The sequence below is a fragment of the Chryseobacterium lathyri genome (assembly GCF_019970085.1).
Classification (GTDB): domain Bacteria; phylum Bacteroidota; class Bacteroidia; order Flavobacteriales; family Weeksellaceae; genus Chryseobacterium; species Chryseobacterium lathyri.
The window spans coordinates 459,335-515,812 of the sequence record NZ_JAHXYG010000005.1 but is presented as its reverse complement, the minus strand read 5'-3'; the positions used below and the strand labels follow the sequence as shown (position 1 = coordinate 515,812).

Below are 56,478 nucleotides of genomic sequence, written 5' to 3'. Positions count from 1 at the left end.
CTACTGATGCAGAAGTTAAGGTAAAAGAAAGGTTTGTCTATGATAACCAGAACAGACTGCTGAAGCAATATCATCAGGTAGACACAAATACGGAGGAATTACTGGCTGAAAATACCTACAATGAAATTGGCCAACTTATTAATAAGAAGACCGGGAATACTTCTGGAACCCCGTTACAATCTATAGATTATGCCTACAACATCCGGGGCTGGGTTACCAAAGTGAATAACCCTGAGGATCTTGGTGGAAAATTATTTGCCTATGAGCTTAAATATGAAAATCCTGCTGATGATGCCTATGCTCCCAAAAAGTACAACGGTAATATTTCTGAGTTTGACTGGAGAACAGCCAATGGAAACTTTCTGAGAAGATATGCCTATACATACGATGCTTTAGAAAGACTAAAGGATGCTTCTTACCGTGAACCTACTGCTACAGCTCCGGTAAATGACGGGTATACCGAAAAACTCACTTATGACCTGAACGGAAATATCCAAACCTTAAAAAGATACCAGGCTCTCAACAACACCCCTATATTGATAGATGATCTGAAATACGAGGTGTATGAAGGGAACAGGCTGAAAAAGGTGGTTGACAACAATAGCAATCCATCAGGCTATCCATCGGGCGGAAATAGCATTGGTTATGATGTAAATGGCAATATGACCGATCATTTGGATAAAGGTATAACCGCTATCTCATATAATTTTTTAAATTTGCCTAAGGAGGTAAACTTTGCCCAGGATAATAATAAGCTTCAGTTTTTATACAGGGCAGACGGAAGCAAGCTAAAGAAAGCATATACGTATTTTGCTTCCAAAAGCGGGCTAACGCTGACAAAGAACACCGAATATCTTGACGGGTTCCAGTATGAGCAGGAAGGTGGAAGCATAACTCCATATCTTCAGTTTTTCCCGACGGCCGAAGGATATTATGATTTTCAGAAAAAGAGGTATGTATATAATTATGAAGACCATTTAGGGAACATCAGGCTGGCTTATTACAGAGGAAACAACAATGTAGCAGTAATAGACAGGGAAACCAATTATTATCAATTGGGAATGGAGTATGAAGGTTTTCAGGGGGCCAATACTCAGCTGCCAAGTTATACATATGGTTTCCAGGGGCAGGAAAAGCAAACGGAAACAGGATGGAGTTCTTTTAAATGGAGAAACAGCATACCAGAGCTGGGCAGGTTCTTTAATGTAGATCCTCTAAGTGAAAAATATGCTTATCAGTCTCATTATAATTTTGCTGAGAATAGAGTGACTGATGGTAGAGAGCTAGAAGGCTTGGAGTGGTCAGGAATACATTATAAGAATTTAGATGGAAGCGAAAATATTCAATACACAGTTGATTTCAAGGTTTTAAATAATAGTAAAATTATGACCCAAGATGATGTAAAAATAAGAACAGCTGAAATTGTTAAAACAGTGGAAAGCATTTACTCTGGGGTTGATAGTGAAGGTGTATCACTTAGTACAAAAGTAAATAATATTGAGTTTGTAAAAAGTGTTTCAGCAGGAGATTATTATGTAAATTTTGTAGATAAAATCGAGGGAGCAAGCAGTCCACTTACAATGGGTAAAGTAAATAATATTGGAAACTCACAATCGAATAGAATTCAAATTATGTCTATATTAGGTTCTGAAACCGGAGAGGTAGCCAGTCATGAATTTGGTCATACAGTAGGGTTAAGACATGATGTAGATCCTGCTAACCCTCCAAACATAAAACAAAGTATGAAACCTATTAACCTAATGACTTCTGATACTAATGGTAAAGCTTTGACAAGAGAACAATTGAATGAAATTAAAAAGAATGTGCCAATAACCACTAAAGTGGAAACTGAAAATAATCAATCTATATCACCATTTAACCAAGACTAAATATGAAAAAAGTTATTTTATTTTTAATCGTATCATTTTTTTGCCAATGTCAACAAAGGCATAATTATACTTTAAGCAAAGAAAATGCAAAACCTAATTTGACAGAATTACAAAAAAAGATAGATATAAAGGGAAATTTTATCAATGTCTTTTTTGAAAATAATTTTGATAATGAAAAAGTTTCTCTGCAATGTGATTCTAAAGAAGTATTTAATAAAAGTATAACAACAGACAACACTATCAATTTAGCAGATTATTACTTACAAAAATCGAATTGTGAAAAATTGACAGTTAACATTGGGGATCAGAAAATTCTTTTAAAAAAGAAAGATATTGAAAATTATAAATATCTCTATGTTAACAAAAAGAAGGATGCCATTAATTTGATTTTATCAAATACTCCACGTACATATTATTAATAAAGTTTAATAAAAGAATAATAGAATAAAAGCCGTCTCAATAATTAATATGGGACGGCATTTTAGTACGAAATAAGAACTATTAAATAAATCAAAATAAGTAATATTTAGTAAATAAAATTTTATGTACGAACAAGCTTCTGAAGAAAATAAAAAACTTTCAAATTATATAACAAATATTGTTGGTATTAATAAAGTTATTAACCGTTATTATGACGAAGACAAAAAGAATTTTATTGATATTTTCACATGTGATGATCCTCTTTATCCAAGAATAAAAATTTGTGGTACTATAGGTGTATCTGATTACCCCAATAAAATTGAAATGAATGACAATAGCTTTAAAGACATCTCAATAGAGCTTTTAATTGCCGGATATACAGAGTTCAGTATGCTGGCTAATATTCTCTCTACATCAGGGTTTTATATTATTAATAAGGGTTGGGAATGTCAACCAGGTACAGTGTTTATGAGAATAGTTGAAATGTACTGTGAAACTTCTGAGATGAAACACATTATGTTTGTATCACCCTTTTTATGGGATAAATTAGGACCATTGCAACTTGAAACGAAAACTGTACATTGGCTTTTATGCATTCCAATTTCTGATAAAGAACTCGAATACAAAATGGAAAATGGCACATCAGCATTAGAAGACATATTTCAGGAAAAAGATACTGATATATTTGATATTAACAGAAAATCAGCTATTTAATAACTAAATTCTCATAACAAAATCATAGACCAATACTTGATCTTGAAGAGTTTAATAGAGATTTGATGAAAGATTAGATAAGATTGAATAAATCGAATATTTAAATAATTTTAAGCCGTTTCAATTAAATTATGAAACGGCTTTTTATAAGTAATTAGACACAATTAATAATGATAAATTACAAAGAAATCATTATTGTATCAGACAATAAGTACATTAATACTAAAGGCTTGAATTCTTTTATCGAAAAAGAAATTAGGCTAGAAATTGGAAATTACGATCCAGCGGAATATGTGGAAGTAATTAAGTATATGATTGATTATATTGCCGATAGCAAGCCAATTATTTCCGAAAATCAAAATATTAGTTATTATTCAATGACGGAAGAAAATACATTCGTATAGCTACAAAACATACTTATGCTAAAAACATGTTTTCATATGGTAATCAGCAGTTCGACTGGATGATTACCAATTTACCAGGGTATTGTTTGGGACAATTCAGCATAGACGAGGAAGTAGATTCAGGGACAGCTGGGGATATTGAAACAACAGTTATTAATGATGCATGGCTTGAAGAGGGTGTCAGTTATCAATTCATGATTGAAGGTGATAATAATATTATGACATTCATTTCTGTTCACTCCGTTAATAATGATTTTTATGTGGATGGGACCAAAAGAACACGAAAAGAGAAAGCCGAAGTAGAAGATCTTTCTGCGGCAGTTACATTTAAGTTCACCAACCAGAAAGATGAAAATGGATTCAATATATTATTGAATGAAGATGATATATTCAGTGATGTGATGAAGTATGCGTTATCCAATGACGCAAAAACTTTGATATATGCAATTGATAATGAAACGGGAATTGAAGTAAAAAAATAATTATGCCTGATATACCTTTTATAAAATTAGAACCTATAAGCAATGTTCCAGAAACATCAGATTCTTTTGATTCCTGGATTGTAGTTGATAAAGGAGATGGAGAACTAGGAAGAATGCCAGTTGAGCTGTTTTATCAAATCATTGGTAATATCGCAAAACCAATTTCGCCAGCAGATCCAGCACCAACCGTGGAAGGGTGGTATAAACCTCAAACGAGTAGCGATGATCCTGGAACGAATTACCCAAATGCAGGAAATTTAAAAGCGCGAAAGGGATATGATACTTTATTTTGGTATGATGGAGCGAATTGGCGAAAAACAGAGGTGGAATTACCAGGTGTTGAAGTTGCCTCTATATTCGACCCGCTTAACGGTGAAGATGCGCAGGGGGCTAAGCAGATAACTGATTGGTTATATGGGTCCGAGACAACTGAATTCGGAAGCACAACGGCTTTAACAAGAGCCGATATGAATACTTTTGGGTCTTCTAATTCTGTAGTGGTATATTGGTTGACAAGCTACACTGTGCCCTATGCCAATTGTATCCTTTCAGAATTTCAAATGAATGTTGTCAATCCTGCTGATATATATATTAAAAGATATAAAAAATCAGGAACCGGGCCTAATTTTACCCTAACATTCCAAGATGAGAAAATATACACACTTTCCGCTGGATTAAATACAATCAATATATTAACAACGCCTGACAAAGGTGGAAATATTAACAATTCATGGAAATGGAATTCTGATGATGTAATTGCATTATTTTGCACTGGTGGACTAAAATACTCAACCAACGCTTCTCCTTTTAATGGATTGTATGGTTATGCAACAGTTCTAGGAAATACTTCTGCAAACTTTACTATTTCACAACTTACTTTTGCAGCAGGAGGAATATTAATGAGCTTGAAATTTATAGAACTTATAAGTGTAGCTGGAGATGGTCAAGTGGTTCCAGAAATAAAAGTTGAAAATGAAGAGCTTATACCTAATGTAAAAGCGGTAATGGATTACATTGGCAATTCAGGAATAAAAAAACTTACTGATATAATACTAGTGCCTTCATTCGGTCAAAGTTTAGCTGGAGGAACTGACGGAGGGACATCTACATTTCCCAGTACCACAGCAGTCCCGGAAGCTTTTAATATTAATGGTGCCAACCACATCGTACAGGACATGAACGGAGGTTATGTTGAAACGTTCATCGAAATGGCTAAACAAAATAATTATGCTCTTCCTACAGGCTTTATGTTTATGACAAGTGTTTCATTCCTTGGAGGTACATGTATAACGGACTTATCCAAAGGGACTACAACATACAATTCGTTATTGTCACAAGTTCAAACCGCAAAAAACACAGCTGCTTCATTAGGGAAAACATTTTCAGTCCCGGCATTTTGCTGGACGCAGGGGGAAGAAGACTACCGCGCTGGAGATAATGCCGGTGATTATGGATCTGGAAAGTATATTCCAACAGAATATGCGTCCAAATTAATTAAATTAATAGATGATCTAAACACGGATATAAAGGCTATTACCGGTCAGAAAAATGATGTTAAATGCATCATGTATCAAGTGGCCAGTCATAACCCATATACCCGATATCCGCGTATAGCGATCGAACAATTAAATGCTGCTATAAAGGATAAGCGCATTTTTTTGGCAAAAACGATGTACGATGTAGAGTACAATGCGGCTGATAATGTTCATGCTCCCAACAAGACATATCGAAATATGGGCAATCACTACGGAATCGCACTTTTTGATGCTATAGTTAAAAACGAACATCGTTTGCCTATTTATCCTGTGAAAAATACACGTGTAGGGAATTCAATGTATATTCAGTTCCACGTCCCGGTGAAGCCCCTTATGTTTGACGACGTTTGGGTTACTCCTCAGACGGACGGAAATAAAGGTTTTAATCTGGTTAATGTTAATAATGAATATTCGACCACGGCTACTATAGCATCGTCCGCTACCATGATAACTGCTGTAAATATTGTAAGTGCCGATACGGTGAAAATTGATTTTTCAGGACCGCCTGCTGCTGGAACCCGACTGACTTATGGTGTTAATGGTTCCGGTTGGAATATAATTAACGGAAGCAGAACCGGAACAAGAAAATCAGGAAGAACTGAAGGAGCCCGAGGAAATTTAAGAGATAGTCAGACATTTTTTAATCCCGTGATGAATTATTTTAACTTATATAACTGGGGACCAATTTTTGAGATTATTCTTTAGTCCAATAAGAATCATCTGACAGCCCACTTACGGCTTCACCTTGAATGAATATTTCTTTTTTACGACAATTTAAACATTGTCTTTGTCGGTGGGAATAATAGATCCACTTATGGAATCCAAAAAAGCATAATAATTTCACGGGTAAGAGAATTTTAAGCAAATGTAATAAAAATGATAAAAGAATTCATAATAAAAAACCTTCTTTCAATTCATTCTGGTGGATTGGGTGGAAAGATCTGGGCCTCGCTTCAGCTTGCTGCAGTTCCAGCTGTCGGATTTACCATTTCGGAAAGATTGTCCGGGTGGTATATAGAGTCCTATGTGTTCATTTGGATGTTGGGATTTGCTTTAATAGCGGACTTAATTATCGGCATCTGGAAGCACATGAAAAGCGGGTCATTTTCACCCAAAATGATGATCATGGGCTTTTGTCAAAAAATAGGGCTTGTAATTCTTGTATACTTTTTAACAGAAGCTTTTATTCAAATTATTGCTGATGCAGATCTTGATAGTGTATACTTTAAAGTAGCAACTAAGCTGATGATCTTTATTTATCCTGCTGGGAATGCTCTAGTAAATGTTGGAATTATAACCAACGGTAAATTCCCACCTTTAGGATTTTTGACCAAGTTTGAAAAGTTCAATAAAACTTTAGACGTAAACGTATTTAAACAAAAACAAGATGAAAAAGATATTGATTCTAATACTCCTGAGTAGTCTTATTTTAGGCTGTAGGACAAAACAGAAGTCTTCCTTTTATAGTAAAGAAGGACGAACGGAAATAGAACGGGTGAAATTTGATTCTGTTAAGGAAAGGGATTCAAAGGAATCGACTAAGAAAATATCTGATAATAGTCTGACCCAAAAGAAAGATGAGTTCACCGGAGACATTATAATAAAAGGGAAAAGCGATACATTAAACCCTTTGATTTTTCATAATATAGTTTCAGGTGATACCCTTCAAAGTATATTGATCAAAGGAAAGGCCGATTATTATATTGCTAATCATTACAAGAAATCAAAAGAGGACAAGAAGGAAACATCCAGTGATGAAAAATTAAACGTGATACAGCAAACGGCCAGGGATATGGTTTCAAAAGAGACGATCAAGGACGTTGTTTCAAAAGTGGAACAGGGAACAAAGAAGATTAAATCAACCGGGTTTCAGGCAGGATTATGGGTTGTTTTGGCAGTATTTGGAATAGTTGCTATTGTCGTTTTTGGAATCTATAAATACTTAAAAAGAAAATAATGAAAACATCAAAAAAAGGAATAGACTTAATATTGTCATTTGAAGGCTTTAGTTCTAAGCCGTATTTGGACGCTGCAGGAATACCAACAATAGGGTATGGAAATACTTATTATCCAGGCGGACAAAAAGTAACAATGAAAGATGTTGCAATTACAAAAGAAAAGGGTGCCGAGATCTTTACTGCGGTACTGCCAACATACGAGAAGATTGTGAGTAGCAAAACTAAAGTAGCATTGACTCAAAACCAATTTGATGCACTGGTTTCTCATACTTATAATACCGGCGGATCGGAAACATTATTTTCGCTCATCAATAAAAAAGCTTCAGACCAGGCAATTCGAAACTGGTTCATTACGAAATATATTACATCAGGTGGAAAGGTTTTGAATGGGCTGATCCGGAGAAGAAAAGCGGAAGCTGATTTGTATTTTTCTAACTAAAAAAAATGAGATGTTTTTCGAGCCCTACCTTTTCGGTGGGGATTCTTTCATGAAAAAAGTAACAAAAATGTTTCAAAATATTTGCAAGTAACAAAAATGTTACATATATTTGTATTGTCAACAGCGCTTAAGTAAATGTTATGAAGGTAAATGAGGTCGTTCGTGTCATCTCAGATGACGGTTGGTTTCTTCATAGACATGGTGCGAATCATGATGTGTATAAACACACTACGAAGAAAGGTTTCGTTATAGTTCCTCGCCATGGTGCAAAGGAATTAAAGAAAAAAACGGAACTATCCATTTTAAAGTCTGCAGGGTTGAAATAAACCCTGCGATTTTAATAACATAAAAAAGCAAGACAAAACTTATGTTCTTTAAAAATCATGTCAAATAATATAAAAATTCAAAATCCCTTATGGAAATCAAACTAGTGTTAGAAAAATCAGGTACCGGGTACAGTGCTTATTCTAACGATTTGCCCGGAGCGGTAACAGCGGGAGATTCCTTTGAAGAAATTAAAGAAAATTTCAAAGAGGTTATCGAGTTGTTAGCAGAAGCCTTAGAAGAAGATGGAGAAGTAACTAAAGCAGATGAAATAAAGAAGGCTTCCGTATCTTATTATCTGGATTTAGAAACATTTTTCGAGTATTTTTCACTGTTCAATAAAAGTGAGTTAGCAAAGTATATCGGAATCAATTCAAGCCTTTTAAGAAGATTGTCAACAAATAATGAAATTAAATTATCAGAAAAAAAAGCCTTGCAGATTAAAAATGGATTACATAAATTAGCAGGCGAATTACAGCATATTAACTTTGCATAACATTCAATCAAAAAGCGACACGACAAATCAGAGGCTATCTAAATGATAGTCTCTTTTTTTTGTATAACTTTTTATTGCGTCAATTACTAAAAGGTGTTAGGCTTTGATCTAACACCTTTTCCTTATTATTTGGTTATAATTATAAAGAACCAACTTTAGGATTAGTTATTATAATATTGTGATTTAGTACATCATTAATTTTTAGATACCCTTCATTATTAGGATGTAAACCGTCAACAGTGTATTTAAATAAATTACCTTCATCAATTCCACTTTCTAAGAACATGTCAATTACTTTTACATTTTTTTCATGTCCCAAATTAATAATTTCTTCTCGATAATCTGTAAGTTTTAAACCTACCTTATTAGTACTAAAGGATGTGTATCCATCATTATTTCTCTTTAAAGGTGTAATCAGATAGATTTCTGTTTTATTATTTTGAGACTTTATTTTGTCTATTAATTGAGAATAACAGTATCTAAATGAGTTCAGTGTATCTTTTGAAATAATTGGCCGATTTAATTTAAAATCATTTGTACCCACAAAAATGGTTACAATATCAGCATCACTAAAGTTTTTGTCTTTTACTTCTTGATAAATAGATTTTTCATTACCAGATAATGAAAAACCGCTATATCCTTCATTCTTAACAGTAATGGAATATGGCTTATTTTCTGTAAACAACGTTTGGTAGCCAATTATTTTATTCCCTTTTTCGCTTCCAGATAAAAATTTTTCGCCATCACGTGCTGTAATACTATCACCTATGGTTACCCATACAATATCTGATTTACTACAAGAATGTAGAAGAATTAATATTAAAATGTAAATAATATTTCTCATTGATAATATTTTCACAAATATATGAAATCTCAATTAAGTGATAAATAAGGGAAACCGTAATTAACAATTAATACTCGTCAAGATTAATGTTTTGGGCTACATTCCTATTTTAAGATGCTTCTGTTTCTCCAATAATTGTTCTTTATAATCAACAGCATAAATACGGGTTGTCTTTTGATTTGTATGCCCTAACGCCTTCTGTGCCTCTTCAAGTCCATAACTTGTTGTAATGTCATTTGCGAATGTATGCCTCAAAGATCCCATATCAGCAGCTATATCTAGTTTACCCTTAACCCATCTACGATATTTGTTAGAAAGCGACCACTCTGTACAAGGCTGGATGCCGGGAATTAGGTCATTGCAAAATAAATAAACATCATCTTTTTCGGCCTCTGATAAAACTTCTTTCCATAGTTTGGAAACGTGAATGTTAATAGGTTTAATTACTTCATGGTACCGTTTTCCTTTTCTTTCAAAAATTATAAAATACTGTTTATCAAAATGTACGTCTGACAGTTTTATGTTACGAAATTCTGTAATTCTTGTTTGTGAGCAATAATACATTGTAAGGATTCGCCATAATTTATAATTGATCAATTTTAGCTCCATAAACTTTTCTTTATCATCTTTTCGGAAAATGGTTCTTATTTTAGGAGTATGAGGCCTCTTCTTTATAAAATGTAAAAAGTTATGCTCAAAAATATCAAGGTCTACAAAATAGTTGAATAATATGCCAAGGTATGTTTTCACTTTATTGTATCTGTCATTAGAATACCCTTTCGTCAACAGATAGTCAAGAATAATTCTAACATCTTTTTTCTTGATCTCTGCAATAGGCTTAGTAGATATGCCAATATTCATAGAAGCTTCAGACACTAATTTAATTGTGTCTTTAATAGATTTGATCGTTGATTTTACAAGCTTTGTTTTTTCGAAGGCAATATTCAGAGCTTCGATAAAAGGCGTGAATTCGGTTACAAATTCAGTTTGAATTTCAAAATCTCTTGTGATAGGATTAAATCCCTTCCTTAAGTTCTCTTGCTCGATGCTTATAAGGTGTTTAGTAATGAATTGTTTTTCTTCAAGACTTTTTGCCCTATTCATTCCTTTTATCCGAACGGGATACCCCTGTGGATATTCAGGACAAAAGAACTTGTACTGAATCTCCCAAGTCTTCTTTAAATTAGATTTTACATTTTTATCCCAAGATACAGGATAAACCTTGATTTGTGTGTGATGCGTTTTCATTTTACACTGTTTTTTACACGGTTAAACAAAATAACGCATTAGAGAATTTTAGAAAAATCTCTGCAAACCTGTTGTGGATGTAGGTTTGCAGAGCTGGAGGTACCTAGCGGATTCGAACCGCTGTAGATGGTGTTGCAGACCACTGCCTAGCCGCTCGGCCAAAGTACCATTTTTACCATTTTTGAGGTGTGCAAATATAGCAAAAAAAATTGATGAACAAAAATTTTTAAATCATTTCTTTCGCTCCAATGCTGTTGATATCGCTTTTCAGCTGTCTTTCAGCTTCATAATCTTTTATGTTCACCACACGTGTGCTGCTCCAATTATCATGAAAGCCATTTTCACCCAAAAATGATAGTTGGTCAACCAATATAATTCCTCTTATAATATTTCTTACAAAATAATTTCCGATAGAAGGTTTTTCCCCATCAATCATAATTACTTTGGTTCCTGTAATCAGTTTTCCCAGGCTTCTTCCGCCGGTTATGGCTTCCATGAAGAAAGAAAATAATATATAGGAAATAATGCCCAGCAATCTTTGGGCAATATCGCTGGTATTGGCAATCCATTCTCTGAAAGCCGGACTGATAGGCATCAGCATCATAAGAATGATAAAAAAAACAATATAAAAAGCAACAAGGTCAATTAGATAATTAGCAAACCTTGCTCCTTTGGATGCCCGGTGTCTATCTACAATTTGTAAATATTTTCTCATGGTTAATTTTTGTTTTTTTTATTAATTTAAATTCCGTTAAGTATTAGTTTTAAAGTGGCATTCGTTTCAATGACTGCAGTGATGCCGGATTGGTTGACCAGGACACTGCCGGGTTTCAGGTTGAAAACCCTTCCGTTCATTTTTAAGCCTTTATAATATTCTTTGTTAAATGCCTCTTCTATACTTTTCTTTGAGGCGAGTTCCAGTTCCTGTGTTGGAATTCCGTATTCCTCTTCGATCATCTTTACAATTTTCCCTTTGAAAAGCAGGGTAGCGGTTTTCTGCAGAATATTGGCTGTCCTTAAATTAAATTTTGTATTGGAGAGAACAATTTTCTTTTTCGTTTCGTCATATACAGGGATCCCGGAAATAATGGCTTTTCCATTTACGTAGCCTTCTGTTTCAGCTTCAATGATCACTCTTCCTTCAGCACCATAAACCCGGATATCTTTGATCTTTACCTTTGAGCCTCGGACATCATATTCCTTGTTCATGAACATATTTCTGGCAATATTGGTAGCTTCAGAAAAAGGAACATTAGCTGTGGTCTGCAAGAGGAATTTATCTGCCAGAACAGGAACGACATTAAAGTTCCCGGCTGATTTTACCGTTGGTGATGCAGCAGGTTTGCTTCCTGTAAACGTTTCCGAGTAAATATCCATTCCTATATTCGTAGTGATCTCATTCCCATAGAATTTCAGTGGGGTGATATTCACGCCTACCGGGCTTATTTTCAGCCACGTATTATATTCCTCCGAAATATTAAAAGGCTGCGAGAAAACATTCCATGCCATTACTGCATACTGTTGGAAATTCAGCTGCGTAGCCATCTGCTGATCAATAGTCTTGGCAAATTTCCCCTGTTGTTCCTTCAGGCTTTTTTCTACCAGTGAAGTGATAGGAATCTGTATTCTGCCATAATCCAGGACAGGCTTTGTCACCCATCTGAAACCGTTGGGCTGCGTATTGGTAGAAATTGTCCAGTTGTTATTAAAATTAATCGTGGTATTGAAGGACATAACTGTTTCAAAAGTCGTATTCTGATACGAATAAACTCCCAGGGTACCAATCCCTTTTTCGGCCCATATTTTTAAAGGAACTTCTATCAGAAGGTTTTGGCTTGTTCCGCCCACAAGACGGATAGGCCGGGTTTTCCATACTTTGACCTTAAACTGATCGTTATTGTTATCTGTATAAGAATCATCCTGAAATACCAGCTCTTTTACCGAAGCATTAATCATATTGCTGATTTCAGAAAGCGGAATGGTTACCGGCATAGTAATGCTGGATTTTATTTTCGGGAAATTGTAAACAGCGGATTGATTATCAACAGCAGTCTGGCCAAAAACCATGGCGAAACTTAATAAAAATAATAATTTGATGGATTTCAATTCAGTATGTTTTTTGTGTAGATAAAATTAAAAATCATCAGGTTTGAAGCTTCTTTCCACTTCAATACTTGCGCCTTTCATTTCGCCCTGCATCGGTGGTGAAGTTTTTGTAATCTTCAGTTTAATGTAGGAAATCTGGGGGAAACTTTCATGAATCTTCAGGATAATTCTTCCTGCCACATGCTCCAGTAATTTGGATTTAATGGCCATTTCCTGATGAATGATCCCGTTGATGTCAGCATAGCTTATCGTATCATTCAGGTCATCTGTTTCCGCAGCTTTCCAAAGATTCGTGTGCAGTTCTGCATTTAAAATATAATAGGTCCCGATGATATTTTCTTCGGGAAGCACGCCGTGGTAGGCATATATTTTTACATCTTCAAGAAAGATCTTGCTCATTGTCCTGATTTTTATTCAGCAAAAATCGTTTTAATTCTTCAAAATCTGCATTTATTTCTATAGTTTTTTTCTCCTTTTTCATGAGATCATTCAGTGCTTCGGGGATATCAATGGTGATATGGGCTGCTTTTTCTACTGCTTCAGGGAATTTTACAGGATGTGCAGTTCCCAATATCAACCCTTTCTTGCCGGGATTTTCATTCAGGTACTGTTCCATAGCAGCAAATGCAACTGCACTGTGAGGATCGAGGATGTATCCATATTTTTCATATACCTCTTTAATGGTATGAAGTGTGGATTCATCATCTACTGAATATCCCGAAATTACATTCTTGAGATGATCAAACTGATGTCCGAAAAGTTCCAGAATTCTGGTGAAATTACTTGGATCTCCAACATCCATGGCATTGGATAAGGTGGCTACAGCTTTTTTAGGATGATACTGATGACTTTTCAGATAATCAGGAACTACATCATTTTTGTTGCATGCAGCAATAAAATGCTCTGCAGGAAGCCCCCGGAAGTAGGCAAGAAGTCCAGCACAGATATTTCCGAAATTTCCACTCGGAACACCAATGACCGGATCCTGATTTTCGTGCTGTTTCCATTGTTTTAAAGCTAATAAATAATAAATCTGCTGAGGAAGCCATCTTGCAACATTAATAGAATTAGCTGAGGTTAAAAACAATTCTGAGTTAATACTTTCATCTGAAAAAGCTTGCTTGACAAGATTCTGACAGTCATCAAAATTTCCGTTGACTTCCAGTGCCGAAATATTTCTTCCCAGTGCCGTAAGCTGTTTTTCTTGAACAGCACTCACCCTGTTTTTGGGGTAAAGAATAACCACATTGATTCCCGGGACATTATAAAATCCATGGGCAACAGCTCCGCCCGTATCACCGGAAGTGGCCACAAGAACTGTTACTTTTTTATCCTGATCTTTTAGAAAATATGACAGGCAACGGCTCATAAACCTTGCTCCCACATCTTTAAATGCTAACGTTGGTCCATGGAAAAGCTCCAGAATAGATATACGCTCACTGATCTTTTTTAAAGGAATCTCAAAGCTGATGGTTTCTGTAGTAATTTTCTTTAATATTTCCGAGGGAATTTCGTCCCCGATAAAATCTTTCATGCATCTGAACGCAATTTCTTCATTGGAATACAGATGCAAATTTTGAATAAACTCTTCATTAAACTGAGGAATTTTTTCGGGAAAAAACAATCCTTTTTGACTGCCCTGGCTTTTTATAGCAGCTGTTTTGAAATTAGCGGTTTCCTGCTTATCTTTTAAATTATAATAATTCATTGTCTTTAATTTATTGGTTATCATCATGATCTTCTTCAACAATCTCAATTCCTGAAGGATTTATTTTTGAGACATACACAAAACTCTCAATTTTAATTTCATCGTAAATAGATTTCATCAGCAGGGCAATCTTTTCTGCCGTTTCTTTTTTCTCTGCCAGCATAAAAATTGAAGGTCCTGAACCTGAAATTCCGCCTCCAAGTGCACCGGCCTCCAAACTTCTTGTTTTAATCTCATCAAATTTCGGAATTAGGATGCTCCTGACAGGTTCTATAATCACATCATTCAGACTTCGTCCGATGAGCGGAATATCGTTTTTGAGGATTCCTGTCACGAGTCCTGCTATATTTCCCCACTGTTCTACAGCATCTTTCAGAAGAATATTTTTCTTTAAAATCTGCCGTGCATCAGAAGTTTTTACTTCAACCTGCGGATGTACTGCTGCCACAAACAGGTTGGGGGTACTCAACGGAATAATATCAATAGGAGAGGAGGATTTCACCAATGTGATACCTCCATAAATGCACGGGGCAATATTGTCTGCATGGCGTACTCCGGAAGCAAGCTCTTCACCGAACATAGCGAAGTGAACCATTTCTTCACGGGATAAAATATTTCCTAATAAGGCATTGGCCCCAAAAGCGGCTCCGGCGGCACTTGCCGCACTGGAGCCGAGCCCGCTGCCCGGCTTTATATGTTTACGGATTGTGACTTCAAAACCTTTTGTGAGCTTCAGATGCTCCATGATGTTTTGGAGAACAACGCCCGCTACATTCTTTGACGGATCTTCCGGAAGTCCGAAATGATCCTTATGCCTGATAATGATTTCAGGACTGTCCAGTAATTTCAATTCCATTTCGTCATAAGGCTCATGGATAGCCATACCCAGGATATCAAATCCGCAAACGAGATTGGCAATGGTAGCCGGAACTTTTATTTTTATCTTTTTCATATTATTTATTTTAAACTGATCGGATAATATCTGCAAAAACACCGCTGGCAGTTACTTCAGCCCCTGCACCGGCGCCTTTTACAACAAGAGGCTGCTCGGAGTATCTTAAAGTTTTGAAAATGACAATATTGTCTTTGCCATACAGATGGTACAGATCACTGTCCGGAGCAACATGCTGAAGGGCAACCTTAGCTTTGCCATCTTTAAATTCAGCGGTATATTTCAATATTTTGCCATTTTTCTGAGCCTCACTGACTAAATTTTTAAAATGACTTTCATATTCAGTAAGCTTCTTATAGAAGTTTTCTACACTTCCATGAAGGCATTCTTCAGGCAGGAAGCTTTCATTTTCTATATCTTCAAACTGAAGGGGGTATCCGGCTTCTCTGGCAAGAATTAAGATTTTTCGGGCTACATCAGTTCCAGTCAGATCCAGCCGTGGGTCCGGTTCAGTAAAACCTTCTTTCTGTGCCTGGGCAACAACTTCTGAAAAGGTTCTGCTTCCGTCATAATTGTTAAAAACGAAATTCAAGGTTCCGCTTAATACAGCCTGGATTGACGTGATTTTATCGCCGCTTTTCATAAGATCATTAATGGTTCCGATAACGGGAAGCCCGGCTCCTACATTGGTTTCAAAGTAGAATTTGCAGTTGTGATTCCGGGCAGTACTTTTTAAGTTTTTATACACTTCAAAATCTGAAGAGGCTGCAATTTTATTACAGGCCACAATATTGATGCTTCTTTTTAATAAATTGTCATAGATTTCCGGTACTGAGGAGCTGGCTGTTACATCAACAAATACTGAATTCCTAAGGTTTCGGGAAATGATCTCCTCTGCAAAGCCATGGATAGATGCTTCGGCACCTTTTTCACTCCAATTGCTGTATTCGCTTTCAGAAATTCCCTGATCAGAAAAAAACATTTTCCGGCTGTTGGAAATGCCTGCAATTCTTAGATTAATTAAATTGTTTTCCCTAAGATATTCATTTTGTTCAAAGATCTGCTCTACCAGTTTTGATCCTACATTTCCGACTCCACACAGATAAAGGTGTACCTGCTTAATTTCAGATTCAAAAAATTCTTCATGAAGAACGTTAACTGCTTTTTTAATATCCTTTTCTGAAATAACGATACTGATATTCCTTTCCGAGGATCCCTGTGCAATAGCTCTGATATTAATCCCGTTGTTCCCCAGGCATCCGAACATTTTAGCGCTGATTCCACTTCTGTTTTTCATGTTTTCTCCTACCAGAGCCACAATTGAAAGTCCGGTTTCTATTTTTACAGGAGTCACTCTCTGAAGTTTTATGTCATCTTCAAAAGAGGAGTTCACAACATTTTCTGCATGAAACACATCTTTTTCATTGACAGCAATGGTAATAGAATGTTCCGAAGAACCCTGGGTAATAAGAATAACATTAATCTTTTCAAGGCTGAGACATTGGAAAAGTTTTGCTGAAGTTCCGGGAATTCCTACCATTCCACTGCCTTCCAGCGTAAGAAGGGCAATATGGCTCATATTGGAAACTCCTGCAGCGATCTGTTGCTTTTCAACAGCCGGTTTGCTTAATTTATGGGAAACTAGTGTTCCACGTGCCTCCGGATCAAAAGTATTTTTAATCTTAAGATCAATATTTTTTGCCATAACAGGTTGTATGGATGGCGGATATAGAACCTTGGCCCCAAAATGGGAAAGTTCCATGGCTTCATGATAAGAAATCTCAGGAATGGGTTTAGCATTGGAAGCCAATCTTGGGTCTGCAGTCATCATCCCGTTTACATCGCTCCAGATCTGAAGTTCTTCAGCAGAAACTGCCGCCGCAATAATGGCTGCTGTATAATCGGAGCCGCCTCTGCCTAATGTGGTGGCATTTCCGCTCTGATCTCTAGCTATAAAGCCGGGTGCAACGATAATCTGATTTTTATGCTCAGCTGCAAAATTCTTTACATTTTCTTCAGTGATCTCAAAATCTACCTTCGCATTGGTAAAACTGCCGTCTGTTCTGATCTGGTCAGCCGAATTCATCCATATACAGTCCAATCCCTCATACTGAAGCCTGGCTGCAATAAGGTTTGAGGACAGAAACTCTCCATATGAAGTAATCCTGTCCCGGATTTTATCTGTAAACTCACCTAATACAAATATTCCGCTGTAGATATCTTCCATATCATTAAAATGCTTTTTAACAAAGCTTAGCCATGAGCTCTGGGATAAAACAGGAACCAGTTCTTTAACAAGTTCCAAATGCCTTTCTTCCAGATTTTTAATGATGGGAATATATTTTTCATTTTTAAGAGAAGCGTATTCAGCTGCTTTTATCAGGGTATCAGTAACACTGTGAAGGGCTGAAACTACAACAATTACTCTGCTTTGTAAAGATTCTTTTTTAATAATATTTTCTGCCAGAAGAATATTTCCGGTATTGGCGACAGATGTACCGCCGAATTTTAAGACTTTCATCCAATTAATATTTAAGGTTAGGTAAAACGAAATGTTTACTCTTTAAAAAAAGAGTACGGGTGCAGGAAATAATATGTGAAAATGTACCCCGCTAAGGGGTAGTTGTTGTAGTTGTGAATGTAGAAACAGAAGATAGCCCCGAAACAGGTGATTCCGGTACAAAAATATCTGATATGTTTCTTAGAATGTTCATTCTTTACCAAACAAATGTACAAATTATTCGGAGATATCAAAGTTTTTTGCCAAACAATTCTGTTTTTAATTCATTTTTAAGAGATATATGTTACTTTGAAATTTTATTTTTTCCTTTAAAAGAGATATATTTAAATTCTGAAACAAAACAAATTACTATGAAAAATTTAAAGAAAATGTCTCGAGAGAAATTGGGAAAGATTAACGGAGCAGTATCTAATTGTAGCGGATGCCCTACTGGAGGATTTGGTCCTGGCGGGCCTTCTGGAGGATATGATTACTCATGTGAGGATTATAACGTTCTTCCAAGCCGATGCAAAAGCTGTGTTTTTGTTAGTTCAGAATGTTTCCAATAACCGGGAGTGAAAAAAGAGTTGTAGGACTGTCTGTGAAGGCAGTCCTTTTTTATTGTACAGAAATCTTCCAAATTGTATCACTTATTCAATATTCAGCTACACCTGCTAATTCTGGTTTGGCTTTGATGTTTTTGAGGTTCATCTTTGTTAAGCATATCAACAGCATGTGAAAAATTCAGTCATAATAGAACTGTAAATAGTTATTAACAATAAAAAAAGTATTATGAGAAAATTATCGAAACAACAGTTGAAAAAAGTAAATGGTGCAGCGTGTCCTGGAGGCTGTCCTTATCCTGCAGGAACTACTTTTGGGCCCCCGGGATCCGGAGCAACACGCAGCTGTCAGCAGTATGCTGCTTTAACGGATTGCTGTAAAGGACAATATCTTGTGATGATGAGCTGTATAGGTCCGGTGGTCAATTAAAGCTTTATTCTTCATGTTGTGATGTTTTTTCACAAATGATGTTTATAGTATTATATTTATGAAACAAAATTAAAATTAATATGAAAAATTTAAAAAAACTTTCAAGAGAAGGAAAGAGTAAAATCAGCGGTGGATTTACCGACTTTCAAATTGAAACATGTGGCGGGGCTGCATATGTATGTTTTCGCGGTGGTGGCGCATGGGGCTGCTGGAGAACTCCGGGAGGTACGTGCTATGCTCCGATGGTGTAATTAATTTAGAGTCTCTTTTTATTAGTACATTTTCATAGATGAGGTTTAAAATGCTATATTTAGAAACCAAAACAAATCTATATGAAAAATCTTAAAAAGTTAGGCAGAGAAAATCTGAAATCGATTAACGGAGGAAATACCTGTTTTGAGTACTGCCCTCCGGGACCTTATGGAGTAGGTCCGGATTATCCAAAATCATGTGAAGATTTTAATGCTTTGCCTGAATGTTGCAAATTAAGGGTAAAAGTAGATTATTTCTGCTTCGGACCCATTTAAAAAGTAAAGCACTGTTATAAAACAGTGCTTCTTAATTTACTAAAGTTGATTAACTCATCAACTTTTTAAGAAGTGGCTAAACATTTTGGAGGACTACCACATACTCCCGGAATACATACTTCATCGGGTTTACAATAAGTGGCACATTCTGTTGATGTTCCGCCATTAATGCTTTTTAGACATTCTTTGTCTAATTTTTTTAAATTTTTCATATGTAAAGATTTTGGTTTGAATCTTAAATATATAAAAAAAATAAGCACTGTGAAACAGTGCTTTATTATTATTTTATACTTTTTGAAAGATCCAGCATGGCCTCGATTGGCTTGATAGCCTTTAAACGAAGCTCTTCGTCAATAAGGATTTCCGGGAGCTCGTATTTCATACACAGATACAATTTTTCCATGGTATTACGTTTCATATAGAAACATTCCGAACAGTTGCAGCTTTCATCAAAAACCAGCGCTGGAATCAGTTCCTTATGCGGGGCACGTTTTTTCATTTCGTGAAGAATTCCTTCCTCAGTCGCGATAATAAATTTCTGGCAATCGTCTTGCTCTACAAAATTCAGCAGGGCAGAAGTAGAACCTATAAAGTGAGCCAATTTTAAAACGGCTTCCTCGCTTTCAGGATGTGCAATTAACTTTGCATCAGGATTGTCTGCCATCTGCTGGGCAATTCTTTCCATAGAAAATGCTTCGTGTACGATGCAGCTTCCGTCCCAAAGAATCATATCACGACCGGTTTTTTTAGATAAATATCTTCCTAAATTTTTATCCGGAGCAAAAATGATCGGTCTGTCTTTTGGAAGGGCTTCAATCACAGTTTCCGCATTTGAGCTGGTTACGATGATATCACTTTCTGCTTTAGTTTCTGCGTTGCAGTTAATATACGTAGCGATCAGAGCATTAGGATGCTGTTCACGCATTTTTCTCAATCCTTCTCCAGAACATCCGTCTGCCAGAGAGCATCCGGCCATGGTGTCAGGAAGAACTACTTTTTTAGTCGGGTTCAGAATTTTAGCGGCTTCAGCCATGAAATGTACTCCACAGAATACGATCATATCTGCATTGGTGTCTTTGGCCTGTCTTGCCAGCTGCAGAGAATCTCCCAGGAAATCAGCAATATCCTGAATTTCTCCCGGCTGGTAATAATGGGCAAGGATCACCGCATTTTTTTCTTCCTTAAGTTTCAGAATAGCTTTCACCAGTTCTTCTCCTTGAGGGATTGCTATGTCTTTTATATCCAGAAATCCTCTTACAGGAATCGCAGATTTAGCTTTTTCTAATGTTTCGGTACTCATATCCACCTTAATGTTTTTTGATTCTGGAAGTTAGAAGCTAGAAATTAGAAGTTAGAATGTTGTAGTTTGAATTGTAATTACTCTTTCAAACTTCCATGATTCGACTTCCATCATCCATCTCTTAATTCCCAATAAAATTTTTTATTAAACTTTCTATTTCTTTTTTTGCTACATCAAGATCGGTATTAATAACGATCCTGTCAAACTCTTTCGCAAAGGTCATTTCTTCTTCTGCCTTTGCTACACGTGTTTTGATGGTTTCTGCATCGTCCGTATTTCTGGAGATCAATCTTCGTTCCAATTCTTCTATGGAAGGCGGTTCAATGAAAATGGACAGGGCTTGCTCTCCAAAATATTTTTTTAAGGAAATTCCCCCTTTTACATCTACATCAAAAATAACTACTTTTCCCTGATTCCAGATTTTTTCCACTTCAGATTTTAAAGTACCGTAATATTTGTCAGTATATACTTCTTCATATTCTACAAAAGCATCTTCCGCTATTTTCTGTCTGAATTCATCAGGACTCAAAAAATGATAATCCACTGCATGGATCTCACTTCCCCTCGGCTGTCTTGTGGTACATGAGATGGAGAACGCCAGTTCAGGAAACGTTTCCAGAGAATGCTTTACTAATGTAGTTTTTCCGCTCCCCGATGGTGCTGAAAATATGATTACTTTATTCATTTAGATTAGAGATTTTTAGATTAGAGATATGAGAATAAACTCTTTGATCTCTTGTCTATAGGTCTATGGTCTACAATACGTTTAACGTCTGTTCTTTTATTTTTTCCAGATCATCTTTCATCATGACCACTAGCTTCTGGATCTCTGCATGATTGGCCTTTGAACCTAAAGTATTGATCTCTCTTCCGATTTCCTGGGAAATAAAGCCCAGTTTTTTTCCGTTGAAATCTTCGTTATCCATTACTTCTTTGTAGTATTTCAAATGCTGAGTCAGCCTTACTTTCTCTTCTGCAATATCAAGTTTCTCCGTGAAGTAAGCCATTTCCTGGTAGAAACGTGTTTCGTCTACATTCTCGAATTCTTTTAAAGATTTCTGATAACGCTCTTTTACAGCAATGATTCTTTCTTCTTCATAAGGAACTACTTCAGAAAGATATTTATCAATATTCTGGATGTTTCTTTCGAGTTCTTCATGTAAAATAGATCCTTCTGTCTTTCTGAATTCCATAAAACGGTCTACAGCTGCATGAACGATCTTTGCCAAAGCCTCCCATTCACCGTCTGTAAGTTCATCAGGCCTTGAAGTAATGGCATCAGGAAGTCTTACTGCCATTTTCAGATATTCAAAGTCTGGACCGTCAGAAGCGATGGTACGAAGCTCATTCATATAAGAGTCAATTAAACTCCTGTTGATCTTTACGTCATTCGTCTCTTCAAGGTTCTCCAAATTAATGTAGCAATCTACCTTTCCACGGATAATTCTGTCATTAAGGATTTTTCTGATCTCAAATTCTTTCTCTTTATAACGTAAAGGGACTTTAATATTCAAATCAAAGCTTTTGCTGTTCAGAGATTTAATATCTATTGAAATCTTTTTTCCTTCAAAAACACCTTCGGCTCTGCCGAATCCGGTCATTGATAAAATCATAGTTTTTTATTGTTGTACAAAGATAAACATTTAAATTAGCACTGTGAAATCGCAGTGATTTGGAAACCACAATTAATGATGAAGATTTAAGATTCCATATGACTTTTAATAAACAAATAGATAAACTACATATAAAAAACTTGATTTCAGTTGTAGGACCCACTGGAATAGGCAAAACGAGGCTGGCAATTGATCTGGCCAGGCATTTTAATACGGAAATTATTTCCTGCGATTCCCGCCAGTTTTTTAAAGAGATGAAAATAGGGACAGCATCGCCTTCGGAAGAAGAACTGGCGGAAGCACCTCATCATTTTATCGGGAATCTTTCGGTTCAGGAGTACTATTCTATCGGGCAGTATGAGGAAGACGCTTTAAAAAAAATCAATGAACTTTTTGTCAATCATGACACCGTTATTTTGGTCGGCGGAAGTATGATGTATGAAAAAGCAGTTATTGAAGGTTTGAATGACTTACCTGAAGCTGATGAAAACAATCAGAAAAAATTACAGGAAATCCTTGATACCGAAGGAATCGAAAAGCTTCAGGAAATATTAAAAAAACTTGATCCCGAGTATTTTGAAGTGGTGGATTTTCACAATCACAGAAGACTTTTACGGGCTATTGACGTAATTTGGCAGACGGATAAAAAATATTCTGAACAGATTGCTGTTTCCCAGGATTCCAGAGACTTTAATGTGATCCGTATCGGAATTGAAGCTCCAAGAGAGGATTTGTATGACAGGATCAACAGGAGAGTAGATATCATGATGGAAAAAGGACTTTTGGCGGAAGCGGAAAGTTTAGAGAAGTTTAAAGATCTTACTGCTTTGAAAACTGTTGGATATGCAGAATTATTCAAATATTTTGACGGAGAATGGGATCTGGATTTTGCTGTTTCCGAGATCAAAAAAAACAGCCGCAGATATGCAAAACGTCAGCTGACATGGTACAGAAAAGCAGATGATATTCACTATCTGTCATTAGGATATTCGCAAAAAGACTTTGAAGAGCTGCTTCAATGGATCTCCGGGCAGTTCCAAAAATAAATTTTCGGTATATTTTTAAACCATTAAGGATTGGTTAAGTTTTTAAGAATATTAAGTTTAGCTTCGCTTTAAGTGATGAGAATTTAAAAATTTCATGTGATTTCTTCTTAGATAAATTTAATTTTTTTCAATGATCTTAATGGTTCAAATTGATGATCTACAAAGGGATTGATGTGGTTTATAACGTAAAATATCTCGCAGATTGAGCAGATCCGGCAGATGTTTGTGTTATTTTAATGCACTTAATTAGTAATTCAACCTGCAGGAGAAAACAAAAATGCGGCCCCTAAACCAGAGACCGCACTTCAAACAATATAATTAAATTTACTACTTCCAACCGCCGCCAAGAGCTCTGTAAAGATCTACAATGCTGCTCAGTCTCTGTCTTTTTACAGACGCAAGATTCAGTTCAGCCTGTAAAGAATTTCCCTGAGCTGTTATCACTTCTAAGTAATTGGCCATTCCGCCTTTGTAAAGCATTTCTGCACTTTTTATTCCGTTTTTCAACGTTGATACCTGTTCTGCCGCTTTCTGTTCCTGAACTTTTAAACTTTCGTTAGACACCAAAGCATCGGAAACTTCACCCACAGCATTTAAAACAGATTGACGGAAAGCCAAAACGTTTTTCTCTCTCTGGATTTTAGCCACATTCAGGTCGGTTTTTAACTGTCTTTTCTGGAAAATTGGCTGGGTAATTCCCCCTAATACAGATCCGAACAATGAAGCCGGAATCTGGAACCAGTTATCGATTTTAAATGAATTAACACCTCCGCTTGCCGTGATTTTCAAGGCAGGGTACATATTAGCCTGAGCAATTCCCACCATTGAATTGGATTCCAACAGAACCAGTTCCTGCTGACGCACATCCGGACGACGGCTCACCATAGCTGCCGGAAGGCCTGCTGAGATATCCTGCGGAAGAGAAGTGTCAGACATTTCAATTGTTCTGCTGATTTTAGTTGGATTTTCACCTACAAGAATACTTAAAGCATTTTCCTGGATTGCAATATTTTGTTCCAGCTGAGTGATCAAGAGCTCCGTAGCCTGTTTCTGTGCCGTAGCCTGCTGAACGCCTAAAGAAGTTGTATCACCGCTTTGCCACATTTTTTCAGTAATCGAAAGCGTATTGTTGCTTAATTCAAGATTTGATTTTGCAATCTGCATCTGTTTATCAAGCATCAATAAATTATAGTATCCCTGGGCAATCGCTGCTACTACCTGGGTCTGTACTGCTTTTGTAGCTTCGTAAGTTTGCAGGTACTGCATTCTTGAAACTTCCTGCTGATTTTTGATCTTGCCCCAGATGTCGGCCTCCCAGGAAAGATTGAATGCTGCGTTGTAATCTTCAACGTGGTTCTGGCCTAAAAATGAATTTAAGCTTTTCCCGTTCATGCTGTTTTCCGAAGGTTTTGAAATTTGTGCTGACACACCAAAGCCTACATCAGGATACTGAAGATATTTTGCCTGTTTCAGTTTTTCCTGTGAAGAAGCTACCTGTTTTAGAGCAATCTGCAGATCATAGTTATTTTTTATTCCTTTTTCAATCAGTCCCTGTAAAATAGGATCGCTGAAAAACTGTTTCCATTCCAGGTTGGCGATGCTTGCTGTATCAGCAGTAGCCGTGTACTGAAATTTTTCCGGAAGCTGAAGGTCCGGCTCCGTGTATGCCAGTTTGGACACACACGAAACCGCGCCTAAAGCCAATATAAGGGTCAGAATAAAATTCTTAATTCTTTTCATAGTTTTAAATAGACTTTTATTTGAAAACAAAACTTTGAGAGGATTTTGTTGATGCAAAGAGGTCTTTAGTAGGAGAATACTTTGCTTTTACCGAACCATTAAGAACATTTAAGGAGTTAAGTTTAGTTAAGAAAATCAAATAGATTTATAAGTATATGCTTCAAGCGGAGCTCATCTTAATATTCTTAACATCTTAATGGTTCATAAAAAATGTGATTTTAATCTCTCAAAGTTTTGTAAATCATTTTTTATTAATGAGCAGTGGCTAAAAGTTCTTCCTCCAATTTTTGTTTTTGAAGTCTTCTCTTTTTTCTGCTCGGCATTTTTTCATGCAGGTACTGGAAGATTACATACATTACCGGAATGATGAAAATCCCGAATACTACTCCTGTAAACATTCCTCCTACGGTACTGATACCGATAGAGTGGTTACCTTTCGCAGCAGCTCCCTGTGTCCAAACCAGCGGAAGCATACCGATGATGAAGGCAAATGAGGTCATCAGAATGGGTCTCAAACGTAATCTTGAAGCCTGAAGGGCTGATTCAATCAGTGTTTTTCCTGCTTTTCTTCTCTGAACTGCAAACTCTACAATCAGGATCGCATTTTTCGCTAACAGTCCGACGAGCATGATCAAACCTACCTGAACGTAAATATTATTGTCAATTCCTGCTAACCCGGTGAAAGCAAATACTCCGAAAATCCCTGTAGGAACTGTTAAAATAACAGCGAACGGAAGAATATAACTTTCATACTGGGCAGCCAATAAGAAATACACAAATAGTATACTTAACATGAATACAAATGCGGTTTGGCCACCTGTTTTGATCTCCTCACGGGTAATTCCTGTCCATTCATATCCGAAACCTCTCGGAAGAGATTTCTGAGCCACTTCTTCTACAGCTTTAATGGCATCTCCGGTACTGTAACCAGGTTTTGGAGTTCCATTGATGGTTACTGCATTGAACAGGTTATTTCTTGTTACCGTTTCAGGTCCGAAAGTTCTTTTTAAAGTAACCAAAGTCTTTACAGGAACCATTTCACCTAAATTGTTTTTAACATAAATCCCTTCCAGAGAATTCGCATCCGTACGGTAAGGAATATCTGCCTGGGCCATTACTCTGTAATATTTCCCGAACCTGTTGAAATCCGAAACAAAGCTACTTCCGTAATAGATCTGCATGGTCTGCATCAATTCTGTTATGGAGACACCTAGCTGATTCGCTTTATCAGAATCTACATCTATTGTGTACTGAGGGTTTCCGGCAGCATAAGTTGTAAAGGCGAATGCTATTTCCGGACGTTTCATCAGTTCACCGATAAAGGCCTGAGTGGTTGTTCCCAACTGCTCAAAAGAGCCGTTTGTTTTATCTTGAAGCATAAATTCAAATCCGGAAACGTTACCAAATCCCTGTACTGTCGGGAAATTGAAGAAGAACGCGTTGGCATCTTTCACCTGTGATACTTTCCCTGTCAGTGCTGCTGCAATCTGATCCGGGTCTTTCATTTCACCACGGTCTTTATAATCTTTTAGCTTAATGAAACCTGCAGAATAAGGGGATGCGTTGGCATTACTGATAAAGTTCATCCCATCAGCTACCCAAAGGTGATTCATGGCTTTTTCAGCATTTACAATTTTATCAATCTGCTCAGTAGCTCTGTTCGTTCTGTCCAGTGAACTTCCCGGAGGGGTATTTACAGCATATAAAACGAATCCTTGATCTTCTGTTGGGATAAACCCTGTCGGAGCTTTATTGATCAAGAAAATACTTGAAGCAATGATAAGTGCAAGACCTCCAACGGCTACCCATTTGTTTTTAATTAAAAACTTAAGGCTGTAGATATATTTTCTGGTCATATTATTGAAGGCTACATTGAATGCATTGAAGAATTTCGCTCCAAAACCTTTTTTATGACCGTGCTCACCATGTTCTCCCTGAGGATCATTTAAGAATAATGCACATAAAGCAGGACTCAATGTTAATGCATTGACTGCTGAGATCATGATTGCTATTACCAAAGTAAAGGCAAACTGTCTGTAGAAAACTCCCGCAGGACCCTGCATGAAACCAACCGGAATAAATACGGCACACATCACCAGTGTAATGGAAATAATGGCACCGGAAATTTCACTCATAGAGTTTGTAGTGGCTTGCTCTACCGGCATTCCTGTCTGTTCCATTTTGGAATGGACGGCTTCTACCACCACAATGGCATCATCCACCACAATACCGATGGCGAGTACCAGTGCAAACAATGTCAACATATTGATACTGAATCCAAACAGTTGCAGGAAGAAGAAGGTACCGATAATGGCTACCGGAACTGCAATCGCAGGAATCAATGTAGATCTGAAATCCTGAAGGAAAATATACACCACAATAAATACCAGGATAAATGCAATCACCAAAGTCTCAACCACCTGATGTATAGACGCATCCAGGAAGTCTTTGGAATTGTACATGATGATTGGCTTTACTCCTTTTGGAAGGGTAGGGGAAAACTGATCAACCTGCTTTTCAATTTCAGTAAGAATTTCATTCGCATTGGAACCTGCAGTCTGAAGGATCGCGAAACCTGCTACAGGTTTACCGTCCACTCTGTTGGCTGCTGTATAGGTATAAGAACCAAATTCTACTCTGGCTACATCTTTTAATCTTAAAAATGAACCGTCATTATTGGCTTTGATAGCAATATTTTCATAGTCTTCATTTTTGCTTAGTTTACCTTTATACTTTAAAATATATTCGTAAGTTTCCTTACTTCCCTGGCCGAGACGTCCCGGTGCAGCTTCAAGGTTATGATCTTTGATAGCGGCCATCACTTCCTGTGGAGAAAGGTTATTAGCTGCTAGTCGGTCCGGCTTTAACCAGATTCTCATCGAGTAATCTCTTGTTCCGAAAACCTGAGCCTGAGCAACACCCGGAATACGCTGGATCTGCGGAATAATATTGATCTTCAGATAGTTTTGAAGAAACAGCTCATCATATTGCTTAGGGTCATCACTGGACAGTCCCATGAACATAATCATACTGTTCTGTACCTTCTGTGTGGAAATTCCGGCCTGAACTACTTCCTGAGGAAGCTGGCTCATCGCTTTAGATACACGGTTCTGAACATTGACTGCAGCATTATCCGCATCTGAGCCCTGTTTGAAAAATACGCTCAGGGTCATGGTACCGTCGTTACTTGAGTTGGAGGTCATGTAGGTCATGTTCTCAACCCCATTTACTGCTTCTTCAATAGGAACAGCAACGGAGCGGGCTACAACTTCAGCGTTCGCTCCCGGATAAAATGCCGTTACCTGAACACTGGGAGGCGCAATATCCGGAAACAGCGTAATCGGCAGGTTGAAAACCGAAAGTGCCCCCAGCAATAGCAGTATAATGGAGATGACCGTTGATAGTACGGGTCTTTCTATAAATTGTTTTAACATAAGAAGTTTATTTTTTTAAGTCTTCTGTATTCGGAATAGATTACAAAGGTTTAGCTCTCAATAAGCTGTCAGATGAAATTATTTTCGGCTTGATAGAAGCTCCGTCCTTTAGGTTTCCGATTCCGGTGTATACGATTTTCTCACCCGGAGAAAGTCCTTCAGAAATAAAGTAATAGCTTTCGGTTTTTCCTGAGATTTTTACCGGTTTGCTGGTTACTTTGTTGTCTTTACCTAAAATATAGACATAAGTTTTGTCCTGAATTTCAAAAGTAGATTCCTGCGGGATTACCACAGCATTGGAAAGCATCTGAGGCATACGCACCCTTCCTGTATTTCCTGTTCTTAAAGCGCCTTTTTCATTAGGGAAAACTGCACGAACGGTAATGGCTCCGGTGGTTTTATCAAACTGCCCGTCTACAATACTCATTTTCCCTTTTTCAGGATACGTACTGTTGTCTGCGATCACCAGGTCTACCATTGGCATGTTCTTTAGCTTTTCGTCTAAGCTCGCTCCCGGGTATTTATTCTGAAACGCGATAAAATCCAGTTCACTTAAAGAGAAATAGGCATAAATTTCGCTGATATCCGATAATAGTGTCAACGGATTAACATCTGTTCTTGAGATCAGGCTTCCTTTTTTGTAAGGAATTCTTCCGATATATCCACTTACAGGTGCTGTAATGGTGGTGAATCCTACATTTATTCTGGCACCTCCTACAGATGCTTTTGCCTGTGATGCGGCGGCTACGGCTGCTGCATAATTGGCTTTAGCCGTTTTCATCTGTACATCAGAGACAACTTTTGCTTCTACCAGTGGCTGAAGTCTGTCAACCTCCACTTTAGCCTTTTGAATATTGGCGTTGGCCACCTGTAAATTGGCCTGGGCCATATTCATTTGCTCGCCATAGGCTCTTGAATCTATTTTAAATAAAGGCTGTCCGGCTCTTACGTATGAGCCTTCTTCTACGTAGATTCTATCCAGGTACCCATCTACCTGAGATCTGATTTCCACGTTATTTTTACCCTCCAGTGCGGTAGGAAATTCCTGATATGTTGTAGCTGGAGAGGTGATCACGGTATAAACCGGAAGCTCCGGAGCAGGCGGTGCTGCATTGGAACCTTCTGCTGCTTGGGTACAGTTCTGCAAAAGGATAATACTTGATATAAGTACAATAAACCTTATTTTTCCAGGTATTTTCATTGTTGGTTTAATTTTTTTAATGAAGTGTTAGATTTAAGTAATAATGTTCTTTTAAATAAATTCTGTTATTTTTCCTAACGGTGTTAATGATTAGTTCAAAAAAAATTTCAAAATTTTTAATAAAGGTCAGATCGTCATTTTCATAATAGCTGGCTGTTTTTAATGTTGAATTGTATATATAAGTGAGGTGTATTAAGTATGTGTTAATTTATCTAACGGTGTTAAGTTTAAAGGAAAAACTGTCCCGAAATTTGAATGCTTGTTTTCATGGTTAAATTTTTAGTTTTAAGTGAATATTTATTGATATTCAAATGTTATATTTCCTAACAGCGTTAATCTTTGGTTCAAAAAAAATTACAAAGACTTAACAAAAGCAGAAACCGTTTCGTCTAAAGTCGTTTTATTCATTGTAGAAGGAATATCTGTATTCCGCATCATCATAATAGAGATCAGCCCGTGCACCGCCGAAAATAAAGCGTGCGACATATGGCAGGCATTGTCCGGATTAGATCCGTTCTTTTTAATAATATTATAGGTACATTCATAAATAAGGTCCTGGAATGACGAAAACTCTTCTTTCATCTGGCCCTTTCCGCTGCATTGCATTCCTAACCCAAACATCAGCTGGTAGTATTCCTTATTTTTGAAAGCAAAATTCCAGTAAGCATCTACTATGGCAATAAGCTGCTCTTCCGGAGTGTCGAATTTTCTCTGTGCCTTTAACAGTTCTATGTGAAGACAGTGAAAGCCGTTCAGAGAAATTTCATACAAAATTGCCTCTTTGTTTTCAAAATAATCATAGACTACAGGAGCACTGTACTCAATAGCATCTGCAATCTTCCGCATCGAAAGTGAAGCCCAGCCTTCTGTTTTAGCCAAACCGAAAGCCGCCTGCAAAATATTTGCACGAATGGATTCTTTCTCTCTTTGACGACGTTCATGTAGGCCCATGATTTTTTATTTACTAACAGTGTTAGCAAAACTACAAACTTTTAGGCATAACTTCCAAATAATATTTAATAATTAACATTTAACTCAAGTTTATAAATTGCTGAATTGGCTTTATATTAAAAGAAACTTTATCTTTGCGGATAAAGAAAATAAAGGATATGAATACTCCCTCTAATATGCTGGCTTTAGGAACCAAAGCTCCGTTTTTCGAGCTTCCGAACCCTTCAAAAACTAACGAGATCCAATCTCTGGAAGATCTGAAAGGTGAAAAAGGTACACTGGTGATCTTTATGTGCAACCATTGCCCGTTTGTTCTTCACGTGATCGACAAGATCAACGAATTGTATGAAGATTATAATGATAAAGGGATTGAATTCATTGCGATCAATGCCAATGATGTTGAAAAATACCCGGCTGATGCTCCGGAAAAAATGATAGAATTCCAGATTGAAAGAAAGTTTGATTTTCCATATCTGTATGATGAAAGCCAGGCAGTTGCTAAAGCTTACGATGCAGCCTGCACACCTGATTTTTATTTCTTTGATGATAAACTGGACCTTATCTACAGAGGACAGATGGATGATTCAAGGCCTGGAAATAATAAAGATGTAACCGGAGAAGATCTGATCATTGCTTTCGAAAATCTTTTGTTGGGGGAACCTCAGGAAGAGATCCAGAGACCAAGCATGGGTTGTAATATTAAATGGAAGTAATATTATAGTGAATGGTTGAAATTTTTAACCATTATATATAAGTATAAAGCTGTTCTTTTTCAAGAGCAGTTTTTTTATGTATAAACCTCTGCGGATTTGTGGGGAATATTCTATAAAATCTGCTTCGACTCCGCTCAGAATGACATCGTTAAAATAAAACAATTAGTATTAGAACTGTCATGCTGAGTGGAGTCGAAGCATTTTGAACTATTTTTTAAAAACTAGCCTTAACCTTAGCTTCATTCTCAACCTTTAAATCCACATTCACTTTATTATGCGAGAAATTCTTTATAAACTCGGAAGGTGTTTTCTCCGTATATTTTTTAAACATCCTGTTAAAATACGTAACATTATTAAACCCGCAGCTGTAGCTGCATTCTGAGATACTATTATCCAGAGCCATCAACAGGCAGGCCTTATTAATACGGTAGCGGTTTACAAATTCCGTAAACGTGATCTGGGTAGCCTTTTTGAAAAAATTACAAAAAGCAGGAAGGGTAAGGTTGGCGAGTTTTGCTACATCATCAATATTGATTTCCTTATCGTAGTTGTGTTCTACATAAGTAAAGATGTTTTCTAGCCTTGCCTTGTTTTTTGAAATAATGGTGTATGGCATGATTTCCTTGTTCAAAAGATCATAATCCTTACATTTTGAAAGTTCAAACAGAATTTCAAGCAGGAGAAGATACCTTTTGTAGCCTTCCGATTCCAGCATCAGTTTCAGCTTGGGAAGCATAAGTTTTTTGATCTTATGATGAAATTGGATCCCGTATTTAGAAAGTTCCAGCAGATTTTTAATCGATCGGGCCTCTATTTCCTGTTGTGGAAACTGGAGTATTTCCTCCCTGAACTGAAGAACAATTTCTTCATGAGGATCTGTAGAATTTAATCCAAATCCTGAATGTGGAATATTGGAGCCGATCAATACCAGATCGCCGTTCGTATAATTGCTTTTATGATAGCCAACATGGCGGGTTCCGTTCCCGGAAACAATACATACAAGCTCAATTTCGGGATGGTAATGATATTCCCATTTAAATTCTGAGATCGGCGAATTGTTGTGCAGGGTACGGAAGGAACTCTTTTCGTTCGGAATTATTCTTTCGAAACTGACTTTCATTTGATTAATCGTATTTATCCAATAAAAATACTAATTATATTAATATAGTTCAAATATTGATTTATTGTGTTAAATTAATGTTAACCCAAATGCTTCTATCTTAGCCGACAAGAAATGATCTCCATGAAAAATTTCAATATTAAAGCTGTATTATTTTTGAATTATTTTGTTTTCGCCATTCTTCTGAATTCCGTGGGAACAGTTATTCTGCAGGTACAGCAGAACTTCGGAATCTCAAAATCTTCAGCGAGTATCCTTGAGGGTTTTAAAGATCTCCCGATCGCCATATGTTCATTTATTCTGGCATCATTCCTTCCAAAAATAGGGATCAAAAATTCAATGTTGATTGCCCTTTTCCTGGTAAGCTGTATGTGTTTTGTCATGCCTTTCGCCAATGACTTCTGGTTTTTCAAATTATTGTTTACCATTGTAGGCGTTTCATTTGCCTTAATAAAGATCTCAGTGTTCACATCTATTGGTCTTGTGACCGATACCGACAAAGAACATTCGAGCTTCATGGGCTTTCTGGAGGGATTCTTCATGATTGGTGTATTGGCAGGAAACGTACTTTTCAGTTTGTTTATTGATGACCACAATCCGAAATCTACCCGGTGGTTGAATGTATATTGGGTCCTGGGAGCTGTTTCAGCGTTGTCATTTCTGTTTTTATTCTTTTCAAAATTAAATGAAAAAGAGGCGAGAAGTGAGAAAACCGATTTGTTGGGAGATCTGAAGAACAGCATAAGTTTATTCAGCTATAAAAAAGTATTGTTTTTTCTTTTATGTGCTTTCCTTTTTGTATTGGTAGAACAGAGCTTCCAGACATGGACCCCTACTTTTTATAAAGAAATATTGAAGCTTCCTACTTCTATGAGTATCCAGGCGGGGGCCGTTCTTGCAGGAGCTTTTGCTTTGGGAAGATTCTTATCAGGCTTTTTCTCTAAAAAATTCAGCTGGATCTACGTAGTTTCTTTCTGCGTGATCGGTTTTGCCATCAGTATTATTTTGGTTCTGCCGCTGACTCATAACATTCACATTGATAATAAAACGGGATGGTTCAACGCGCCTCTTGTAGTGTATTTGTTTCCACTGATGGGAGGTTTGCTGGCACCAATATATCCAAGTATCAACTCTGTAATTCTGGCATCTATTCCAAAATATTTACACAGTGCCATGTCCGGACTGATTGTGGTTTTTTCTGCGATCGGCGGAACAATTGGCTCAATGATCACTGGTTTTGTCTTTCAGGAGTTCAGTGGGCAACAGGCATTTTACCTTTCACTGATTCCGCTTTCACTGCTGATCATTTCAGCTATTTTCATGAATAAATTAAAAATAAACCCTAAGAAATAATAATGAATAAGCAGCTTTACATAAAAGAAATTCAGACTCTTTTTGATGATGTACAGAGAGCTCAGATTTTTGAGGACCAGAAGATGATGACAGATGCTGTTCCGATGTTTCCTGTTTCGGAGATCAATGCGGAGTATGAAAGGAAAAAGGGGAGTGAAGGGTTTGATCTGAAAGATTTTGTGATGACGAATTTTGATTTTCTGGGAGCAAAAATATCAATCCAGAGAGAAGATCAGTTACCCATTGAGCAGCATATCGAAAAGCTTTGGGATCAACTTACCCGTACTGCGTATGAAGAAAAAGGAACATTATTAAAACTTCCGAAGCCATATATTGTCCCAGGAGGCCGTTTCAATGAATTTTTCTATTGGGACAGTTACTTTATTATGCTTGGGCTTCAGGTTTCAGGAAGAACCGAAATGATGGAAAATATTGTAGAAAACTGTTCTTATTTAATTCAGAGTGTAGGATTTGTGCCGAATGCGAGCAGAACTCATTTCCTGAGCCGTTCACAGCCTCCATATTTTTCGCTGATGCTGGACCTGCTTTTTGAAACTACAAATGATGAAAAAATTTATATTCAATATCATGATACTTTAGAAAAGGAATATGCTTTCTGGATGAATGGAGAAGAGTGGCTGGAGAATAATTCAAGTGTGAAAAGGGTGGCAAAAACACAGAACGGAGATATTTTGAACCGTTATTATGATGCAGAAAATGCACCACGCCCTGAAAGCTATCTTATTGATATTGAAGACAGCGAAAATGCAGGAGCAGAATTTTACAGAAATATACGAAGTGCCTGCGAATCCGGCTGGGATTTTTCCAGCAGATGGTTTGCAGACGGAGAACATATACAGATGATAGAAACACTGAACATTGCTGAAGTAGACCTGAACAGTCTTTTATGGCATTTGGAGAAAACATTGGCAAAATCTTCGGTACTTCTGAACCAGGCAGATAAAGAAAATTATTTTACTGAAAGAGCAGCAAGACGCAGACAGATGATCGATACCTACTTTTGGGATGAAAACACTGAATGTTATAAAGATTATCACTTAAAAAAACACAAAAACACACCGTCTGAACATATTGCTGCTCTTTACCCTTTATTTCTCGGATTGGCAGATCAGAAACAGGCAGAATCGGTTTCTAAGCATATTGCTGAAAAATTTCTTTATCAGGGAGGTCTTGTAACTACCACAAAGAAATCCGGCCAGCAATGGGATCTTCCGAATGCATGGGCGCCCTATCAATGGCTAGGCTTTAAAGCAATGAAAAACTACGGCTTTGATGATCTGGCTGAAAAAATAAAAAATAACTGGTGCGGGAATGTAGAAAGAGTATACGGCAACACCGGAAAATTAATGGAAAAATACAACGCATTAGACACTGAAACAATTGCGGGAGGTGGAGAATACCCGAATCAGGACGGATTCGGATGGACGAACGGGGTCTATCTTAAATTAAAACAAAACTAACTATATAAAAATCATGCTATGAAAAAAAGATCGATATTTTTAATGGCTGCCACCGCTACGCTTTACTTTAACAATGCGTATGCCCAGGAAACCCCTCAGGATTCCATCAAGACGTCATCCATAGACCAGATCGTTATTACCGGAAACTCCGGCCCGAAAAAGAAAATAGAATCCAGTACCGCTATTTCTACTTTTACAGCAAAAGAGATCCAGAAACAAAATCCTATCAGTGCAGCCGCTCTTTTACAGAGGGTTCCGGGGTTTGCTGTGGAGACTTCCGGTGGTGAAGTAGGAAATAATCTTTTCGCAAGAGGAATTCCTTCTGCAGGAGCTTATGAATTCGTACAGGTGCAGGAAGACGGACTTCCGGTTTTTGAAGACGGAGCACTTCAATTTGCGAATGCGGATAATTTTTTCCGTGTAGATAACTCTGTAAGTAGACTGGAGGCATTAAGAGGAGGTTCAGGTTCTATTTATGCAAACAATTCTCCAGGAGGTCTGATCAACTTTATTACTAAAGAAGGAAGTAATGATTTTAAGGGGACAGCAAAACTTGAAACCAGTACTTATGGACTGATGCGTACAGATGTGAATGTAGGCGGCGCATTGGTTCAGGATAAGCTTTTCTTTAACGTTGGCGGATTCTACAGAACAGATAACGGAATCAGAAAAACAGGTTTCAGAGCTAACAACGGCGGACAAATCAGAATGAACCTTAAGTATGTGTTTGATAAAGGCTATGCTAAAGTATATTACAAAAAACTGGATGACAGGAATACATTTTTCCTTCCGATTCCTTTGATTCAAGACGAAAATGATCTTAAAGAATTTGCAGGTTTTGATGCCAATTATGGAACATACAGCTACAGAACGATCAGCCAGTTAAGTATTCCACAGACTGGAGGAGGCTTTTTCAAAAGAGATCTTGAAAACGGAATTCACCCAAAAGTAGATGTGGTAGGTGCAGAATTTAAATATGATCTTGGAAATAATTTCAGTGTTCTGAATAAGACGCGATATACCAATATCAATATGGAATATACTGGAATGTTTCCTGCCGGAGCTCCGAAACTGGCTTCTGATTATGCAACTAAACCTGTTAGTGAAGGCGGTTTAGGAATGAGTAATTACCAATACTCGTTGGTGAGCAACGGATCTGTTGTGAATCCTCAATATATACAGAAACTAGGATTCTGGGCTATTGATAAGCAGATGAATAATTTTGTAAATGACCTTCAGGTGAATTATAAATTTGATAAAGGAAATGTAACAGCTGGTTTCTACAAATCAAACTGGAAGTCTCATCAATACTGGAACTGGAGCAATATTTTAACAACAGCCACAGACAGGCCACAGCTTTTAAATCTGGTGAATCCATCTATGAGCCCTTCAGATTTAGGATATTCCCAGACTTACAATGGGGTAAAGGATATGTCTTTTCTGATCAGAGATTCACAGATCCAGGGAAGTCTTAATGATGTTTATCTGAATTTAGATTATAACGTAACAGATGCTTTAAGCCTTAATGGAGGAATGCGTTACAGCCGTGACTATTATAAAGGATATGGAGTCAATACAACAACCGCGAATCTGAATAATTCAGGTTTAACGACTGATGGAACACACAGCTTTGCGACGACTACGGCAGATGATAATATGGCAGTGTTAGGTAATAAGTATACCTACTGGTATTATGATATCAACAAAGTATCTTATACATTGGCCGCTAATTATAAGATCAACAAGGAAAATGCGGTGTACGCCCGTTTTTCTCACGGTTTCAGATCGCCAAATGAAGAAGCTTACTATAATAATATGTCAGATCTGAGTGCCATCAAGGCCGTTGATACCAATCAGTTGGAAGTTGGATATAAATACTATTCACGTACTTTTGATATCGGAATTATTCCTTTCTATTCTACGCTTAAAAACCTTTCATTTACTGATGTATTCTCAGACGGAACTTCAGAAAATAAATTCGCCAACACCACGAACTTTGGGGTAGAAATAGAAGGATACACAAGACTTTTCAATAATATTCTTGAAGTGACGTTCAATGGGACGATCCAAAATCCGAAATACAAAGATTTTGTAGGTAAAAATGCGGATGGAACTACCTTTGATTATGATGGAAACACCGTAAGAAGAATGCCTAAGTTCTATTTTAATATTTCTCCTGCAGTGAACATCACAAAAGAATGGAGAGCTTACGTAAGCATGAATTATTATGGAAAGCGTTTTCAGAACGAAGGAAATACAGATGATAATATTCTGCCTTCATTCACTGAAGTTGGTGCAGGAATGTCTTACCAGTTAGGGAAAATACGTTTTGCAGTAGACGGAACCAATATCTTTAATACGATTGGAATTACAGAAGGAGATCCAAGATCCCAGATTACACCGGGAACGAATATCAGAATGGCAAGACCGATCATGGGAGCCGCGGCAAGAGCATCCATCACACTAGATTTCTAAACTTATATTTTCTTCATAAAAAAAACCGCCGGGAAATTTTCCTGGCGGTTTTGATTTTTTGTGGGGTAAAATGTCAATGGTGAATTTTGCTTCGCAAGTGAATGGTGAATTTTAGCAACTCATAAAGTTTCGGGATGTGGGATACGGGATGCGGGTTTCGCGGTTCGAACTAGCAACTGTTAACCAGCAACCAAACTCCCCACCCATATACTCTAAAACCCTTCAACTCGAAAAACCCGTATCTCGAAACTATTTAAAAAACGGATTATACTGCTTCTCAAACCCTATTGTTGTAGGATTGCCGTGTCCTGAGAAAACCTTTGTTTCATCATCCAGAATAAATAGTTTATGAGTGATGCCGTCGATAAGTTGGTCATAGTTTCCTTTGTAAAGGTCGGTCCTTCCGATACTGCCTTCAAAAAGAACATCACCAGAGATCATGAATTTTTGGTCTTCATTATGATAAACTACGCTTCCCGGAGAATGTCCCGGAACATGATAAATTTTGAATTTTTCTCCGTCCAGGTCAAGAATTTCGCCTTCATTAATATATTTGATATCTGCTTTTACGGGTTCAACAGAGAATCCGAACCTCATGCCACTGGCCTGAAGCATGTCCAGTACTTCCTGATCTTCTTTATGCATATGAACAGGAACTTTGAAAGTATCAAAAGCCCACTGCAGGCCCAGAACATGGTCAATATGAGCATGGGTCAGAAGGATTTTTTCGATCCTAAGACTGTTTTCAGAAATAAAGCCTTCTATAGCTTTAGTTTCCTGCTCATTCATGTTTCCCGGGTCAATCAGCCAGGCATTTTTATTTTCATTGTAAAGGATATAAGTATTTTCGCTGGCAAAATTGAAAACGAAGCCTTGAATCTGAAGCATAACTGATATTTTTTTATTTCAAAAATACGATATTATTAAGAAAATCCCGATTTTTCGTTATCTTCGTCATAATGAAAACTTTGCGAATACTTTTACTTTCTTTAGGTGGACTGGTTTTTGGACAAAATATCCAAAGTATACAATTATTCAATCCTCAGACGAATGATGAGACACCTGTCATAAGATTTGGCGAACAGCTTGTTTTAAGCTTTGACGATCTTACTAATTCCAGCGAAATCTATAGGTATACGATCAAACATTATGACCGGAACTGGAATGATGACAATTTATTTTTTACAGAGATTGCCAATGGAAGTTTAAATGGACTCTTAGATAAGTTTGAGTATTCTTTTAATACCATACAGGCTTATACCCATTACAAGCTTACCTTCCCGAATGATAAGATGCAGCCGAAGATTTCTGGAAATTTTGAGCTGATTGTTTATAAAGATTCAGCTGACAGACCTCTTTTCAAAAAACGTTTTTATCTGGTGGAAGATGCTGCAACGGTTGCTTTGAATGTCTCAAGAATTGCAGATGCCAAAAAACCGAACATCAACCAAAGGATAGAGGTAAAAGCTACTTCAAAAGCGGGAGACCTTTCTTCTAATGTCAATTCCATGACTTTGAACGTGATGCAGAACAACAACCCTAATGAAGTGGTTAATAATTTGAAGCCAAGCGCAACATTAGGAAACCAGCTGCTTTTTCAGCAGATGAGTTTAACATTTCCCGGCAATAACGAATTCTATTATTTTGATAACAAGAATATGAATATGGCTGCCGATATGGTGAGTACTACGGAATTGAAGGACGGTGTAAATCACACCTATTTGCATCCGGTATGGGCCTTTCCCCTGAACTATCAGTACCAGCCTGACGTGAACGGAGCATGGTTCTATAGGAGGAATGATCTGGGGCTGGAAAGAAATGCTGAAAGAGAGGCAGACTATTCATGGGTGTATTTTTCTCTGGATTCTGATCCTGTGGATAAAGAGATTTATGTACTGGGAGGTTTTAATAATTTTAAGCCAAGCAAAGAAAATCAGATGCAGTATGATGCTGCCAATAAAAAATATGTTGCTAAAATATTCCTGAAGCAAGGATTTTACAACTATATTCTTGCCACGAAAGAAAGTGACGGATCTCTGAACTTTGGAGAAATTAACGGTAATTTCTGGCAAACCGAAAACCTCTATCAGGCATTTCTATATTATGCACCTTTCGGGCGTAATTATGACGGACTGATGGGATATGGAGAATTCAGAACACCTATCGGGAAATAATTTCGGGGTAAACTGTCCCCTTTTTATCAAATATTCTATACAATAGCAATTTACTTAAAGTAAAAACACCATTTAGGGAACTGTCTCATAAGAGATGGTTTTTTTTTTGAACCTATGATGAATAAATAATTTGAAGAGGGAATTAAGAGTTTTAAATGTAATTATTTATTATGCATAGCATATTGAAAAAAATATTTCATAAAATGTTGAATTGTGTAAAAAATATTAGTCTATAATTTTTGTAGGAATAAAATTGTTTTTAATTAATTATAATGTTTTTAAAAATATTTTAAATTTAAAACAATTGTTCTATTTATTTATTGTGTTTTATTTATTGGTATCATTGTTTCTTTGCGAAAAATATATAAATTCGTTCTCACGTTCAAACAAAATAATATTTTTATGAAAACAAAATTTATCTTTGCATTTAGTATTGCAGCCTCTGCCTTTGTTTTTGGGCAGGAAAATCCATCAAAATTAATCTCTGGTAAAAACGGACTTCATGCAGAACTTATCAGGTTCGACAAAAACGGACCAGATTTTAAGGGACAGCCTGTTTTATTTGATGAAACAACTAAAAGAGTTTCACAGGGACAAGGTTTAAGACTAGGTTCAGAAAAAGATGCACTTGGTTTTGAAACCCACAGATTCCAGCAGACCATTAATGATATTCCTGTAGAATACGGAATGATGGCAGTGCAAACAAAAGGGGGCAAAGTAGTAGGGGAAACCGGAAAATGGATCCTTAAAGCACCTGCATCTGCAGAAAAAAAACCGGCTATTTCTGAAAGTATTGCATTACAGAGTGCTTTATCTTTTGTAGGGGCCGATTCTTATAAATGGCAGAACAAGGAAGAAGAGGAATTCCTTAAAAACGAATCTAAAAATCCTAATGCAACTTTTGCTCCAAAAGGAGAATTGGTGTACTATTCAGATCCTTCTGATGAAAAGCTGACTGATCTGAAGCTTGCTTACAAATTTGATATCTATGCAGAAAAACCATTAAGCAGACAATACGTTTTCGTAGATGCTAAAAATGGCGCAGTTTTAGGAACTGATGCGTTGATTCACGAAACCAATGCTCCAGGAACCGCTACAACTGTTTACAGCGGAAGCAGATCTATCGTGGCAGATTCATATAATGGAAGCTACAGATTAAGAGAAACAGGAAGAAATACCGGCACAGCCGTAGAAACTTACAACCTGAGAAAAGGTACCAATTATTCGAGTGCAGTAGACTTTACAGATACCGATAACAACTGGAACAACGTAAACACCAATAAAGATCAATATGCTACTGATGCTCACTGGGGAGCTGAAATGACTTTAGATTATCTTTATACGAAATTTGGCAGAAAGAGTATAGACAATAATAATTTTGCCATAAAATCTTACGTACATTACTCAACCAACTATTTTAATGCTTTTTGGGATGGTTCCAGAATGACTTATGGAGACGGAAGCTCAACAAACGGAAATAAACCGTTAACGGCATTAGATGTTTGTGGCCATGAAATTACCCATGGTATGACCTCAAAAACAGCCAATCTGGCTTATCAAAGAGAATCAGGAGCATTGAATGAAGGTTTTTCTGATATTTTCGGAAACAGCATAGAACGTTGGGCAAGACCTACTCAGGCAAGCTGGAAGCTGGGTGAAGACTTTAGTTATGTGATCAGAGATATGGCTAATCCTAATGCTTACAGCCAGCCCGATACTTATAAAGGAACATACTGGAAAGATGCAACTACCACAGGCTGTGCAGTACCGGGACAAACTACCAATGATTATTGTGGAGTCCATACTAACTCGGGAGTACTTAATTTCTGGTATTATCTATTAGTAACCGGAGGTTCTGGTACAAATGATAATGGTTTTGCTTATAATGTTACAGGAATCGGCTTAGATAAGGCAGCAGCGATTGCTTATAGAACACTAACGACTTATCTTACGTCTTCTTCTACTTATGCCAATGCAAGAACTTCTTCTCTTCAGGCAGCGGCAGATCTATACGGAGCTGGTGGAGTTGAAGTTACTCAGGTAACCAATGCATGGAATGCAGTAGGCGTTGGCGGAGGAACTTCTGTAGCTGGAAAAGTGGCAGCAACGGAAGCCTTGCTTTACACTATCAGCCCGAATCCGGCTACCGACAAATTTACTGTTGAATTTGAAGGAAAAGAAGGAAACGGAATTGTTGAATTAGTAAGTCTTACAGGAAAAAGAGAACTTTCTGAAAAGATCAAAATTACTAAAGGTAACAATAAAGTAGATGTTCGGTTACCTTCTGATATACTTTCAGGAGTATATGTAGTAACGGTTAACGGACAGAAAGCAGGAAACCTGATCAAAAAATAAATTTTAATATATTTCTAAGAAAGGCCGCAAAATTTATTTTGTGGCCTTTTATTATTTTATATACCGATATTTTTATACCAGATAAAAATCATTCAGTTTTTCCTCACAGAGTATCTTTACTACATTGATCCAGCGGTCTTCATCATTCAGACACGGAATGTAGTGAAAGTTTTCCCCGCCTCCATGCTGGAACTGTTCCTTTCCTTCCACTGAAATTTCTTCTAGGGTTTCCAGACAGTCGGAAACAAAAGCCGGACAGACAATAGCCAGGTTTTTTACTCCTTTTTTAGGAATCGTCTCTAAAGTTTCATCCGTATAAGGCTCTATCCACTTGTCTTTTCCTAATCTAGACTGGAAAGAAACAATTGTTTTTTCTTTTGGGAGCCCTATCTTGGCAATAACAGCTTCCGTCGTTTTATAGCACTGATGGCGGTAGCAGAACTGGTGGCTTGGGTTATTATCTCTTGAGCAGCAGTCATTAAGATTGCATGTCTTTGTAGGATCTGTTTTATAAATATGTCTTTCCGGCACACCATGATAAGAGAACTGCAAAACATCAAAGTTTTCAGGAAGCTTTTCCTTTATGCTTTCCGCAAGACAGTTGATATAGATTTCCCGGTTATAAAAAGGCTGTATATAATTAATTTTTACCTTCGGAAACTTCTTTTTCCGTACCTCCTCTGCTTTTTCAATTACCGTTTCCGTTGTACTCATTGCATATTGCGGGTACAATGGGAATAGGACGATCTCAGAAACCCCCTGATCAACTAGCTTTTGAATACCTGTTTCAATACTTGGTTCAGCATATCTCATTCCGATTTCTACCGGCACATCAACTACTTTCTGCAGTTTCTTTTGGATTTTTTCAGTAATGACAATTAAAGGAGAACCCTCATCTGTCCATACTGTTTTATAGGCTTCTGCAGATTTTGCAGGTCTTGTTTTAAGAATAATCCCCTGAACTAAAAGAGCGCGGAATATCCAGCGGTAATCGATGACCCTTTCATCCATCAAAAATTCATCAAGATATTCCTTTACATCATTTACAGCTGTAGATTTTGGAGAACCAAGATTTACCAGTAAAATTCCTTTTTTATCCAATATTTTAATTTTTATTAAGAAACAGTGTTTTCGAAATCTGTTATCAATGTTGACACTTGGGCAAAGGTATTATTTTCAACCAAGCCTTTATCGTTAAATTTTCCTTTTATACCTCTTATTAAAAGCTGATGCTGATCTTCTGCTTGGGCTCCGAGTGTTTTCAGAATCATTACCAATTCTTCATGCCCTTTTTCTCCATTAGCAGATGCCGTAATGACAGCAACCGGTTTTTCAGAAAAAACAGTCGTGGAGACACACCATTCCAATAAGTTTTTCAACCTGCCGGGAATGCTGAAAATATATTCCGGAGTAGAAAACAAGACACCTGCCGAATTTTCAATTTCTTCCCTGATCTTTAGTACTTCGTCTGGTGTATCATTATCCGTTAATGAAGTGTCAAAATGCGGAAGAGCAGAAAGATCATCATAGATGTGGAAATTGGCTGCCGGATGTTTTTCCAGAACCTGTTCTATTAATTTTAGGTTGCTGGAATTTTTTGTGGCACTTCCAATAATGACCAAGATTTTCTTTCCGGGTACCATTTAAGAGCAGTTATCCGTTTACAGCTTCTACTTTTTCCACTAAATCCGGAACGAATTGTTTTAAAATATTTTCAATTCCGTTTTTCAAAGTAGCAGTTGAGCTTGGGCATCCCGAGCAGGCTCCCTGTAACAGCATTTTGGCTGTTTTACTTTCCTGATCGTATTCCATCAGGGAAATTTTTCCGCCGTCATTTTCCACTGCAGGAGCTACATATTCATTTAAAATATCTGAAATTTTCTGCTCGTCATCGGTATAATCTCTGTTGATGATTTTTTCAACGGGATTTTCATGCTTCTGAGGTTCAAGATTTGAAATTTCGCCTCCACTCTGAAGATATTCAGCAATAAAACCACGTACAGCCATCATTACCTGATGCCATTCCACGGAATCATCTCTTGTTACAGCCACAAAATTGTCAGAAATAAAAATTTCTTTTGCAAAATCAAATTCATTAAAGATAGCCTGGGCCAAAGGAACACCCTCAGATTTTTCTCTCGATTTTACTTCCACAAAACCCTCCATAAGCAGTTTATTGGAAACAAACTTCATCGCATTAGGGTTAGGAGTCATTTCAGCATAGATCTGATACATTTCCTTTCTTTTCTGAAGATAAATTCTTGGATTGGCCAGTAATTCATCCTCAATGACATTTTTCAGGCTGTCTGCTACATGTTTCCATTCAACAGTATCCTGTTTTGCCACAGCCACAAAATTAGCTGTAATAAAAACTCTTTCCACAAAAGGATAGTTGAAAAGTTCCTGAGCTAAAGGAATTTCTGTAATATCTGAACTTCTGTCCAACTCTAATGAGCCCGGGATCAGGTTATAATCCGCGACAAATTTCATCACTTTCGGGTTTTCAGTTGGTTCTATAAGTATCGTACGCATTTTTTCGTTAAATTTGAGATACAAAAATACGCAATTAGAAATTAGAAGTTAGAGATTAGAAATTAGATTTTTGCTATCACGGTTATTTAAAATTAGAAGACAGAGAATAGAAGCAGCCGTTTTAGAATTATTATTTTCGAATTGACTCATTTTCAAATTATCAAATTAAAACTATGGCAATTGTAAAAGAACTTTTAGGGAAAACACCTCAGATAGGAGAGGGTACATTTTTGGCAGAAACGGCAACCATTATCGGTGATGTTACCATGGGAAAAGACTGCAGTATCTGGTATAATGCAGTGATCAGGGGAGATGTACATTACATCAGGATGGGCGATAAAGTAAATGTTCAGGACAATGCTATGTTGCACTGTACGTATCAGAAACACCCTTTAAATATTGGAAACAACGTTTCCATCGGACATAATGCGATTGTTCATGGCTGTACCATCAAAGATAACGTACTAATCGGTATGGGAGCTATTGTTATGGATGACTGCCTGGTAGAAGAAAACTCCATTGTAGGAGCTGGTTCTGTAGTGATACAGGGAACTCATATTAAATCAGGAGAAGTCTGGGGCGGAGTTCCTGCAAAGAAAATTAAAGATATTTCGGCTCAGTTATTAGAAGGAGAAGTCAATAGAATTGCAGATAATTACGTAAAATATTCTTCGTGGTATAAAGAAAACCTGAAAGTGGGGAGTTAGTTTAGAGTTTTCGAGTTGGAGAGTTTTCGGGTTTGAGAGTTTATTTAGTTGATTTTCTGGTTGATAGTTGCTGGTTCGAACCGCGAATCCGTCATGCCGAAACTTTTTTACTTGCTAAACTTCACTGGGAAAAAGTCTCATGCCTGTAATCTAAAATCTTGATTTTTGGCTCTTGCATCTTGGTTCTCAAATCTTGAAGCAAACACAAATAAACAAAAGCTCCATCATACTGATAGAGCTTTTTTCAATCCTTAGTATAAACTCCTGAATGAGTTTTTATGTTGATTTTTCAACAGGATATATAACCTTTGCTTTGATTTTTTCTTCTTATTGTTCTGCCGTTATAAGCTGTGCTTTTCCATTGATACATTTCACAGATGTTGGTGGCATCACCATCATACAGTCAGAAGTGATATTATATTTTTCATTGAAAGCTTTTACTTTCTGTGTATATTCCTCAATTCTTGGCAGGATGATGGTCTCTATTTTTTTAGGATAAGCAATGTATTGCTGAGGTCCACCACAGGCTTTGGCTCCCATTGGAGCAAACGTCCATTCCGAAGCGGCCGTACATTTTTCTTTGGATACTTCAGATTGAATGGATGCTTTCAACTTATCCAGCTGGGCCTGCTCATATTTTTGACTGTCCTCATCAGCAGGTCTTTCAGAAATATCTTTTGGAAGATTGGTATTCGCGTTCTTGGATGTATTGCATGAAACCAAGTTAAACATAGTGCATAATGCTAATAGTGGAGTATATATGAAATTTTTTTTCATTATAATTTCTTTTCTGTTAAAGAATTTTCAAAAGTTATGCCAAGGTAAGAAAATCAAATTCATTTCCGTAATTTTGAAGCACAATGAACAATCATTTTTTTGACTTAATAGAGCACACGAACAGAAGCGTTTTTCTTACAGGAAAGGCAGGAACAGGTAAAACGACTTTCCTTAATGATTTTGTAAAGAAAACAAGGAAGAAGTATATTGTGGTTGCCCCTACCGGAATTGCTGCGATTAATGCAGGAGGAGTGACCATCCATTCTATGTTTGGATTGCCTTTAAGGACTTTTTTACCGACCACGGACCGTATCGACGGGAGTCTGGCAAATAATATTGCCGACCTGATGCCTCATTTCAAATACAGAAAAGATAAGCTTAAACTTTTAAGAGAAGTGGAGGTTCTTATCATTGATGAGGTTTCCATGTTGAGAGCTGATGTTCTCGATATGATGGATTTCTCGCTGAGATTTATCAGAAGAAATAATCAGCGGTTCGGTGGGGTGCAGATGCTGTTCATTGGAGATCTTTACCAGCTTCCGCCGGTGGTAAGAGATGAACATATTTTAAAGATGTGCTACCAGTCACCATTCTTTTTCGACAGTCTTGCCATTAAAGATATTCCGCTTCTGACCATTGAATTAACTAAAGTTTACAGGCAATCGGATGAAAAGTTCCTGGATATTCTGAATGCAATCCGTGACGGCGATGTTGCCAATATCAATTTTGAAGAGCTTAATAAAAGATATGATCCTGATTTTAAGGCAGGAACTGAATCATACGTTTATCTGTGTTCACACAATAAGATGGCGGATGAGATCAACCAGGAAAAATTGGAAGAAATTGATCTGACCGTTAAAACCTATGAAGCCAAACTCTTTGGCGATTTCAAAGAAAACCAGTTTCCGAACGAGCAGTTTTTAGAATTGAAAGTCGGGGCACAGGTCATGTTCATCAGGAATGATATTACCGGTGAGAAAAAATATTTCAACGGAAAGCTGGGTGAAATTTCTGCTTTAGATGATAATGAGATCAAAGTTGTTCTTAATGGCAGTGAAAGAGAAATTACGGTGAAAAGAGAAGTCTGGGAACAGAAAAAATATTTTCTGGATACCGAAAAAAATATCAAAGAAGAAGTTTTAGGGAGCTTTGAGCAGTTTCCTATAAAGCTTGCCTGGGCAGTTACCATTCACAAAAGCCAGGGTTTGACCTTCGATAATGTAATCATTGATGCAGGTAAAAGTTTTACGGCCGGACAGGTTTATGTAGCGTTGTCAAGATGCCGTACGCTGGAAGGCATTGTTTTGAAATCTAAAATTACTCCTGAAGTTATTTTTAAAGACAACAGAATTCTGCAGTTTCAGGGAAGCACCCTTGCCAATGATAATGTAGAAGCCATTCTGAACCGCGAAAAATATGACTACAGCATCAAAAAAGTACTCCGGACCGTCAACTGTTTGTGGTTCCTGAATGAAGTAGAGGAGTGGAACAAACTGTCCATTACTACAAAAAGTATTGATCATGTAAAAACAAACCAGCTGTATCTTCAGCTGAAACACGAAATTGTCAATCTTGGAAAGATCTTTGAAAAACTGGAGAGGGTAATTTCCCAGAAGGTTAATAATTTTATTGAAAACAAAGAAGAATGGTCTGAGATTGAAAGCAAAACCAAAGGAGCAGTTAATTTCTTTTTCACAGAAATCAGAGACAAAGTATTTAATCCGCTGAAGGAGTTCTATGCCGAAATTAAAGGGGCAAAAGGACTGAAACAGTATAATGAGGAATTCAGAAACTGGCTGGAAGATACTGAAGAATACCTGAACAGCCTGAAAGAAATTCATCTGTTGGAAACGAAGCTTTTAGATGAAAAAAATGACAAAGAAATCAATTTAAAGATTGCAAAAGTTCCTTCCCAGGTTCTGACCTTCCAATTATTTGAACAAGGAAAAACCATTGGTGAAATTGCTATGGAAAGAGGCCTGGTAAAAGAAACCGTGATCGGCCATTTAGCAAAATTTGCAGAACAGGGCTTACTGGATATTTCAAGAGTGATCACTTCGGATAAAATCAAAGCTTTTGAAAAAGAATTCTATGGAAATCCTCATGAAACCTTAACGGAATGGAAGAATGCTTTGCCTAATGATTTTGAATTTAATGAAATCAGGATTCTGATTAATCATTATAATTTTAAGAAAGAGAAGAATGATTCAATATAACAGGAAAGACTGTCTCAAAACTGAGACAGTCTTTTTTTATTTATTCAGGAGATCCTGATTCACTCTATAACCGACGATTTTGATATCTCCGTTTATCTTTCTCCATAGAAAAAAGTTTCTTCTGTTTTGGACGCACCTCTTTTAATATTGAATTATAAATACTCACCTTGGGGATTAGACCCTAATCATGAAAATCAAGCTGATTATAACTTAATCTAAGATTAATTTTCGTTTGTTATTGTCCCAGTAACTGGCGCTTCGGCTTTCATTTTTATATTCTACTTCAATATTTTCAATTTCATTGAATCTATTTTTATCAGTTTTTGAAAATTCAATTTTTGTGAAATTTTTCTCATCTATGATATTAAAATCAACAAGCTTTAAATAGTCTTCAATAGAATCTATATCAATCATAATTTTTCCACCTCCAAATTGATGTCTGTCCTGCCCGTTTTTCTTAACCCCTGAAACCCAATATTCTTTACCTGTTTCTATGTCAAAATGATTTCCACTAATTCCAGGATTTTTAAGTTTTTTCAAAGCCTTACCATTAAAATAAACAGTTTGTCCTGACTTTGAAAACTCTACAAAGCCGATCCATGCTGGTCCATGATGACCGTAGGATTTGTTTTCGATATACATTATTTTTGATTTCATGGTTTTGGATTAATCCTGTTATTTAAATCAAATATACAATTTCTTATAAGTAAAAAGATTGTTATTGAAATTCAAATTCCAATAGTTTTTTCCTGAACTAGCTAATCCATCCTATCAATTACAAAAAGTAACTAATGCAATTTATTAGGTTTAAATTTGTCTGGTTTTAAACCTAAAATTTAAAATATGAAAAATTTTGAAATATCGGTACTTGATCTTGCTCCCGTAAAGCAGGGAAAAAGTATTCACGATACCTTTCAGGACAGTTTGTCTTTAGCAAACCATACTGAAAATTTAAATTATAAAAGATTCTGGCTGGCTGAGCATCACAATATGGAAAGTATTGCCAGCTCTGCCACTACAGTGCTGATTGGCTTTATAGCCAACGGGACAAAAACAATTAGAGTAGGATCCGGCGGAATCATGCTCCCGAACCACAGTTCGTTGATCATTGCAGAACAGTTTGGCACCCTGGAATCTCTTTTTCCGGGAAGGATAGATCTTGGTTTGGGAAGAGCTCCCGGTACCGATGGTCTTACTGCCCAGGCTTTAGGAAGAAACCCAGCGGTCATCAATCAGCAGTTTCCGAGACAGATCTTAGAACTACAGACGTATTTCTCGAAAGAAAATTCTGATGCTCTAGTTCGTGCCATTCCCGGTGAAGGTCTGGATATTCCGCTTTACATCTTGGGATCCAGTACAGACAGTGCGTGGCTGGCTGCGGAACTTGGGCTTCCGTATGCTTTTGCGGGACATTTTGCTCCTGAGCAGATGGAAATGGCTTTTAAAATTTACAGAGAACATTTTCAGCCTTCAGAACAATTAGATAAACCCTACGTGATGGCGTGTGTTAATGGAGTGGCAGCAGAAACTTCCGAGGAAGCGCATAAAATTTCCACTACTTTATTCCAGGCATTCATCAATATCATAAGAAATGACAGGAAACCTTTTGCTCCTCCCGTGGAGGATATGGATGACATCTGGTCGCCCATGGAGAAATCGATGGTGCTTCAGAAGTTAAAATATACATTGATAGGAGATCAGGCAGAAATTGAAGAAAAACTGAAAAATTTTCAGGAAAAATTCAATGTAGATGAATTAATTATCAACTCACATATCTACGATCACCAGAAGAGACTGAGATCTTATGAGATTTTCAGAGAGGCAGTAAACTCTTTATCCAAAGCCTAACAAACCATCCATATTAATTGGCAGATGCTCATTTTTATAAGTATCTTTGCACAAATAAAAAGTAAACATGTCTGATATTAAATTGAATACCATTCCAGAGGCTATTGAAGACCTTAAAAATGGTAAAATAATCATAGTAGTAGATGATGAAGACAGAGAGAACGAAGGCGATTTTCTTTGTGCTGCAGAACTGACAACGCCGGAAATTATCAATTTTATGGCATTTCACGGAAGAGGGCTGATCTGTATGCCGCTTCCTGAAAAAAGATGCGATGAGCTTGGCCTTGAGGTCATGGTAAGCAGAAGCAGTGATCCTAAGGAAACCGCTTTTACCGTTTCTGTTGACCTTCTTGGTAACGGAACATCTACAGGAATTTCTGCAGGTGACAGAGCCAAAACAATTTTAGCTTTGATGGATGAAAAATCCAAGCCTACAGATTTCATGAGACCTGGCCATATTTTCCCGCTTCGTGCAAGAAAAGGAGGGGTTTTAAAAAGAGCAGGACATACAGAAGCTGCTATTGATCTTACCAATTTAGCAGGATTGAAAGAAGGTGGGGTAATCTGTGAGATTATGAATGATGACGGTACCATGTCACGTTTGCCTGAACTTCATGCTTTTGCCCAAAAACATGATATGAAGATCGTTTCCATTGAAGATCTGATCCATTATCAGCTTAAAAAAGGAAACCTTATCGAAAGGCTGGAAGAAAGAAAAGTAAAAACTGCTTATGGGGAGTTTGACTTTTTTGCATTCAGAGAAACATCCAATGACCAGATTCATTTTGCCCTGACAAAAGGTTCATGGACGGTTGATGAGCCTGTTTTGGTAAGAGTTCAGTCTTCAGATTCTTATTTTGATGTACTGACAAGACTGAATAACGGTGAAAAACCTTTACTGGAGAAAGTAACGAATATGGTAAATGAAGCAGGAAAAGGAGCTGTTATTTTCATCAATAACGTTTCAAATTCTGAAAATACATTGAGAAAACTTCAGCAGTTCCTGAATTACCAGGACGGACAGGAGCAGCATCCTACTTTAGCATACAATTACAGAGATTATGGGATCGGAACACAGATCCTGAAAAATCTGGGAATCAATAAGTTCAAAGTGATCACACAAAACCCTAATATCAAGCCACAGGTTGGTGGATATGATGTAGAGGTGACGGAGTTGGTTCAGCTGTAAAAGTGAATTGTGAATGGTCGGTTGTGAATGAACATTACTGATCATTTATAGAAATAAAATTAATAAAAAGGTTTAGGATTTTTCTAAACCTTTTTTTATTTTTAAACTATGACAGAGTCTTTAAAGAAACACATCAGAACGTATATTGAGATTTCAGATGAAAAACTTGAAAAATACTGCAGTGCATTCCGTATTCAGAAAATAAAGAAAAAAGATTTTCTTTTAAAAGAAGGAGACATCTGCGAAGCGGAAGGATTTGTATTGAGCGGATGTTTTAAAGTGTCCCGTACAGATAAGAATGCAGATGAACAGATCTTATATTTTGGAGTGGAAGACTGGTGGATTTCTGATATAGACAGCTTCATTAATCAGATCCCGTCCCAGCTCAATATCCAGGCTATTGAGGACAGTGAGATCCTCTTAATTTCTAAAGAAGACAAAGAAAGACTCTATCGGGAAATTCCTGAAATTGAAAGGCTGATGAGACTGAAGTTTCAGATGTCAATCATTGCCCTGCAACGAAGGATTGTTGATAATTTAAGCAAACCTTCCGATGAACGTTATCAGGACTTCCTGAAAGAATATCCTAAAACGGCTCACCGCTTGACAAATATCCAGATCGCTGCCTATTTAGGAGTAACTCCTGAATTTATCAGCAGAATCCGCCGGAAAATTGTAAGTGGGAATTGAGAGGTTTAACCCTTACGTCAATGGTGAATTTTGCTTCGCAAGTAAATGGTGAATGGGAGAATCAAGATTTAGACATCAGATTTCAAATTATTTAAGCTTTAACTTGTTTACGCTAAAACTCTCCACATCTCTTTCTCAAACTTACCTGCTTATTTCCTCAAAATTTCTAAATCCATTAAGGAAATCCTTCACGTTCATCCTTTTTTTGCCTTCAAGCTGAAGCTCCTGGGGAAAGTAAGCGCCGTCTTCTGTATAGATTTTAAACTCATTTTTAGAAATATCCAAAGTTCCGGAAGGTTTTCCATGATCTGAAATTTCAAATTTCCCACCGAATATTTTTAATCCTTTTTCTTCTTCGCCGATTTTTAAAGTTGTAAAAGCAGCTGGATAGGGCGACATTCCCAAGATAAATTGATGAACCTTTTTTGACGCTTTTGTCCAATCAATTCTGGTATCTTCTTTGAAAATTTTGAAAGCATTTTTAGGATGTTCAACATGTGGTTGAGGCTTTTCTACAATTGAGTTTTCAGCTAAACCGTCAAGTGTTTTTACGACCAGCTTTGAACCCATTACCATTAATCTGTCGTGAAGACTTCCCGCGTTTTCATTTGGTAAAATTTCCAGCTCTTCCTGAAGAAGGATATTTCCCTCATCTATTTTTTCGTTAATAAAAAATGTCGTTGCACCGGTTTTTTCTTCACCGTTGATCACTGCATAATTAATAGGAGCCGCTCCTCTGTAATCAGGAAGCAGAGACGCATGAAGGTTAAAAGTTCCCATTTTAGGCATTTCAAAAAGAACCTTAGGCATCATTCTGAAAGCTACTACCACAAAAACATCAGCATCCAGTTTTCTGAGTTCTTCTAAAAATTCAGGATTTCTCAATTTTTCCGGCTGAAAAACAGGAATGTTATTTTCTGAAGCATAGATCTTTACAGGTGACTGATTGATTTTTTGTCCGCGGCCGCTGGCTTTATCGGCAACAGTGACAACACCTACAACTTCATGATTCGACTGATGGATAGCTTCCAAAGAAGTTTTTGCAAATTCCGGGGTTCCTAAAAAAACGACTTTCAATGATTTCATACTGCAAAGATAAGGGTTTTTAGGAGTTGGAGAGTAATAGGGTTTGAGAGTTTGAGAGTAATAGGGTTTGAGAATTTTACGGTGAATAAGTAAGAGTTAAAGAGTCTGGAATCTCATGTATGATATCTGAGGTCTAAAATTTACTATTCACTTGCGAAGTAAAATTCACGATTCACCATTGCCCATGTTCAGCGCATATGTCCTGAAATTCAACATCTTTACCTTCCCCGAATCTAAAAGAAAAATCAGGTTTTCTAAAATGTTGTTTTTAGAATGATAATTAAGCTGTACCGAAAGGTCTTCAATGGTGGAAGGTTTTTTAGCCAGCAGATTAATGATCTGTTGGGAAATATTTTTCCCGAAAATGGATTGCTTGTTTTTTTCACAGACTGAGCATTGGCCGCAGTTCTTTGTATTCTTTTCTCCAAAATAAGCGAGAATAAGTTTCATCTTACAGTAATCATTATTTTCTATAAAAAACTTAATTTCTTCCCACTTCTGAATTTTGTTTTTTTGAATATGTTCAAAAAGTTTCCAATAAGCTGCATTAATAGCTCTTTCATCACGTGGTTTCAGGAATTTAATACTTGAGAGGGCACCGTCTACATATTCCAGATAATTTTTTTGTTGGAGTTCTTTAAGTCTTTCTTTAATAAGAGGAACACTTACCCCAATCTTATTGCTGACCTGTAGTTCACTGAACATTACTTTATGCGTAGTAATTCCTGATATAGTACGCAGCAGAAGTTCTATGAAGTAAGCATCTTTCTGAGGCAGCTGGTCTATTTCCTCAGCATTGAAGAGAAGCTCCAATGAAGACAGGCTTTTGTTGTCATTATGATAGATGATTTCCTGATTATGCAGAAAATTAAGGACATTGCTGATCTTTGCTTTCGACAGCCTGGTAAAATTTTGTATCCCCTGAATGTTCAGTTGAAAAACTTTTTCCGGAAGTTCAAATTCTGCAACCTGGAAAATAGAGTAGAGATAGGTGATGATTTTTAAAAATTCAGCTTTGCTGGGGGTCTGGTTTTTTAGGATTTCATCAAAATTAAATAATTCCTGTTTATTCCAAAGAAGAAACGCAAAACTGTCTTTACCATCTCTTCCTGCCCTTCCGATCTCCTGATAATAATTTTCCAGTGACGGAGCAGGAGAGAAGTGAATCACAAAGCGGACATTGTCTTTGTCTATTCCCATCCCGAAAGCATTGGTTGAGATAAGAACTTGGTTGTCACTGTTATTCCAGTGAGTTTGTTTGGCGTTTTTCTCTTTCGTCGTTAAACCGGCATGAAAATAATCTACATTTTTTATCTGGTTTTTTTTGAGAAATTCGGCCAGCATTTCTGCATCCTTCCGGGTTCTTACATAAACAATTCCGGAATCGTTATTATGCTTTAAAATATCAAAAACACGCTGAAATTTGTCAGAAACCTCATCCAAAAATATCCTGATATTTTCTCTCCTAAAGCTTTTCTGAAAAACAAACGGATTTTTAAGTTCCAGTTTATTCTTGATTTCTTCCAAAACTTTGGGAGTTGCAGTGGCTGTTAAGGCAAGACAGGGAATTTTAGGATGATTTTTTCTGAATTCTTTGATATTCTGATAGCTGGGACGAAAATCCTGTCCCCATTCTGAAATACAGTGGGCTTCATCTACAGCTATAAATGATAACTTAATTTCGTCAATATTTTGAAGAAACTGTATATTGGTCAGTCTTTCCGGAGATACATAAAGAAGTTTGGTAAGCCCGTCTTTACAGCGGTCGTAGACAGCTTCTGCGTCATATTCATCAAGCTCGGAGGACAGGTATTCTGCTTCGATACCCCGATGTTTAAGCTGGCTTACCTGATCTTTCATCAATGCAAGGAGGGGAGAGATTACAAGGCAGGTCCCTTCTTTCAATAAGGCTGGAAGCTGGTAGCAAAGAGATTTTCCTGCTCCCGTAGGCAGAAGGACGAGACAGTCTTTTTCATTAATGACAGCATCGATAATTCCTTCCTGAGAATCTCTGAAAGCATCGTAACCCCAAAAATATTTTAGGGTATCGTATTTTAATTTTTGGAAATCCTGCTGAGAAATCATAAGGTAAAAGTAATAAAACTATTACAACAAAAAAAGCCGTGCATGGCACGGCTTTGATATATTTACTAATAATTGTATTATTTAGCTTCGAAATATACTCTTCTGTTAGCTCTGTTTTTCCATTCAGGACATTTAGTAGCTGGTTCGCACTCAGGGTATTTAAGGTCTTTTTCACCTCTACCGATTGCGTTCAGTTTAGAAGATTCTACTCCGTTTTTGATCAAATAGTTTTTAACGCTATTCGCTCTTCTTTCAGATAGCTTTTGGTTATAAGCATCAGAAGCTCTTGTATCTGTAGCTCCGATTACGTTATACGCACCGTTTGAAGAGTTGATATATGAAACAGCATTATTTAAGATCGGAGTGTTTGAAGGTAAAATTCTGTCAGAATTTAAATCAAACTCAATTCCTTCAAGCTTAGTTTCTGTTTCTACTACAGGTCCTGCAGTTGTTGTAGGACATCCGTTGTTTTCAACAGGTCCAGGAACAGTTACACACTTGTCGTAAAGGTCAATTACACCGTCAAGGTCAGTATCAAGAGCAACACCAGCACCATCCACTCTTGCACCAGCAGGAGTATCAAGCTGTCTGTCCCAATCGTCACAAACTCCGTCGTTATCAGCATCACCTTTTTTACATACTTCAATATCCTGGTTCTTGTTAGCCAAAACATCAAGTTTGTAATAGATTTCCTGCAACGGATCATGCCACATTAGGTGAGATTCGTGTTTTCCTAATTTCAAGGTAAGACCTAAAGTAGCATTAAAGAAGTTATCTGATACCTGCTCTTCACGTTTGTTGATCGCACTGTATTTGTCACCTCCTCCATCGAATTCATCATCACCAGTTACTACATACATTACTCTACCTTCAAGATCAAGTCTGTTGTTGATTTTGTATTTTAAACCGGTAC

52 protein-coding genes, 1 tRNA gene and 1 pseudogene (1 of these 54 running past the window's edge) are annotated in these 56,478 nt (G+C 37.0%); 27 read left to right on the top strand and 27 right to left on the bottom strand.

Annotated elements, in window-relative coordinates; all coding sequences use genetic code 11:
* From LC418_RS18360 to LC418_RS18310, 11 genes and pseudogenes are all read left to right on the top strand, one after another.
* A pseudogene (locus tag LC418_RS18360) lies at positions 1 to 1,889 on the top strand (hypothetical protein); the annotation flags it as partial.
* 2 nt (positions 1,890 to 1,891) lie between these two features.
* The gene (locus tag LC418_RS18355) at positions 1,892 to 2,308 is read left to right on the top strand and encodes a hypothetical protein (protein ID WP_223560198.1); all 417 of its coding nucleotides are present in this window, start codon (positions 1,892 to 1,894) and stop codon (positions 2,306 to 2,308) included.
* Between the two features lie 124 nt (positions 2,309 to 2,432).
* Positions 2,433 to 3,023 carry a suppressor of fused domain protein gene (locus tag LC418_RS18350; protein WP_223560197.1) on the top strand — a complete coding sequence of 197 codons (591 nt, stop codon included), beginning with the start codon at positions 2,433 to 2,435 and terminating at the stop codon, positions 3,021 to 3,023.
* Between the two features lie 170 nt (positions 3,024 to 3,193).
* A complete protein-coding gene (locus LC418_RS18345; protein ID WP_223560196.1) occupies positions 3,194 to 3,427 on the top strand; it encodes a hypothetical protein in 234 nt (77 codons plus the stop codon).
* 26 nt (positions 3,428 to 3,453) lie between these two features.
* Positions 3,454 to 3,909, top strand: a complete 456-nt coding sequence (locus LC418_RS18340; protein ID WP_223560195.1) for a hypothetical protein — start codon at positions 3,454 to 3,456, stop codon at positions 3,907 to 3,909.
* A 2-nt stretch (positions 3,910 to 3,911) separates the two neighbouring features.
* Positions 3,912 to 6,149, top strand: a complete 2,238-nt coding sequence (locus LC418_RS18335) for a sialate O-acetylesterase (protein ID WP_223560194.1) — start codon at positions 3,912 to 3,914, stop codon at positions 6,147 to 6,149.
* A 171-nt stretch (positions 6,150 to 6,320) separates the two neighbouring features.
* Positions 6,321 to 6,866: a phage holin family protein gene (locus tag LC418_RS18330; protein ID WP_223560193.1), complete on the top strand. Its 546-nt coding sequence runs from the start codon at positions 6,321 to 6,323 to the stop codon at positions 6,864 to 6,866.
* Complete coding sequence (locus LC418_RS18325) at positions 6,832 to 7,401, top strand: hypothetical protein (protein ID WP_223560192.1); 570 nt, start codon at positions 6,832 to 6,834, stop codon at positions 7,399 to 7,401. The genes LC418_RS18330 and LC418_RS18325 overlap by 35 nt, the downstream gene beginning before the upstream one ends.
* A complete protein-coding gene (locus LC418_RS18320; RefSeq protein ID WP_223560191.1) occupies positions 7,401 to 7,841 on the top strand; it encodes a lysozyme in 441 nt (146 codons plus the stop codon). Before LC418_RS18325 ends, LC418_RS18320 begins: the two co-directional genes overlap by 1 nt.
* Positions 7,842 to 7,981: 140 nt before the next feature.
* Positions 7,982 to 8,167: a type II toxin-antitoxin system HicA family toxin gene (locus LC418_RS18315; RefSeq protein WP_223560190.1), complete on the top strand. Its 186-nt coding sequence runs from the start codon at positions 7,982 to 7,984 to the stop codon at positions 8,165 to 8,167.
* 89 nt (positions 8,168 to 8,256) lie between these two features.
* A complete protein-coding gene (locus LC418_RS18310) occupies positions 8,257 to 8,661 on the top strand; it encodes a type II toxin-antitoxin system HicB family antitoxin (protein ID WP_223560189.1) in 405 nt (134 codons plus the stop codon).
* Positions 8,662 to 8,800: 139 nt separating this feature from the next.
* Here LC418_RS18310 and LC418_RS18305 read toward each other — a convergent pair whose 3' ends face one another.
* The 9 genes from LC418_RS18305 to thrA form a co-directional block, all read right to left on the bottom strand.
* Positions 8,801 to 9,505, bottom strand: coding sequence for an SGNH/GDSL hydrolase family protein (locus LC418_RS18305; protein WP_223560188.1), 705 nt, complete (start codon positions 9,503 to 9,505; stop codon positions 8,801 to 8,803).
* A 96-nt stretch (positions 9,506 to 9,601) separates the two neighbouring features.
* Positions 9,602 to 10,753 carry a tyrosine-type recombinase/integrase gene (locus LC418_RS18300; protein WP_223560187.1) on the bottom strand — a complete coding sequence of 384 codons (1,152 nt, stop codon included), beginning with the start codon at positions 10,751 to 10,753 and terminating at the stop codon, positions 9,602 to 9,604.
* Between the two features lie 94 nt (positions 10,754 to 10,847).
* A tRNA-Cys gene (locus LC418_RS18295) sits at positions 10,848 to 10,921 on the bottom strand.
* A gap of 58 nt (positions 10,922 to 10,979) precedes the next feature.
* Positions 10,980 to 11,468 (bottom strand): RDD family protein, encoded by a 489-nt coding sequence (locus LC418_RS18290; RefSeq protein WP_223560186.1) that lies wholly within the window; start codon positions 11,466 to 11,468, stop codon positions 10,980 to 10,982.
* A 26-nt stretch (positions 11,469 to 11,494) separates the two neighbouring features.
* Positions 11,495 to 12,859 carry a DUF4403 family protein gene (locus LC418_RS18285; protein ID WP_111960465.1) on the bottom strand — a complete coding sequence of 455 codons (1,365 nt, stop codon included), beginning with the start codon at positions 12,857 to 12,859 and terminating at the stop codon, positions 11,495 to 11,497.
* Between the two features lie 27 nt (positions 12,860 to 12,886).
* Complete coding sequence (folB, locus tag LC418_RS18280; protein ID WP_223560185.1) at positions 12,887 to 13,258, bottom strand: dihydroneopterin aldolase; 372 nt, start codon at positions 13,256 to 13,258, stop codon at positions 12,887 to 12,889.
* Positions 13,239 to 14,567: a threonine synthase gene (gene thrC / locus LC418_RS18275; protein WP_223560184.1), complete on the bottom strand. Its 1,329-nt coding sequence runs from the start codon at positions 14,565 to 14,567 to the stop codon at positions 13,239 to 13,241. The genes folB and thrC overlap by 20 nt, the downstream gene beginning before the upstream one ends.
* A gap of 10 nt (positions 14,568 to 14,577) precedes the next feature.
* The gene (locus tag LC418_RS18270; protein ID WP_223560183.1) at positions 14,578 to 15,519 is read right to left on the bottom strand and encodes a homoserine kinase; all 942 of its coding nucleotides are present in this window, start codon (positions 15,517 to 15,519) and stop codon (positions 14,578 to 14,580) included.
* Between the two features lie 10 nt (positions 15,520 to 15,529).
* Positions 15,530 to 17,980, bottom strand: coding sequence for a bifunctional aspartate kinase/homoserine dehydrogenase I (thrA, locus tag LC418_RS18265; RefSeq protein ID WP_223560182.1), 2,451 nt, complete (start codon positions 17,978 to 17,980; stop codon positions 15,530 to 15,532).
* 113 nt (positions 17,981 to 18,093) lie between these two features.
* On the opposite strand from thrA, the gene LC418_RS18260 reads away from it, so the two are divergent.
* The 4 genes from LC418_RS18260 (at position 18,094) to LC418_RS18245 (ending at position 19,479) form a co-directional block, all read left to right on the top strand.
* Positions 18,094 to 18,528 carry a bacteriocin-like protein gene (locus tag LC418_RS18260; RefSeq protein ID WP_223560181.1) on the top strand — a complete coding sequence of 145 codons (435 nt, stop codon included), beginning with the start codon at positions 18,094 to 18,096 and terminating at the stop codon, positions 18,526 to 18,528.
* A gap of 223 nt (positions 18,529 to 18,751) precedes the next feature.
* On the top strand, positions 18,752 to 18,952 hold the full coding sequence (locus tag LC418_RS18255) for a hypothetical protein (RefSeq protein WP_223560180.1): 201 nt from the start codon (positions 18,752 to 18,754) through the stop codon (positions 18,950 to 18,952).
* Positions 18,953 to 19,032: 80 nt separating this feature from the next.
* Entirely contained in the window at positions 19,033 to 19,203 is a 171-nt protein-coding gene (locus tag LC418_RS18250) for a hypothetical protein (protein ID WP_223560179.1), read from the top strand.
* Between the two features lie 81 nt (positions 19,204 to 19,284).
* Positions 19,285 to 19,479 (top strand): bacteriocin-like protein, encoded by a 195-nt coding sequence (locus LC418_RS18245; protein ID WP_111960475.1) that lies wholly within the window; start codon positions 19,285 to 19,287, stop codon positions 19,477 to 19,479.
* A gap of 65 nt (positions 19,480 to 19,544) precedes the next feature.
* Here LC418_RS18245 and LC418_RS18240 read toward each other — a convergent pair whose 3' ends face one another.
* The 4 genes from LC418_RS18240 to LC418_RS18225 all read right to left on the bottom strand — a co-directional run bounded on the left by LC418_RS18240 (position 19,545) and on the right by LC418_RS18225 (position 22,392).
* Complete coding sequence (locus LC418_RS18240) at positions 19,545 to 19,691, bottom strand: bacteriocin-like protein (protein ID WP_157963414.1); 147 nt, start codon at positions 19,689 to 19,691, stop codon at positions 19,545 to 19,547.
* A gap of 68 nt (positions 19,692 to 19,759) precedes the next feature.
* Positions 19,760 to 20,779 (bottom strand): quinolinate synthase NadA, encoded by a 1,020-nt coding sequence (gene nadA / locus LC418_RS18235; RefSeq protein WP_223560178.1) that lies wholly within the window; start codon positions 20,777 to 20,779, stop codon positions 19,760 to 19,762.
* 121 nt (positions 20,780 to 20,900) lie between these two features.
* Positions 20,901 to 21,464 (bottom strand): guanylate kinase, encoded by a 564-nt coding sequence (gene gmk, locus LC418_RS18230; protein WP_111960479.1) that lies wholly within the window; start codon positions 21,462 to 21,464, stop codon positions 20,901 to 20,903.
* Positions 21,465 to 21,534: 70 nt separating this feature from the next.
* The gene (locus LC418_RS18225; RefSeq protein ID WP_111960481.1) at positions 21,535 to 22,392 is read right to left on the bottom strand and encodes a YicC family protein; all 858 of its coding nucleotides are present in this window, start codon (positions 22,390 to 22,392) and stop codon (positions 21,535 to 21,537) included.
* 98 nt (positions 22,393 to 22,490) lie between these two features.
* Here LC418_RS18225 and miaA point away from each other — a divergent pair, with 98 nt between their 5' ends.
* On the top strand, positions 22,491 to 23,438 hold the full coding sequence (miaA, locus tag LC418_RS18220) for a tRNA (adenosine(37)-N6)-dimethylallyltransferase MiaA (protein ID WP_262901822.1): 948 nt from the start codon (positions 22,491 to 22,493) through the stop codon (positions 23,436 to 23,438).
* A 327-nt stretch (positions 23,439 to 23,765) separates the two neighbouring features.
* Here miaA and LC418_RS18215 read toward each other — a convergent pair whose 3' ends face one another.
* From LC418_RS18215 to LC418_RS18200, 4 genes are all read right to left on the bottom strand, one after another.
* On the bottom strand, positions 23,766 to 25,178 hold the full coding sequence (locus LC418_RS18215) for an efflux transporter outer membrane subunit (RefSeq protein ID WP_223560177.1): 1,413 nt from the start codon (positions 25,176 to 25,178) through the stop codon (positions 23,766 to 23,768).
* 251 nt (positions 25,179 to 25,429) lie between these two features.
* Positions 25,430 to 28,612 carry an efflux RND transporter permease subunit gene (locus LC418_RS18210; RefSeq protein ID WP_223560176.1) on the bottom strand — a complete coding sequence of 1,061 codons (3,183 nt, stop codon included), beginning with the start codon at positions 28,610 to 28,612 and terminating at the stop codon, positions 25,430 to 25,432.
* Positions 28,613 to 28,652: 40 nt separating this feature from the next.
* Positions 28,653 to 29,813 (bottom strand): efflux RND transporter periplasmic adaptor subunit, encoded by a 1,161-nt coding sequence (locus LC418_RS18205; protein ID WP_223560175.1) that lies wholly within the window; start codon positions 29,811 to 29,813, stop codon positions 28,653 to 28,655.
* 354 nt (positions 29,814 to 30,167) lie between these two features.
* On the bottom strand, positions 30,168 to 30,764 hold the full coding sequence (locus tag LC418_RS18200; protein WP_111960491.1) for a TetR/AcrR family transcriptional regulator: 597 nt from the start codon (positions 30,762 to 30,764) through the stop codon (positions 30,168 to 30,170).
* Between the two features lie 158 nt (positions 30,765 to 30,922).
* Between LC418_RS18200 and LC418_RS18195 the strand changes: the two genes are divergently transcribed.
* On the top strand, positions 30,923 to 31,477 hold the full coding sequence (locus LC418_RS18195) for a thioredoxin family protein (protein WP_111960493.1): 555 nt from the start codon (positions 30,923 to 30,925) through the stop codon (positions 31,475 to 31,477).
* A gap of 214 nt (positions 31,478 to 31,691) precedes the next feature.
* Here the strand turns inward: LC418_RS18195 and LC418_RS18190 are convergent, their stop codons facing one another.
* Positions 31,692 to 32,597: an AraC family transcriptional regulator gene (locus tag LC418_RS18190; protein ID WP_223560174.1), complete on the bottom strand. Its 906-nt coding sequence runs from the start codon at positions 32,595 to 32,597 to the stop codon at positions 31,692 to 31,694.
* 123 nt (positions 32,598 to 32,720) lie between these two features.
* Here LC418_RS18190 and LC418_RS18185 point away from each other — a divergent pair, with 123 nt between their 5' ends.
* Genes LC418_RS18185 through LC418_RS18175 form a run of 3 tightly spaced genes read left to right on the top strand, consistent with a single transcriptional unit; the run spans position 32,721 to position 37,906 of the window.
* Complete coding sequence (locus LC418_RS18185; RefSeq protein WP_223560173.1) at positions 32,721 to 33,950, top strand: MFS transporter; 1,230 nt, start codon at positions 32,721 to 32,723, stop codon at positions 33,948 to 33,950.
* A 2-nt stretch (positions 33,951 to 33,952) separates the two neighbouring features.
* Positions 33,953 to 35,431 carry a trehalase family glycosidase gene (locus LC418_RS18180; protein ID WP_223560172.1) on the top strand — a complete coding sequence of 493 codons (1,479 nt, stop codon included), beginning with the start codon at positions 33,953 to 33,955 and terminating at the stop codon, positions 35,429 to 35,431.
* An 18-nt stretch (positions 35,432 to 35,449) separates the two neighbouring features.
* On the top strand, positions 35,450 to 37,906 hold the full coding sequence (locus LC418_RS18175) for a TonB-dependent receptor (protein ID WP_223560171.1): 2,457 nt from the start codon (positions 35,450 to 35,452) through the stop codon (positions 37,904 to 37,906).
* Positions 37,907 to 38,155: 249 nt separating this feature from the next.
* Here the strand turns inward: LC418_RS18175 and LC418_RS18170 are convergent, their stop codons facing one another.
* Positions 38,156 to 38,794 (bottom strand): MBL fold metallo-hydrolase, encoded by a 639-nt coding sequence (locus tag LC418_RS18170; protein ID WP_111960503.1) that lies wholly within the window; start codon positions 38,792 to 38,794, stop codon positions 38,156 to 38,158.
* Positions 38,795 to 38,865: 71 nt separating this feature from the next.
* Here LC418_RS18170 and LC418_RS18165 point away from each other — a divergent pair, with 71 nt between their 5' ends.
* Positions 38,866 to 40,080, top strand: coding sequence for a type IX secretion system plug protein (locus LC418_RS18165; protein WP_111960505.1), 1,215 nt, complete (start codon positions 38,866 to 38,868; stop codon positions 40,078 to 40,080).
* Positions 40,081 to 40,482: 402 nt separating this feature from the next.
* A complete protein-coding gene (locus tag LC418_RS18160; RefSeq protein ID WP_223560170.1) occupies positions 40,483 to 42,435 on the top strand; it encodes a M4 family metallopeptidase in 1,953 nt (650 codons plus the stop codon).
* Between the two features lie 72 nt (positions 42,436 to 42,507).
* Here the strand turns inward: LC418_RS18160 and hemH are convergent, their stop codons facing one another.
* Genes hemH through LC418_RS18145 form a run of 3 tightly spaced genes read right to left on the bottom strand, consistent with a single transcriptional unit; the run spans position 42,508 to position 44,967 of the window.
* The gene (hemH, locus tag LC418_RS18155) at positions 42,508 to 43,536 is read right to left on the bottom strand and encodes a ferrochelatase (RefSeq protein ID WP_223560169.1); all 1,029 of its coding nucleotides are present in this window, start codon (positions 43,534 to 43,536) and stop codon (positions 42,508 to 42,510) included.
* A 14-nt stretch (positions 43,537 to 43,550) separates the two neighbouring features.
* Entirely contained in the window at positions 43,551 to 44,078 is a 528-nt protein-coding gene (locus LC418_RS18150; RefSeq protein ID WP_223560168.1) for an NADPH-dependent FMN reductase, read from the bottom strand.
* 10 nt (positions 44,079 to 44,088) lie between these two features.
* The gene (locus LC418_RS18145) at positions 44,089 to 44,967 is read right to left on the bottom strand and encodes a NifU family protein (protein ID WP_223560167.1); all 879 of its coding nucleotides are present in this window, start codon (positions 44,965 to 44,967) and stop codon (positions 44,089 to 44,091) included.
* Positions 44,968 to 45,140: 173 nt separating this feature from the next.
* On the opposite strand from LC418_RS18145, the gene LC418_RS18140 reads away from it, so the two are divergent.
* The gene (locus tag LC418_RS18140) at positions 45,141 to 45,674 is read left to right on the top strand and encodes a gamma carbonic anhydrase family protein (RefSeq protein WP_111960515.1); all 534 of its coding nucleotides are present in this window, start codon (positions 45,141 to 45,143) and stop codon (positions 45,672 to 45,674) included.
* Positions 45,675 to 46,001: 327 nt separating this feature from the next.
* Here the strand turns inward: LC418_RS18140 and LC418_RS18135 are convergent, their stop codons facing one another.
* A complete protein-coding gene (locus LC418_RS18135; RefSeq protein ID WP_223560166.1) occupies positions 46,002 to 46,451 on the bottom strand; it encodes a hypothetical protein in 450 nt (149 codons plus the stop codon).
* Positions 46,452 to 46,534: 83 nt separating this feature from the next.
* Here LC418_RS18135 and LC418_RS18130 point away from each other — a divergent pair, with 83 nt between their 5' ends.
* Positions 46,535 to 48,667, top strand: coding sequence for a helix-turn-helix domain-containing protein (locus LC418_RS18130; RefSeq protein WP_223560165.1), 2,133 nt, complete (start codon positions 46,535 to 46,537; stop codon positions 48,665 to 48,667).
* Positions 48,668 to 48,877: 210 nt separating this feature from the next.
* Here LC418_RS18130 and LC418_RS18125 read toward each other — a convergent pair whose 3' ends face one another.
* On the bottom strand, positions 48,878 to 49,324 hold the full coding sequence (locus LC418_RS18125; RefSeq protein ID WP_223560164.1) for a hypothetical protein: 447 nt from the start codon (positions 49,322 to 49,324) through the stop codon (positions 48,878 to 48,880).
* A gap of 186 nt (positions 49,325 to 49,510) precedes the next feature.
* Between LC418_RS18125 and LC418_RS18120 the strand changes: the two genes are divergently transcribed.
* The 3 genes from LC418_RS18120 to LC418_RS18110 all read left to right on the top strand — a co-directional run bounded on the left by LC418_RS18120 (position 49,511) and on the right by LC418_RS18110 (position 52,394).
* On the top strand, positions 49,511 to 50,515 hold the full coding sequence (locus tag LC418_RS18120) for an LLM class flavin-dependent oxidoreductase (RefSeq protein WP_223560163.1): 1,005 nt from the start codon (positions 49,511 to 49,513) through the stop codon (positions 50,513 to 50,515).
* Between the two features lie 67 nt (positions 50,516 to 50,582).
* The gene (gene ribB / locus LC418_RS18115) at positions 50,583 to 51,704 is read left to right on the top strand and encodes a 3,4-dihydroxy-2-butanone-4-phosphate synthase (RefSeq protein WP_111960525.1); all 1,122 of its coding nucleotides are present in this window, start codon (positions 50,583 to 50,585) and stop codon (positions 51,702 to 51,704) included.
* 108 nt (positions 51,705 to 51,812) lie between these two features.
* Positions 51,813 to 52,394 carry a Crp/Fnr family transcriptional regulator gene (locus LC418_RS18110; protein ID WP_223560162.1) on the top strand — a complete coding sequence of 194 codons (582 nt, stop codon included), beginning with the start codon at positions 51,813 to 51,815 and terminating at the stop codon, positions 52,392 to 52,394.
* A 141-nt stretch (positions 52,395 to 52,535) separates the two neighbouring features.
* On the opposite strand, the gene fmt is transcribed toward LC418_RS18110, so the two are convergent.
* The 3 genes from fmt to LC418_RS18095 all read right to left on the bottom strand — a co-directional run.
* Complete coding sequence (fmt, locus tag LC418_RS18105) at positions 52,536 to 53,480, bottom strand: methionyl-tRNA formyltransferase (RefSeq protein WP_223560161.1); 945 nt, start codon at positions 53,478 to 53,480, stop codon at positions 52,536 to 52,538.
* Between the two features lie 165 nt (positions 53,481 to 53,645).
* Complete coding sequence (locus LC418_RS18100) at positions 53,646 to 55,565, bottom strand: RecQ family ATP-dependent DNA helicase (protein WP_223560160.1); 1,920 nt, start codon at positions 55,563 to 55,565, stop codon at positions 53,646 to 53,648.
* A gap of 77 nt (positions 55,566 to 55,642) precedes the next feature.
* A protein-coding gene (locus tag LC418_RS18095) for an OmpA family protein (protein WP_111960533.1) crosses the window boundary here: on the bottom strand, positions 55,643 to 56,478 show its 3' portion. The gene runs 601 nt beyond the window's last position; the window shows 836 of its 1,437 coding nt (coding positions 602-1,437); its start codon lies beyond the right edge, outside the window; its stop codon occupies positions 55,643 to 55,645.

Coding starts and splice junctions, on each gene's coding strand:
- LC418_RS18320 (WP_223560191.1), top strand. CDS start 7,401: ATGAAAACATCAAAAAAAGGAATAGACTTAATATTGTCATTTGAAGGC.
- LC418_RS18135 (WP_223560166.1), bottom strand. CDS start 46,451: ATGAAAAAAAATTTCATATATACTCCACTATTAGCATTATGCACTATG.
- LC418_RS18200 (WP_111960491.1), bottom strand. CDS start 30,764: ATGGGCCTACATGAACGTCGTCAAAGAGAGAAAGAATCCATTCGTGCA.
- LC418_RS18345 (WP_223560196.1), top strand. CDS start 3,194: ATGATAAATTACAAAGAAATCATTATTGTATCAGACAATAAGTACATT.
- LC418_RS18125 (WP_223560164.1), bottom strand. CDS start 49,324: ATGAAATCAAAAATAATGTATATCGAAAACAAATCCTACGGTCATCAT.
- LC418_RS18160 (WP_223560170.1), top strand. CDS start 40,483: ATGAAAACAAAATTTATCTTTGCATTTAGTATTGCAGCCTCTGCCTTT.
- LC418_RS18330 (WP_223560193.1), top strand. CDS start 6,321: ATGATAAAAGAATTCATAATAAAAAACCTTCTTTCAATTCATTCTGGT.
- LC418_RS18315 (WP_223560190.1), top strand. CDS start 7,982: ATGAAGGTAAATGAGGTCGTTCGTGTCATCTCAGATGACGGTTGGTTT.
- LC418_RS18190 (WP_223560174.1), bottom strand. CDS start 32,597: ATGAAAGTCAGTTTCGAAAGAATAATTCCGAACGAAAAGAGTTCCTTC.
- nadA (WP_223560178.1), bottom strand. CDS start 20,779: ATGAGTACCGAAACATTAGAAAAAGCTAAATCTGCGATTCCTGTAAGA.
- LC418_RS18225 (WP_111960481.1), bottom strand. CDS start 22,392: ATGATTTTATCAATGACCGGATTCGGCAGAGCCGAAGGTGTTTTTGAA.
- gmk (WP_111960479.1), bottom strand. CDS start 21,464: ATGAATAAAGTAATCATATTTTCAGCACCATCGGGGAGCGGAAAAACT.
- LC418_RS18325 (WP_223560192.1), top strand. CDS start 6,832: ATGAAAAAGATATTGATTCTAATACTCCTGAGTAGTCTTATTTTAGGC.
- LC418_RS18170 (WP_111960503.1), bottom strand. CDS start 38,794: ATGCTTCAGATTCAAGGCTTCGTTTTCAATTTTGCCAGCGAAAATACT.
- LC418_RS18185 (WP_223560173.1), top strand. CDS start 32,721: ATGAAAAATTTCAATATTAAAGCTGTATTATTTTTGAATTATTTTGTT.
- LC418_RS18310 (WP_223560189.1), top strand. CDS start 8,257: ATGGAAATCAAACTAGTGTTAGAAAAATCAGGTACCGGGTACAGTGCT.
- LC418_RS18205 (WP_223560175.1), bottom strand. CDS start 29,813: ATGAAAATACCTGGAAAAATAAGGTTTATTGTACTTATATCAAGTATT.
- LC418_RS18335 (WP_223560194.1), top strand. CDS start 3,912: ATGCCTGATATACCTTTTATAAAATTAGAACCTATAAGCAATGTTCCA.
- LC418_RS18120 (WP_223560163.1), top strand. CDS start 49,511: ATGAAAAATTTTGAAATATCGGTACTTGATCTTGCTCCCGTAAAGCAG.
- thrC (WP_223560184.1), bottom strand. CDS start 14,567: ATGAATTATTATAATTTAAAAGATAAGCAGGAAACCGCTAATTTCAAA.
- LC418_RS18130 (WP_223560165.1), top strand. CDS start 46,535: ATGAACAATCATTTTTTTGACTTAATAGAGCACACGAACAGAAGCGTT.
- LC418_RS18140 (WP_111960515.1), top strand. CDS start 45,141: ATGGCAATTGTAAAAGAACTTTTAGGGAAAACACCTCAGATAGGAGAG.
- LC418_RS18350 (WP_223560197.1), top strand. CDS start 2,433: ATGTACGAACAAGCTTCTGAAGAAAATAAAAAACTTTCAAATTATATA.
- LC418_RS18145 (WP_223560167.1), bottom strand. CDS start 44,967: ATGCGTACGATACTTATAGAACCAACTGAAAACCCGAAAGTGATGAAA.
- LC418_RS18175 (WP_223560171.1), top strand. CDS start 35,450: ATGAAAAAAAGATCGATATTTTTAATGGCTGCCACCGCTACGCTTTAC.
- thrA (WP_223560182.1), bottom strand. CDS start 17,980: ATGAAAGTCTTAAAATTCGGCGGTACATCTGTCGCCAATACCGGAAAT.
- LC418_RS18305 (WP_223560188.1), bottom strand. CDS start 9,505: ATGAGAAATATTATTTACATTTTAATATTAATTCTTCTACATTCTTGT.
- folB (WP_223560185.1), bottom strand. CDS start 13,258: ATGAGCAAGATCTTTCTTGAAGATGTAAAAATATATGCCTACCACGGC.
- LC418_RS18355 (WP_223560198.1), top strand. CDS start 1,892: ATGAAAAAAGTTATTTTATTTTTAATCGTATCATTTTTTTGCCAATGT.
- LC418_RS18270 (WP_223560183.1), bottom strand. CDS start 15,519: ATGAAAAAGATAAAAATAAAAGTTCCGGCTACCATTGCCAATCTCGTT.
- LC418_RS18245 (WP_111960475.1), top strand. CDS start 19,285: ATGAAAAATCTTAAAAAGTTAGGCAGAGAAAATCTGAAATCGATTAAC.
- LC418_RS18180 (WP_223560172.1), top strand. CDS start 33,953: ATGAATAAGCAGCTTTACATAAAAGAAATTCAGACTCTTTTTGATGAT.
- LC418_RS18195 (WP_111960493.1), top strand. CDS start 30,923: ATGAATACTCCCTCTAATATGCTGGCTTTAGGAACCAAAGCTCCGTTT.
- fmt (WP_223560161.1), bottom strand. CDS start 53,480: ATGAAATCATTGAAAGTCGTTTTTTTAGGAACCCCGGAATTTGCAAAA.
- LC418_RS18255 (WP_223560180.1), top strand. CDS start 18,752: ATGAGAAAATTATCGAAACAACAGTTGAAAAAAGTAAATGGTGCAGCG.
- LC418_RS18215 (WP_223560177.1), bottom strand. CDS start 25,178: ATGAAAAGAATTAAGAATTTTATTCTGACCCTTATATTGGCTTTAGGC.
- ribB (WP_111960525.1), top strand. CDS start 50,583: ATGTCTGATATTAAATTGAATACCATTCCAGAGGCTATTGAAGACCTT.
- LC418_RS18100 (WP_223560160.1), bottom strand. CDS start 55,565: ATGATTTCTCAGCAGGATTTCCAAAAATTAAAATACGATACCCTAAAA.
- LC418_RS18210 (WP_223560176.1), bottom strand. CDS start 28,612: ATGTTAAAACAATTTATAGAAAGACCCGTACTATCAACGGTCATCTCC.
- miaA (WP_262901822.1), top strand. CDS start 22,491: ATGACTTTTAATAAACAAATAGATAAACTACATATAAAAAACTTGATT.
- LC418_RS18300 (WP_223560187.1), bottom strand. CDS start 10,753: ATGAAAACGCATCACACACAAATCAAGGTTTATCCTGTATCTTGGGAT.
- LC418_RS18340 (WP_223560195.1), top strand. CDS start 3,454: ATGTTTTCATATGGTAATCAGCAGTTCGACTGGATGATTACCAATTTA.
- LC418_RS18250 (WP_223560179.1), top strand. CDS start 19,033: ATGAAAAATTTAAAAAAACTTTCAAGAGAAGGAAAGAGTAAAATCAGC.
- LC418_RS18240 (WP_157963414.1), bottom strand. CDS start 19,691: ATGAAAAATTTAAAAAAATTAGACAAAGAATGTCTAAAAAGCATTAAT.
- LC418_RS18165 (WP_111960505.1), top strand. CDS start 38,866: ATGAAAACTTTGCGAATACTTTTACTTTCTTTAGGTGGACTGGTTTTT.
- LC418_RS18150 (WP_223560168.1), bottom strand. CDS start 44,078: ATGGTACCCGGAAAGAAAATCTTGGTCATTATTGGAAGTGCCACAAAA.
- LC418_RS18290 (WP_223560186.1), bottom strand. CDS start 11,468: ATGAGAAAATATTTACAAATTGTAGATAGACACCGGGCATCCAAAGGA.
- LC418_RS18110 (WP_223560162.1), top strand. CDS start 51,813: ATGACAGAGTCTTTAAAGAAACACATCAGAACGTATATTGAGATTTCA.